This window comes from Serratia ureilytica, assembly GCF_017309605.1.
Lineage (GTDB): Bacteria > Pseudomonadota > Gammaproteobacteria > Enterobacterales > Enterobacteriaceae > Serratia > Serratia ureilytica.
The window spans coordinates 4841064-4896779 of the sequence record NZ_CP071320.1; the positions used below are offsets into that span (position 1 = coordinate 4841064).

General features: G+C 60.8%; 52 protein-coding genes and 4 tRNA genes (1 of these 56 cut by a window edge). 21 read left to right on the plus strand and 35 right to left on the minus strand.

Annotated features, from left to right (window positions below; genetic code table 11):
- The first annotated feature begins 156 nt into the window (after positions 1-156).
- From panM to J0X03_RS22930, 3 genes are read left to right on the plus strand one after another with little or no spacing between them, the layout of a single operon-like run.
- The gene (panM, locus tag J0X03_RS22920) at positions 157-549 is read left to right on the plus strand and encodes an aspartate 1-decarboxylase autocleavage activator PanM (RefSeq protein WP_033644987.1); all 393 of its coding nucleotides are present in this window, start codon (positions 157-159) and stop codon (positions 547-549) included.
- Positions 546-1763, plus strand: a complete 1218-nt coding sequence (locus J0X03_RS22925) for a DUF3142 domain-containing protein (RefSeq protein WP_142001775.1) — start codon at positions 546-548, stop codon at positions 1761-1763. Before panM ends, J0X03_RS22925 begins: the two co-directional genes overlap by 4 nt.
- Before the next feature lie 43 nt (positions 1764-1806).
- Positions 1807-3819 (plus strand): hypothetical protein, encoded by a 2013-nt coding sequence (locus J0X03_RS22930; RefSeq protein ID WP_408987889.1) that lies wholly within the window; start codon positions 1807-1809, stop codon positions 3817-3819.
- Positions 3820-3883: 64 nt separating this feature from the next.
- Here J0X03_RS22930 and rpoH read toward each other — a convergent pair whose 3' ends face one another.
- From rpoH to ftsY, 4 genes are all read right to left on the minus strand, one after another.
- A complete protein-coding gene (rpoH, locus tag J0X03_RS22935; protein WP_004934345.1) occupies positions 3884-4741 on the minus strand; it encodes an RNA polymerase sigma factor RpoH in 858 nt (285 codons plus the stop codon).
- A gap of 317 nt (positions 4742-5058) precedes the next feature.
- A complete protein-coding gene (ftsX, locus tag J0X03_RS22940) occupies positions 5059-6012 on the minus strand; it encodes a permease-like cell division protein FtsX (protein ID WP_033636680.1) in 954 nt (317 codons plus the stop codon).
- The gene (gene ftsE / locus J0X03_RS22945; protein ID WP_004934337.1) at positions 6002-6673 is read right to left on the minus strand and encodes a cell division ATP-binding protein FtsE; all 672 of its coding nucleotides are present in this window, start codon (positions 6671-6673) and stop codon (positions 6002-6004) included. Before ftsE ends, ftsX begins: the two co-directional genes overlap by 11 nt.
- Positions 6674-6678: 5 nt before the next feature.
- A complete protein-coding gene (gene ftsY / locus J0X03_RS22950; protein WP_160203892.1) occupies positions 6679-8304 on the minus strand; it encodes a signal recognition particle-docking protein FtsY in 1626 nt (541 codons plus the stop codon).
- Between the two features lie 242 nt (positions 8305-8546).
- Between ftsY and rsmD the strand changes: the two genes are divergently transcribed.
- Positions 8547-9167 (plus strand): 16S rRNA (guanine(966)-N(2))-methyltransferase, encoded by a 621-nt coding sequence (gene rsmD, locus J0X03_RS22955; RefSeq protein ID WP_042783457.1) that lies wholly within the window; start codon positions 8547-8549, stop codon positions 9165-9167.
- Positions 9157-9429, plus strand: coding sequence for a DUF1145 family protein (locus J0X03_RS22960; protein WP_004934327.1), 273 nt, complete (start codon positions 9157-9159; stop codon positions 9427-9429). The genes rsmD and J0X03_RS22960 overlap by 11 nt, the downstream gene beginning before the upstream one ends.
- Positions 9430-9432: 3 nt before the next feature.
- Here the strand turns inward: J0X03_RS22960 and J0X03_RS22965 are convergent, their stop codons facing one another.
- The gene (locus J0X03_RS22965) at positions 9433-9789 is read right to left on the minus strand and encodes a DUF2500 domain-containing protein (RefSeq protein ID WP_033644996.1); all 357 of its coding nucleotides are present in this window, start codon (positions 9787-9789) and stop codon (positions 9433-9435) included.
- Between the two features lie 160 nt (positions 9790-9949).
- Here J0X03_RS22965 and J0X03_RS22970 point away from each other — a divergent pair, with 160 nt between their 5' ends.
- Positions 9950-10576 carry a lysoplasmalogenase gene (locus tag J0X03_RS22970; protein ID WP_033644998.1) on the plus strand — a complete coding sequence of 209 codons (627 nt, stop codon included), beginning with the start codon at positions 9950-9952 and terminating at the stop codon, positions 10574-10576.
- Positions 10577-10616: 40 nt separating this feature from the next.
- On the opposite strand, the gene J0X03_RS22975 is transcribed toward J0X03_RS22970, so the two are convergent.
- Together J0X03_RS22975 and J0X03_RS22980 are read right to left on the minus strand one after the other, a co-directional pair.
- Complete coding sequence (locus tag J0X03_RS22975) at positions 10617-10994, minus strand: AprI/Inh family metalloprotease inhibitor (RefSeq protein WP_025304893.1); 378 nt, start codon at positions 10992-10994, stop codon at positions 10617-10619.
- Between the two features lie 54 nt (positions 10995-11048).
- Positions 11049-12512 (minus strand): serralysin family metalloprotease, encoded by a 1464-nt coding sequence (locus J0X03_RS22980; RefSeq protein WP_033652421.1) that lies wholly within the window; start codon positions 12510-12512, stop codon positions 11049-11051.
- A gap of 680 nt (positions 12513-13192) precedes the next feature.
- On the opposite strand from J0X03_RS22980, the gene J0X03_RS22985 reads away from it, so the two are divergent.
- A complete protein-coding gene (locus tag J0X03_RS22985) occupies positions 13193-15511 on the plus strand; it encodes a zinc/cadmium/mercury/lead-transporting ATPase (protein WP_160203891.1) in 2319 nt (772 codons plus the stop codon).
- 59 nt (positions 15512-15570) lie between these two features.
- Here the strand turns inward: J0X03_RS22985 and J0X03_RS22990 are convergent, their stop codons facing one another.
- The 3 genes from J0X03_RS22990 to tusA all read right to left on the minus strand — a co-directional run bounded on the left by J0X03_RS22990 (position 15571) and on the right by tusA (position 16353).
- A complete protein-coding gene (locus tag J0X03_RS22990) occupies positions 15571-15846 on the minus strand; it encodes a type II toxin-antitoxin system RelE/ParE family toxin (RefSeq protein WP_033645001.1) in 276 nt (91 codons plus the stop codon).
- Positions 15846-16046, minus strand: coding sequence for a type II toxin-antitoxin system RelB family antitoxin (gene relB, locus J0X03_RS22995; protein WP_223524348.1), 201 nt, complete (start codon positions 16044-16046; stop codon positions 15846-15848). The genes J0X03_RS22990 and relB overlap by 1 nt, the downstream gene beginning before the upstream one ends.
- A 61-nt stretch (positions 16047-16107) precedes the next feature.
- The gene (gene tusA / locus J0X03_RS23000; protein WP_025304890.1) at positions 16108-16353 is read right to left on the minus strand and encodes a sulfurtransferase TusA; all 246 of its coding nucleotides are present in this window, start codon (positions 16351-16353) and stop codon (positions 16108-16110) included.
- Between the two features lie 221 nt (positions 16354-16574).
- Between tusA and J0X03_RS23005 the strand changes: the two genes are divergently transcribed.
- The 3 genes from J0X03_RS23005 to J0X03_RS23015 all read left to right on the plus strand — a co-directional run bounded on the left by J0X03_RS23005 (position 16575) and on the right by J0X03_RS23015 (position 18354).
- Positions 16575-17234, plus strand: a complete 660-nt coding sequence (locus J0X03_RS23005) for a 7-cyano-7-deazaguanine/7-aminomethyl-7-deazaguanine transporter (RefSeq protein ID WP_033652423.1) — start codon at positions 16575-16577, stop codon at positions 17232-17234.
- A gap of 41 nt (positions 17235-17275) precedes the next feature.
- The gene (locus tag J0X03_RS23010; RefSeq protein WP_047025951.1) at positions 17276-17710 is read left to right on the plus strand and encodes a GNAT family N-acetyltransferase; all 435 of its coding nucleotides are present in this window, start codon (positions 17276-17278) and stop codon (positions 17708-17710) included.
- Between the two features lie 80 nt (positions 17711-17790).
- Positions 17791-18354 carry a DcrB family lipoprotein gene (locus tag J0X03_RS23015; protein ID WP_025304887.1) on the plus strand — a complete coding sequence of 188 codons (564 nt, stop codon included), beginning with the start codon at positions 17791-17793 and terminating at the stop codon, positions 18352-18354.
- 34 nt (positions 18355-18388) lie between these two features.
- Here the strand turns inward: J0X03_RS23015 and glpC are convergent, their stop codons facing one another.
- The 3 genes from glpC to glpA are packed head-to-tail and all read right to left on the minus strand — an operon-like array spanning position 18389 to position 22492.
- Positions 18389-19588 carry an anaerobic glycerol-3-phosphate dehydrogenase subunit GlpC gene (gene glpC, locus J0X03_RS23020; protein WP_160203890.1) on the minus strand — a complete coding sequence of 400 codons (1200 nt, stop codon included), beginning with the start codon at positions 19586-19588 and terminating at the stop codon, positions 18389-18391.
- Positions 19585-20853: a glycerol-3-phosphate dehydrogenase subunit GlpB gene (gene glpB / locus J0X03_RS23025; RefSeq protein WP_038874127.1), complete on the minus strand. Its 1269-nt coding sequence runs from the start codon at positions 20851-20853 to the stop codon at positions 19585-19587. Before glpB ends, glpC begins: the two co-directional genes overlap by 4 nt.
- Entirely contained in the window at positions 20843-22492 is a 1650-nt protein-coding gene (gene glpA, locus J0X03_RS23030) for an anaerobic glycerol-3-phosphate dehydrogenase subunit A (RefSeq protein WP_033645008.1), read from the minus strand. The genes glpB and glpA overlap by 11 nt, the downstream gene beginning before the upstream one ends.
- Positions 22493-22856: 364 nt before the next feature.
- Between glpA and glpT the strand changes: the two genes are divergently transcribed.
- On the plus strand, positions 22857-24212 hold the full coding sequence (glpT, locus tag J0X03_RS23035) for a glycerol-3-phosphate transporter (RefSeq protein ID WP_033645009.1): 1356 nt from the start codon (positions 22857-22859) through the stop codon (positions 24210-24212).
- An 82-nt stretch (positions 24213-24294) separates the two neighbouring features.
- The gene (gene glpQ / locus J0X03_RS23040; RefSeq protein WP_142074866.1) at positions 24295-25374 is read left to right on the plus strand and encodes a glycerophosphodiester phosphodiesterase; all 1080 of its coding nucleotides are present in this window, start codon (positions 24295-24297) and stop codon (positions 25372-25374) included.
- Positions 25375-25417: 43 nt separating this feature from the next.
- Here the strand turns inward: glpQ and yigL are convergent, their stop codons facing one another.
- Together yigL and pldB are read right to left on the minus strand one after the other, a co-directional pair.
- Positions 25418-26215: a sugar/pyridoxal phosphate phosphatase YigL gene (gene yigL / locus J0X03_RS23045; protein ID WP_033652427.1), complete on the minus strand. Its 798-nt coding sequence runs from the start codon at positions 26213-26215 to the stop codon at positions 25418-25420.
- 4 nt (positions 26216-26219) lie between these two features.
- Positions 26220-27263, minus strand: a complete 1044-nt coding sequence (pldB, locus tag J0X03_RS23050; protein WP_033645012.1) for a lysophospholipase L2 — start codon at positions 27261-27263, stop codon at positions 26220-26222.
- Between the two features lie 147 nt (positions 27264-27410).
- Between pldB and rhtB the strand changes: the two genes are divergently transcribed.
- Positions 27411-28031: a homoserine/homoserine lactone efflux protein gene (rhtB, locus tag J0X03_RS23055; protein ID WP_033645013.1), complete on the plus strand. Its 621-nt coding sequence runs from the start codon at positions 27411-27413 to the stop codon at positions 28029-28031.
- A 48-nt stretch (positions 28032-28079) separates the two neighbouring features.
- Here the strand turns inward: rhtB and rhtC are convergent, their stop codons facing one another.
- Positions 28080-28700 carry a threonine export protein RhtC gene (gene rhtC, locus J0X03_RS23060; protein WP_142074864.1) on the minus strand — a complete coding sequence of 207 codons (621 nt, stop codon included), beginning with the start codon at positions 28698-28700 and terminating at the stop codon, positions 28080-28082.
- A gap of 12 nt (positions 28701-28712) precedes the next feature.
- Complete coding sequence (recQ, locus tag J0X03_RS23065) at positions 28713-30545, minus strand: ATP-dependent DNA helicase RecQ (protein ID WP_046688049.1); 1833 nt, start codon at positions 30543-30545, stop codon at positions 28713-28715.
- Positions 30546-30744: 199 nt separating this feature from the next.
- On the opposite strand from recQ, the gene J0X03_RS23070 reads away from it, so the two are divergent.
- Both J0X03_RS23070 and rarD read left to right on the plus strand, forming a co-directional pair.
- A complete protein-coding gene (locus J0X03_RS23070) occupies positions 30745-31215 on the plus strand; it encodes a thioesterase family protein (RefSeq protein ID WP_033645017.1) in 471 nt (156 codons plus the stop codon).
- 66 nt (positions 31216-31281) lie between these two features.
- A complete protein-coding gene (rarD, locus tag J0X03_RS23075) occupies positions 31282-32169 on the plus strand; it encodes an EamA family transporter RarD (protein ID WP_033645018.1) in 888 nt (295 codons plus the stop codon).
- 16 nt (positions 32170-32185) lie between these two features.
- Here rarD and corA read toward each other — a convergent pair whose 3' ends face one another.
- Positions 32186-33136 (minus strand): magnesium/cobalt transporter CorA, encoded by a 951-nt coding sequence (gene corA / locus J0X03_RS23080; RefSeq protein WP_004934262.1) that lies wholly within the window; start codon positions 33134-33136, stop codon positions 32186-32188.
- 446 nt (positions 33137-33582) lie between these two features.
- On the opposite strand from corA, the gene J0X03_RS23085 reads away from it, so the two are divergent.
- A complete protein-coding gene (locus J0X03_RS23085) occupies positions 33583-34056 on the plus strand; it encodes a WbuC family cupin fold metalloprotein (RefSeq protein WP_025160392.1) in 474 nt (157 codons plus the stop codon).
- Between the two features lie 43 nt (positions 34057-34099).
- Here J0X03_RS23085 and uvrD read toward each other — a convergent pair whose 3' ends face one another.
- The 6 genes from uvrD to lptM form a co-directional block, all read right to left on the minus strand.
- Positions 34100-36262, minus strand: coding sequence for a DNA helicase II (gene uvrD / locus J0X03_RS23090; RefSeq protein ID WP_038874108.1), 2163 nt, complete (start codon positions 36260-36262; stop codon positions 34100-34102).
- Between the two features lie 78 nt (positions 36263-36340).
- The gene (gene yigB, locus J0X03_RS23095) at positions 36341-37057 is read right to left on the minus strand and encodes a 5-amino-6-(5-phospho-D-ribitylamino)uracil phosphatase YigB (RefSeq protein ID WP_033636653.1); all 717 of its coding nucleotides are present in this window, start codon (positions 37055-37057) and stop codon (positions 36341-36343) included.
- Positions 37057-37968, minus strand: a complete 912-nt coding sequence (gene xerC, locus J0X03_RS23100) for a tyrosine recombinase XerC (protein ID WP_033645020.1) — start codon at positions 37966-37968, stop codon at positions 37057-37059. The genes yigB and xerC overlap by 1 nt, the downstream gene beginning before the upstream one ends.
- Positions 37965-38678: a DUF484 domain-containing protein gene (locus tag J0X03_RS23105; protein ID WP_033645022.1), complete on the minus strand. Its 714-nt coding sequence runs from the start codon at positions 38676-38678 to the stop codon at positions 37965-37967. The genes xerC and J0X03_RS23105 overlap by 4 nt, the downstream gene beginning before the upstream one ends.
- A complete protein-coding gene (gene dapF, locus J0X03_RS23110; protein ID WP_004934244.1) occupies positions 38675-39499 on the minus strand; it encodes a diaminopimelate epimerase in 825 nt (274 codons plus the stop codon). The genes J0X03_RS23105 and dapF overlap by 4 nt, the downstream gene beginning before the upstream one ends.
- A gap of 71 nt (positions 39500-39570) precedes the next feature.
- On the minus strand, positions 39571-39777 hold the full coding sequence (gene lptM / locus J0X03_RS23115; RefSeq protein ID WP_080350231.1) for an LPS translocon maturation chaperone LptM: 207 nt from the start codon (positions 39775-39777) through the stop codon (positions 39571-39573).
- 78 nt (positions 39778-39855) lie between these two features.
- Between lptM and cyaY the strand changes: the two genes are divergently transcribed.
- The gene (gene cyaY, locus J0X03_RS23120) at positions 39856-40176 is read left to right on the plus strand and encodes an iron donor protein CyaY (protein ID WP_033645025.1); all 321 of its coding nucleotides are present in this window, start codon (positions 39856-39858) and stop codon (positions 40174-40176) included.
- A gap of 36 nt (positions 40177-40212) precedes the next feature.
- Here the strand turns inward: cyaY and J0X03_RS23125 are convergent, their stop codons facing one another.
- Entirely contained in the window at positions 40213-42765 is a 2553-nt protein-coding gene (locus J0X03_RS23125; RefSeq protein ID WP_019452546.1) for a class I adenylate cyclase, read from the minus strand.
- A gap of 315 nt (positions 42766-43080) precedes the next feature.
- Between J0X03_RS23125 and hemC the strand changes: the two genes are divergently transcribed.
- From hemC to hemY, 4 genes are read left to right on the plus strand one after another with little or no spacing between them, the layout of a single operon-like run.
- Entirely contained in the window at positions 43081-44022 is a 942-nt protein-coding gene (hemC, locus tag J0X03_RS23130) for a hydroxymethylbilane synthase (RefSeq protein WP_160203889.1), read from the plus strand.
- Positions 44019-44759: a uroporphyrinogen-III synthase gene (gene hemD / locus J0X03_RS23135; protein ID WP_033645028.1), complete on the plus strand. Its 741-nt coding sequence runs from the start codon at positions 44019-44021 to the stop codon at positions 44757-44759. The genes hemC and hemD overlap by 4 nt, the downstream gene beginning before the upstream one ends.
- Before the next feature lie 22 nt (positions 44760-44781).
- The gene (gene hemX, locus J0X03_RS23140; protein WP_033645029.1) at positions 44782-45906 is read left to right on the plus strand and encodes a uroporphyrinogen-III C-methyltransferase; all 1125 of its coding nucleotides are present in this window, start codon (positions 44782-44784) and stop codon (positions 45904-45906) included.
- A 3-nt stretch (positions 45907-45909) separates the two neighbouring features.
- The gene (gene hemY, locus J0X03_RS23145; RefSeq protein ID WP_160203888.1) at positions 45910-47106 is read left to right on the plus strand and encodes a protoheme IX biogenesis protein HemY; all 1197 of its coding nucleotides are present in this window, start codon (positions 45910-45912) and stop codon (positions 47104-47106) included.
- 726 nt (positions 47107-47832) lie between these two features.
- Here the strand turns inward: hemY and J0X03_RS23150 are convergent.
- The 10 genes from J0X03_RS23150 to rffA form a co-directional block, all read right to left on the minus strand.
- Positions 47833-47909, minus strand: a tRNA-Pro gene (locus tag J0X03_RS23150).
- A gap of 74 nt (positions 47910-47983) precedes the next feature.
- Positions 47984-48070 (minus strand) — tRNA-Leu (locus J0X03_RS23155).
- Between the two features lie 42 nt (positions 48071-48112).
- Positions 48113-48188: transfer RNA gene (locus J0X03_RS23160), tRNA-His, on the minus strand.
- 63 nt (positions 48189-48251) lie between these two features.
- Positions 48252-48328, minus strand: a tRNA-Arg gene (locus J0X03_RS23165).
- A gap of 135 nt (positions 48329-48463) precedes the next feature.
- Positions 48464-49867 (minus strand): bifunctional threonine/serine APC transporter ThrP, encoded by a 1404-nt coding sequence (gene thrP, locus J0X03_RS23170; RefSeq protein WP_004934226.1) that lies wholly within the window; start codon positions 49865-49867, stop codon positions 48464-48466.
- A gap of 365 nt (positions 49868-50232) precedes the next feature.
- A complete protein-coding gene (wecG, locus tag J0X03_RS23175) occupies positions 50233-50973 on the minus strand; it encodes a lipopolysaccharide N-acetylmannosaminouronosyltransferase (protein ID WP_033645032.1) in 741 nt (246 codons plus the stop codon).
- Between the two features lie 14 nt (positions 50974-50987).
- On the minus strand, positions 50988-52355 hold the full coding sequence (gene wzyE / locus J0X03_RS23180; protein WP_033645034.1) for an ECA oligosaccharide polymerase: 1368 nt from the start codon (positions 52353-52355) through the stop codon (positions 50988-50990).
- Positions 52352-53437: a TDP-N-acetylfucosamine:lipid II N-acetylfucosaminyltransferase gene (locus J0X03_RS23185; RefSeq protein ID WP_103681949.1), complete on the minus strand. Its 1086-nt coding sequence runs from the start codon at positions 53435-53437 to the stop codon at positions 52352-52354. Before J0X03_RS23185 ends, wzyE begins: the two co-directional genes overlap by 4 nt.
- Complete coding sequence (wzxE, locus tag J0X03_RS23190) at positions 53434-54684, minus strand: lipid III flippase WzxE (RefSeq protein ID WP_101453636.1); 1251 nt, start codon at positions 54682-54684, stop codon at positions 53434-53436. The genes J0X03_RS23185 and wzxE overlap by 4 nt, the downstream gene beginning before the upstream one ends.
- 1 nt (position 54685) lies before the next feature.
- Positions 54686-55716, minus strand: the 3' portion of a protein-coding gene (gene rffA, locus J0X03_RS23195; protein ID WP_033631478.1) for a dTDP-4-amino-4,6-dideoxygalactose transaminase. It continues 100 nt past the right edge of the window; only the last 1031 of its 1131 coding nucleotides appear in the window; the start codon falls outside the window, past its right edge; it ends in the stop codon at positions 54686-54688.

The following is a 55716-nucleotide window of genomic DNA, read 5'->3' on the forward strand; positions in this document are numbered from 1 at the left end:
CGTTGTGCTGGTTAACAATCCGTTTACTAACTATTTACTCGGAAAATGCCCCGTGCAAAAAACATATTGCACAGTAATCGTACAGAAAAACTTACACAACGCTCTGCACAAGATCTATTACACTGTCGGCATCATTTAGCTGCGCGGAAATTCTGCATGAAACTGACCATCGAGCGCCTGACCGCGCTGTCCCCGCAAGACCTTATCGACCTCGGTAAAATTTGGCCGCACCAGCAGCCGGAACAGTGGCAGAGCTGGCTGAGCGGCGGCAAGGCGCTGTTCGCCGCCCGCTTCAACGAGCGTCTGCTGGGCGCGGTGAAAATTGCGCTGCAGGACGACCGCGCCGAACTGCTGGATCTGCTGGTACGCGAAGTGACGCGCCGCCGCGGCGTCGGTCTTTACCTGGTGCAAGATGCACAGCGTCAGCTGCCGCAGGTCGCCCATTGGCAGCTGTCGACCGCCGGTCTGGCGCCGCGCGAACGTGGGGAAGTCGATAACTTCATGCGCGCCTGCGGCTTCGCGCCGCAGGGCGATCTCTGGCAAAAATGAAACGCTGGCTGGCGGCGCTGGTCTTGATTGCGCTGGGGTTGGCGGCCTGGTTCGCCGGGCGTCAGCAGGCGCTGCGCCAGGCCTCAGGCTGGGATCAGCAGGTTTACGTTTGGCAGCGGGTTTGGACGCCGCAACACGCCGATGCGCTGGCGCGCAGCCGCGATCTGTTCGCCGGGCTGCGGGTGTTGGCGCTGCAGGTGCATCCACGCGAGGGCTGGCGGGAAATCCCGGCCGATCTCAGCCTGCTGAAGCGGGACGGCCGCCCGCTCTGGCTGGTAGCGCGCCTCGACGGCCAGCTGCCGCAGCTGGACCAAGAAGCCATTATCCAGCGTCTGCTGGCGATCACCCAGCGCTGGCAGGCGGCCGGGCTGCCCGTCACCGGCGTCGAGATCGATCATGACGCCGCCACGGCTCGCCTGCCGGATTACCAACGTTTTCTGCAGCGGCTGCGCCAACGGCTGCCCGCCGCTTTGCAACTCGGCATCACCGCCCTGCCCGCCTGGATCGGCTCGCCCAACTTGCCCGGCGTACTGCAACAGGCCGACAGTTCCGTCCTGCAGGTGCATGCGGTGCTCTCACCGCAGCAGGGGCTGTTTGACGGCCCGCTGGCGCTGCGCTGGGTGCGGCAGTACGCCGCCGTCACACCGAAACCGTTTCGCGTCGCGCTGCCGGCCTATGGCATGGCGCTGTTGGGGTTTGATGCGCAGGGCGCGCAGGTGGAGAGCGAATCCTCGCTGCGCGTAGCCGGCAACGGCCGCGAACTGACGGTCGCGCCGCAGCAGCTCGCCGATTTTCTGCAAACGCTGGCGCAGCAAACGCCGCCCCGGCTGCGCGGCGTGATTTGGTTCCGACTGCCGCTGGCGGACGATCGGCGCGCCTGGTCGCTCGCCACGCTGCGAGCGGTGATCGAACGGCGGCCGCTGAATGTAGACTGGCAGGTAAAATTTAGGCCTCAGCCGCAGCAAAACGGGCTGTATGATCTGATAATTCACAACAACGGGCCGGTGGACGCCCCGCTGCCGCAAGAGGTGGTCATCCGCGCCGACGACTGCCTGGCGGCGGACGCGGTCGGCAACTACCGGCTGGAATCCGCACCGCAACGGCAACGCTTTATTCGCATCAGCAGCGACCAGCTGCGAGCCGGGCAATCCCGGCCACTGGGCTGGCTGCGCTGCCAACAACTGACGCCAGGAGGCACCCTTGTCACACCTTGATTCGCGCGCGGCACGGAACACCCGCCGCCTTCTTCCGCTGGCCATGCTGATCGGCGCCGCACTGCCGCTGGGCGGCTATGCCTGCGGCCCGGATTTTCCTAACCGGCTGCTGATCGATCGCAACGGCACCCTGCTGTATATGCCGGAGGGCAATTTCGCCTTCGAAGCCGGCCGGCTGGTGCCGACGGATAAACAGTTGCCGCACTGGCAAGCCCCGCCGCCGCCGATGCCGCCGAAACCGATGCCGCAATCGCCGGAAACGATAGCGATAGGCAAAATGCGCGCCGCCAAAACGGTGGAAGAAGCTGACGCCGTCAATACGCAGGGGTTGTCCAACGCCGCGCGTCTCTATCAACTGGGCGCCGTGGCTTTCGCCAGCCACGATCCGCGCGCCGCAGACTATTTTCAGCAGGTGCTGAAGCTACCGGCCGCCGAGCAGGGCGACTGGGGACTGCGGGCGCAGTATTCGTTTGGCCGCGTACTGATGGCTGACCACGGGACGCCGGTGAACGAATCCGGTGAAGCGGCCCCCGCCGCCGAGCACCCGCCAAAAGCCGCGCTTGAACAGGCGCTGACGGCATTCCAGCAGGTGATCGACCGGGTGAAAAGCGGCGCCGCCGATCCCGATCAGTTGGCGTTGAGCAGCCTTGGGCAGCAGGCGCGCATCCACCTGTGGCTGGGTGACGTCGCCCCCGCCGCCCATCTGTACGCGCAACAGGCGGCGCAGGGCGATCCGAGCGGCGGGCAGTCGCTGCAGTACGTCTCCAGCTTCCTGGTCAACCCCGACCATTTGGACACGCTGAAACGGATTATCGGCGATCCGTTGATCCAGCAGCTGGTGACCATTGAGCTGTTCGCCCGCAGCGGCAACCTGCAAATGGCGGATACCGACGGCAACGGCCGCTCCGCGCAAATCATCAACCAGATCCTGACGCTGCTGGACGGCTCAGTGAAAAGCGGCTTCGCCGGCAGCGATCGGCTGGCGGCGCTGGCTTACCGTTCGGGGCAGTACCCGATGGCGGCCAGCCTGCTGAAAAACGCCGGCGACAGCGGCCTGGCGTGGTGGCTGCGCGCCAAAATGGCGCTGCGCGACGGTGACGTGAAAGCCGCCACCGCCGCCTACGCCAAGGCGGCAAGTGCGTTCCCCGCCGACGAAAGCTGGGGTGAACAGCGCAACGCCGACTTCGTCGCGGAAACCATCGTGCCCGAGTGCCGGGTGGCCGGCGAACAGGCCATCCTGGCGCTGAACCGAGGCGACTATCTGCAGGCGATGGACCTGCTGTATCGCGGCAAAGCGCTCTACTGGGCCGACGTGGCCGACGTGGCGGAACGGGTGCTGACCGTCGATGAGTTGAAAGGCTTTGTCGATAAGCACGCCCCGGCGCCGACGACGCCGCTCAAGCCGGTTAATCCGGACGATTACGGCGGCCAGCAGATCACGCCGGAGGTGCAGCTGCGCGAACTGCTGGCGCGGCGGCTGATGCGCGCCGGGCGAGCGCCGGAGGCGCTGGCCTACTTCGATATCCCCAACTACCGGCAAGCGGCGCAGCAGTTCGCCGACGAGCTGAAGGCCGCCAAGGACAAATCCGCTGCGCCGCTGGCGCGCGCGCAGGCTTACTATCGCGCCGCCAACCTGCTGCGCGCCCAGGGGCTGGAGTTCACCGGCTATGAGATGACGCCGGATTACGCCATCTATGGCGCCGGCTATTCCTATCTGGGGGATGCGTTCGATACCCGCGAACTGAAGCATAAAAGCTGGATCGACAGCGCCGAAGCGGCGCGCGCCAAGGCGGCGCTACCGGCGGAAGACAACCGTTTCCTGCACTATCGCTGGCAGGCGGTGGGGCTGGCGCAACAGGCGGCCGATCTGCTGCCGCCGAAGAGCCAGGCCTATGCCGCCGTGCTGTGTAACGCCGCCAGCTGGGTTATCAAACGCGATGCCAAAACCGGCCGGGCGCTTTATCAGCGCTATATCAACACCGGCACCCGTTATCCGTGGGCGGCGAAATTCGGCTACGACTGCCCGGCGCCGGACTTCGCCGCCGTGGCGCCATAACGCCGAATTTCAGGCACTAAAAAGCCCGGCTTGCCGGGCTTTTTTTATCGAATCTCGCATCGACTCAGGCTTCGATCGCCATTTTCAGTTTCTTCATGGCGTTCTTTTCCAGCTGGCGCACGCGTTCGGCGGAAACGCCGTACTGATCGGCCAGCTCCTGCAGCGTCGATTTGTTGTCGTCATCCAGCCAACGGGCGCGGATGATATGCTGGCTGCGCTCGTCCAGACCTTCCAGCGCATAGGCCAGTTTGTCTGCGGCGTTGCTTTCCCAGTTATCTTCCTCGATGCCTTCGGCGAAGTCCGAGCTCTTATCCTGCAGGTACAGCACCGGCGCCATCGACTGGCCATCGCGGGCCTCGTCGTCCGGAGTCGGATCGAACGTCATGTCCTGCGCCGCCATGCGCGATTCCATCTCGCGCACGTCTTTGCTGGTGACGCCCAGCTCACGGGCCACCAGTTCCACTTCGTCCTGGTTGAACCAGCCCAAACGCTGTTTGGTTTTGCGCAGGTTAAAGAACAGCTTGCGCTGCGCTTTGGTGGTCGCCACTTTCACGATGCGCCAGTTGCGCAATACGTACTCGTGGATTTCCGCCTTAATCCAATGCACCGCAAAGGAAACCAGACGCACGCCGACTTCCGGGTTGAAGCGGCGAACGGCTTTCATCAGGCCGATGTTGCCTTCCTGAATCAGATCCGCCTGCGGCAGACCGTAGCCTGAATAGTTGCGGGCAATATGAGCGACAAAGCGCAGGTGAGACAGGATGAGCTGCTTAGCGGCATCCAGATCGCCCTGATAATGCAGCCGTTCAGCCAGCTCCCGCTCTTCCTCTGCCGTCAGCATCGGATAGGCGTTGGCTGCCCGGATATAGGCTTCCAAGCTACCTTGGGGTACTAAGGCTAAAGTTTGCATTTCTTTGGTCATTCAAACCCTCTCTATGAGAATACAAAATCATGCAGGTGATTATTACAGCGGGGAAATGATTGATTCTACGGCAGTTGCTGAAGCAAAAGCGGTTCCACACGCCGGGCACCTTAACATTTGCTGCAATTTTTGACCGTACTCCGCCCTAAAAGTTCACCCTTTTTTGCAAGCATTGTTGCTGACAATACGTGACGAGGGTGCAGGCCGATAGGGAATTTGTGCGCTAAGAAGAGAGGGATGGTGCTGACTTCGCTTGAGGTCACTCTTCTCCCGCAACGCGATCAAAAGCAGCAGGAGAAGAGTATACCAAAAAAATCTTACTGTGGTGTAAATCGGCGTAAATGTTGCACCGTCGCCAGCCAGGCGGCGATCCAGCCGATCATCGCGGAGATGATCAGCAGCAGCAGCGCCTCATCCCAGCCCAGCCCGTGCAAGGTGAAGGTGGTGCCGAATACCTTGGCCACCCCGGCGACCACCGACTCCAGCTGCCACACCAGCGCGCCGGACAACACCAGCGACAGCAGCGCGCCGGCAAAACCCAGCATCGCCCCGCCGTTGAGGAACGGCCGCAGAATAAAGCCGTCGGTGGCACCGATCAGCTTCATCACGTTAATGGTGTCGCGGCGGCTGAAGATGCTCAGACGCACGCTGTTGCCGATCACCAGGAACACCGCCACGATCATCAGCACGCCGATGATCGCCGCGATCTGACCCGCCAGCCCGGTCAGCGCCGCCAGGCGGGCAAACCAGCTGTCATCCATACGCACTTCTTCCACGCCCTGCACCGCCGCTACGCGATCGCGCAGGGTGTTGAGGGTATCCGAACTCTGGAAGCTCATCTTCGGCGTGACGATCGCCACCGCCGGCAGCGGGTTCTCTTCCAGCATGTCCAGCGCGCCGCCAAAGCCCGACCAGTTGCGGAACTCGCCGCGCGCTTCTTCACGCGACAGGTAATTGACCTTCTCCACGCCGGCTTCCGCCTTGATGGCGTCGAGCACTTTCAGCGCGGCGTCGTCATCGAGCGATTTATCCAGATAAACGGTCAGCTGCGGCGTTGGATACCACTGGCTGGCCGCGGTGCTGACGTTTTTCCACACGATGTAGCACACGCTCGGCAGCGTCAGGGAAATGGCGATCACCATCACCGTCAGCAGCGTCGCCAACGGCTGACGCAGCATGTCTTTGATGGCGTTCATCCAGGCGTAACGCCACTGTTCGCGCCAGCCGCCGCGCAGCGCCTTGCTCTTGGCGGTTTTTGCGTTATTGGCCATGGTGAGCGCCCCCTTGCATGCGGCCCTGGCTCAGCGTCAGGATGCGGTAATTGCGGCGGGCGATAAGCCCGGTGTCGTGCGTCGCCATCAGTACGGTCACGCCGACGCGGTTGAATTCTTCAAACAGGCGCAGAATGCCTTCCGACAGCGCATCATCCAGGTTACCGGTCGGTTCATCCGCCAGCAGCACCGCCGGCTTGTTCACCACCGCACGGGCGATGCCCACGCGCTGCTGCTCACCGCCGGACAGCTGAATCGGGAAGTTTTTCGCTTTATCCAGCAAACCGACCTTGTCCAGCGCGGCGGAAACGCGGCGGCGGATATCTTCGGTGCTGGCGCCGGCGATGATCAGCGGCATCGCCACGTTGTCATACACCGTGCGATCCAGCAGCAGGTGGTGATCCTGGAAGATCATGCCGATCTGCCGACGCAGGAACGGCACCTCGCGGTTTTTCAAGCGACTGATGTCGTGACCGCCAAACCAGATGTGGCCGGCGCTGGGCCGTTCGATACCGCAAATCAGTTTCAGCAGGGTACTTTTCCCCGCGCCGGAATGGCCGGTCAGAAACGCCATCTCCGCCGGGCGCAGATGGAAATCAACCCCCTGCAGCGCTTGCCGTCCGCCCAGATAAGCTTTACTGACCTGTTCAAAGCGAATCATCCGTATTAATCCTCTCGGGCAAAAAGTGCCTCAATAAAATCGTCAGCCTTAAACGGCCGCAAATCTTCGATGCCTTCCCCGACGCCGATATAGCGGATCGGGATACCGAACTGATCGGCGATGGCGAAGATCACCCCGCCCTTGGCGGTACCGTCCAGTTTAGTCAGCGTGATGCCGGTTAAGCCCACGGCCTCATTAAATAATTTCGCCTGACTGACCGCATTCTGGCCGGTGCTGGCATCGAGCGTCAGCATAACCTCATGGGGGGCCTGGTCGTCCAGTTTTTTCATGACGCGGACGATCTTCTTCAGCTCTTCCATCAGGTGCGATTTGTTCTGCAGACGGCCGGCGGTATCGGCGATCAACACATCAATGCCGCGCGCCTTGGCGGCCTGCACTGCATCGAAGATCACCGAAGCGGAATCCGCGCCGGTATGCTGCGCCACCACCGGAATGCGGTTGCGTTCACCCCACACCTGCAGCTGCTCCACCGCGGCGGCGCGGAAGGTATCCCCCGCCGCCAGCATCACCGACTTGCCTTCCGCCTGGAATTGACGCGCCAGCTTGCCGATGGTGGTGGTTTTACCCACGCCGTTCACGCCGACCATCAAGATGACATACGGGGTTTTCCCGCTGACATCCAGCGGCTGATCGACCTTGGCCAGAATTTCGGACATTTCCTCCTTCAGCTTGCCGTACAGCGCTTCGGCATCTTTCAGCTGCTTGCGGCTGGCGTGCTGGGTCAGGGAGGTGATGATTTTGCGCGTGGTATCCACGCCGACGTCAGCGATCAGCAGCTGTTCTTCCAGCTCGTCGAACAGATCGTCGTCGATCTTTTTACCGCGGAACAGCCCCATAAAGCCGGAGCCGAGGTTTTGTTTGGTCTTCAGCAGGCTGCGTTTCAGGCGGGCGAAGAAGCCTTCTTTGGTCGGCCTTTCCTGTTCTTGCGCCGCGGCCGGCACCACCGGCTCAAGCGGTTCTTCTTCCACTTCCGGCACGGATTCAGGTTCAACGACCGGCACCGGCTCAGGTTGGACGACCGGCTCAGGTTGGACGACCGGCTCAGGTTCGACGACCGGCTCAGGCTCGACGACCGGCTCGGGTTCAACCACCGGCTCGGGTTCAACCACCGGCTCAGGTTCGACGACCGGCTCAGGCTCGACGACCGGCTCGGGTTCAACCACCGGCTCGGGTTCAACCACCGGCTCAGGCTCAACGACCGGCTCTGGCTCGACGACCGGCTCAGGTTCAACGACCGGCTCAGGCTCAACGACCGGCTCAGGCTCAACGACCGGTTGCTGTTGCACCGCCACCTGTTCGGTGACGCTGACGATCTCTTCGGCCAGCGCTTGCGCCGCCGGCTGTTCAGCCGCCGCCGGCAAATTTTCCGCGATTTGCTCGCCGGCCTGACCGTTATCCCACTCTCCCGGGGTGTCGACGGAGGCGGCAGGTTCAGATTCCTGGGCGGGGAGCTTGTCGTCCAGCTTGGCGGCGGCCGGTGCAGCCGGCGTCTCCGCGGCCTGAGCTTCCGCCTGCTCTACCGGCTGCTCAGGTTGCTGTTGCTCTTCTTCCTTTTCCTTCTGGCCAAAGCCCAGCCAGGAGAAAAACCCACGTTTCTTATCTTTTGCCATGTTATGACTCTACTCCGTACCGAAGGCTCGCTTACCCTACATACCTGAAGGATATATGCTGACAATAATCCGCCGAGTCTATCACTTTCCCTCGCGCAGCAACACGCATCCGGCATGCTTTCCGGTGTGAAAGCAGACAACAAAGTTTTACCGTTCCCCCCGACGCCCGTCACCGGTAGAATAGGGACAACTTTTCGTTAACCTCTGCGGCCCCGCGCCGCAAAAGAAATCAAACAACGCTTATGACAAGACTCTCGCCACGGGCGGCGGCCAAAAAACCGCCCCAGGCCGCAGCCGGACAGATCCGCATCATCGGCGGCCAATGGCGCGGCCGTAAGCTCCCGGTGCCGAACAGCCCGGGGCTGCGCCCCACGACCGATCGGGTACGCGAAACCCTGTTCAACTGGCTGGCGCCGGTGATTCAGGGCGCGCGCTGCCTGGACTGCTTCGCCGGCAGCGGCGCATTAGGGCTGGAAGCGCTGTCGCGCTATGCCGGCAGCGCCACGCTGTTGGAATTCGAGCGGCCGGTGGCGCAGCAGCTGGAAAAAAATCTGGCGCTGCTGCAGGGCAAAGGGGTGGTTATCAACACCAACGCGCTGAGCTGGCTGGCGGGCGACGGTCAACCGTTCGACGTGGTGTTCCTCGATCCGCCGTTTCGCAAAGGCCTGCTGGCGGAGACCGTCTTGTTGCTGGAGCAGCGGGGCTGGCTGGCCGACGAGGCCTGGATCTATGTAGAAGCCGAGGCGGAAAGCGCCGCGGCAGACGTGCCTGCCAGCTGGCAGTTGCACCGGGAGAAGGTCGCCGGCCAGGTGGCTTATCGCCTTTATCTTCGTTCGCAAGAGAAAACCGACCATGCTGATTAATCTGGGCCGCCTGCTGATGCTGTGCGTATGGGGCTTCCTGCTCTCTAACCTGTTCCATCCGTTTCCCAAGCCGCTGAAGTATTTCATCGATGTGGCGCTGTTCTTTATGGTGGTGATGCACGGCCTGCAGCTGGTGCTGTTGAAATCCACCCAGCCGAAGGATCAGCCGATCAGCTACTGGCAAGAGGCCAAGATCTTTATATTTGGCGTGTTCGAGCTGCTGGCCTGGCAAAAGAAACAGCCGCCCATCAAGAAAAAGTGACCGCTACGGCTGAACGGTGAACGAGACGAAGCGCGTGCCCTGCATGTTTAACGTGCCCTGCGCGCCTTTTTCTATCGGGTTGTACTGCCATTGCTTCAGCCGCAGCGTAATGTTTTCACCGCCCTGGTTAGGGCTGAACACCACCTCGTAATACATCGGCTCGTTGACCAACGGCTCGCGCTGCGGCGCACGGGTCTTGGCGACCGGGAAGCTCCGCTTGTCACTCACCGTCACCTGCAGACTGCGCATCGGCGCGCGATCGTTTTCCGCCTCCTGCTGGCGCTGTTTGAAGTAACGTTGCGTGGCCAGCACGGCGATCAACGCAATGACGGCGACAAAAAATAACGGTGGCTTACTCATCGGTTTCCCATTTCCTTCACGGTCAAATCGGCGTAAACATAGCATTCTCAAGAAAGCATTGTCGATCGTCGGCAGGCTACCTACACTGAAATGAAGAAGTGACATGGGTGACAGTTTGGAGCCGGTGGTTGCGGCTCCCTCCTACATAAGGAAGACATAAATGAGTTGGCCGTTCCTTGCCGTATTCTTTTCCGGTTGGCTGTTCGTCGACGCCTCTTACCGTGGGCCGCGCTGGCAGCGTTGGGTGTTCAAACCCGTCACGCTGCTGCTGCTGTTGCTGTTGGCCTGGCAGGCGCCGGTGCTCAGCGCCGCGGGCTATCTGATCGTACTCGGCCTGCTGGCGACACTGATCGGCGATGCGCTGCTTCTGTTGCCGCGCGAGCGGGTGCTGTACGCCATCGGCGCCTTTTTCCTGTCCCACTTGCTGTACACCCTGAGTTTCGCCAGCCAGATGACGTTCAGTCTGTTCTGGCCGCTGCCGCTGGCGCTGCTGGCGATCGGCGCATTGCTGCTGGCCGCCCTTTGGACCCGGTTGGAAGAGATGCGTTGGCCGATCGTCACCTATGTGGCGATGACGCTGCTGATGGTCTGGCTGGCGGGCGAGCAATATTTCCTGCGCAGCACCGATTTCGGCTTCTCGCTGCTGACCGGCACCTCGCTGCTGCTGCTGGCCAACGTGGTTTGGCTGCTCAACCGCTACCGCTTCACCTTCCGCGCGGCGGACGCCATCGTGGCTTTCTGTTACTTCTCCGGCCACTTCCTGATCGTGCGTTCGCTCTACCTGTAGAGACCTGCCGCGGGTTCGGCGCGCCGAACCCGTTTCTTCATCAAGCCAGCGCTTTCAACGTCAGGGCATCACCCGCACCCAGCTGATTGCGGTACAGATCGCCGTCGCGCGAGAAGAACGCCAGCGTGCTGCCATCCGCCTGCAGCAGGGCGATGCCGTCCGGCGCCGGGCGCCAGCCCACCACCTCGGCCGCAAATACGCTTTGCAGACAACGCTGCCGATCCACCAGCTGGTAGCCGTTGGTCTCGCTTTGCTCATTGGCCAGAAACTCGATTTGGCATTGCCGTTCGCTGTCGGCTACCTGCCATTGCCCCGCCAGCGACTGCGCGGTCGGCAGCGCCAGACTGCCGGCCATCACCGCACTCGTCACCATCATGCCTCCCGCCGCCAGGGCGGCGCGCGTTAAAGTACCTTTCATACCGGCTCCCACATCACGCCCGGCCGAGACTGCGCCGGGCGCTCCGTTGCTGCGTTACACGATAAAGTCAGTGGCGACGTCTACCTGACCGACGATTTTCACCAGGAAGTCCGGCGCCTGATGACCACCGATGTTCACCGACAAATCGGTCACGTTGTTGGACGCGTTGTAGCTCAGCAGCGCTTCACCCGCCGCGCCGCTGAAGTGATCGACGAAGTGAATGAAATCGCTGCTCTGCGCCTCTTTGTTGAAGAACGACAGATCAATCTTGTCGATCCCTTTCTGGAAGTCGCGGATCCAGTCTGAAGCGCCCGGCGCGGAATCGCTGGCGGCAGAGAACACGAAGATGTCTTTACCGGCACCGCCCCACAGCTCATCCGCCCCGCCGCCGCCGAACAGCACGTCGTTACCCGCGCCGCCTTTCAGCACGTTATTGGCCGCGTTGCCGACGATCACGTCGTTGCCGGAACCGCCAATGGCGTTCTCGATGGTCACACCGGCGGCGATCGAGACGTTGCCTTTCAGGCCGCCCACGTCGGAGAACGACTTCTCGTTCAGGTTGATGCGCTGGTTAGCGGTATAACCGGAGAAGTCGAAGGTATCGTTGCCGCCCGCATCCCACACCGCAAAGATCAGTTTTTGCGCGTTGCTGGTGGTGCTGAGGAAGTCACGACCGGTGTTGGAGTTAAAACCGTACACGGTGTCGCCGGTGCGGGTCGACAGGTTGGCGCCATACAGATGTTGAATGGCGGCAATGTCATCCAGCAGCGGAGCTGCGGCGTAATGACCGCCGTTATCGCCACCGGTGTTGGTTTCGCTCCAGTAGCTCATCAGGCTGAACTGGCGGGTGTCTTCCGCATAAGTGACGTCGCGATAGGTCGGGTTGCCTTCACCGGCGTTGTAATCGCCCGGGTGGCTCAGACCCAGCGCATGGCCAATCTCGTGGGTGAACGTCTGGCGGCCGTAGTCTTCGGTCGCCGGATGCTTCACGTTGGACTGGTTGACGTTGTACCAGGTCTGGCCCCCCAGATCCTGCCCCTGCCAAATGGTGTTCGGCAGGAAGGCGTAGGCCTGGGTGCCGTAATCATAGTGGCCGGGACGATCCTGGCTGTAGTTACCGAAGGTGATGTTGGCCTTTTGTCCGGCCGCCACTTCGGTAAAGGTGATATTGGCGACGTCGGCCCAGGACTGCAGCGACAGCTTAGCCTGCTGCTGCTGTTCCGCGCTGAACTTGCTCAGCCCGGTGTCGCCGGCGACGTTGGTGGAAGAGAACTTATAGTCCGGGAAGGAGAAGGTTAATTTGACCGGCTGGCCAAATACCTTGTAACCGTTCCAGGTTTGGTTCTCACGGGTAATAAACAGCCCAGCTTGCTCGTTAGAAAATGAATCCTTGCCATTAATCTGAATCCCGTTGCCCCGCTCATGATAATGCAACAGGTCGTCTACAGCATCGTAGCCGGTTGTGGCGGCCGCGAAGTTGGATTCAGTAATTTCAATTGCCTTTTTAGTAGATTGCATTGGTTCGATTCCACTCATTACCTGATTGATATCAATCAGACAGATAGACATAACCTCCCCGTAAGCCACGGTTAATGAACCTTAAGCTTGCTGGAAGGGGCTTATGCGCCGTTGCCGGCAGTGTGTTTGGTAGAATTAATGCATATATATCAGCAAATAAGATCACCATTAAAAATGGTAATCGATTCCAATTATAGGCAGGACCGCAAAACTGAACATAAAATAATCAACCATTTATTATCGCAACGAAAGTTTGTTATGCTACTTTTTGCGCTTATTTACAAAACAAATGAAACTTAGAGAGGAGAAGTTGGCACCAAACTTCAATAGCAATGCGGCTTGCAGACACAAGCGAATCATGCTGGCTAATCAGGCGCAAAAAGATAAATTTTGCTAACGCGTTATAGATAAATAACTCTTTATTATTAGACCGGGCGACTTTTTAGTTTCTATAGGAATATTATTTTCTTATTTAAACTAACGGCGGCGAGACTTTTTCTCGAAATAGGTAATAAGAAAAAGCAATAGATTAAAATTCGCATTATTCATTATTGAATGAATCCCCCCATAACGCCTGAACGCCGTTAGCAATAATTCTCATCCGGCGCTTGACTCTGGAGTGGACTCCAGGGTGTAGAGTCAGCTGAGCAAACCCGGTTAACTGCCCGAAGGGGGACGTTATGCACAATCAGCAAAATCATAATCATCAGGAACATCACCACGCCGAAGGCGGATGCGGCTGCAACCACAGCCACAGCAAAACCCAGCATGGCTGCAGCAGCGAGCCGAAAAACGTCGCTGCGCAGACCGAACACGCCCATCACCATCACGATCATGGCGAGAGCGGCTGCTGCGCCGCCGCCCACGGCGATCCGGACGAGGAAAGCGACAGGCTGGCCGCCGCTCCCCCTTCCGGCAGCCAACGTTTCAGCTGGAAAGTCACCGGTATGGACTGCCCCAGCTGCGCCAAGAAAATCGAAAATGCCGTCACCGCGCTCCCCGGCGTTGACAGCGCACGCGTATTGTTCGCCACCGAAAAACTGGTGGTCGACGCACAGTCCGATATCAGCCTGCGGATCCAGGACGCGGTCGCCCAGGCCGGTTTTACCCTGCTCGGCGCTCAGACAGCCAAAGATGCCGTGCCAAAAGCCTCGCGCTTCGGCGAATTTGCGCCGCTGCTGTTGTTAACCACCCTGATGGTGGTCAGCTGGGTGCTGGATCGGATTAACCCGGAGCTGGGTCGCATCGCCTTTATCGCCACCACGCTGGTCGGGTTGGCGCCGGTCGCCGCGAAGGCGCTGCGTCTGATTCGCTCCGGCACGCCGTTCGCCATCGAAACGCTGATGAGCGTGGCGGCCATCGGCGCGCTGTTCATTGGCGCCACCGCCGAGGCGGCGATGGTGCTGCTGCTGTTTATGGTTGGCGAGCTGCTGGAATCCTACGCCGCCAACCGTGCGCGGCGCGGGGTGAAGGCGCTGATGGAGCTGGTGCCGGAAGATGCGCTGCTGCTGCAAGGCACGGAACGCAAACGCGTGCCGGTCGCCAGCCTGCGCCCCGGCGACGTGATTGAAATCGCGCCCGGCGGGCGTCTGCCGGCCGACGCCGAACTGCTCAATCCGTTCGCCAGCTTCGACGAAAGCGCCCTGACCGGCGAATCGGTGCCGGTCGAGCGTCAACGGGGGGAAAAAGTGGCCGCCGGCAGCCTATCCGTCGATCAGGCGGCACAGATGAAGGTGATCTCAGAGCCCGGCAAAAACGCCATCGACCGCATTCTGCAATTGATTGAAGAGGCCGAAGAGCGCCGCGCGCCGATCGAACGCTTCCTCGATCGCTTCAGCCGCTACTACACCCCGGCCATCATGCTGCTGGCCGTCGCGGTGATCCTGGTGCCGCCGCTGCTGTTCTCGCAGCCGTGGGAGACCTGGATCTATCGCGGCCTGACGCTGCTGCTGATCGGCTGTCCATGCGCGCTGGTGATCTCGACGCCGGCGGCCATCACATCCGGGCTGGCCGCCGCCACGCGGCGCGGCGCGCTGATTAAAGGCGGTGCGGCGCTGGAGCAACTGGGCCAGATTCAAACCATCGCCTTCGATAAAACCGGCACCCTGACCGAAGGCAAGCCGACGGTCACCGACGTGCTGCCCATCGGCGCGTTGACCGAACAACGGCTGTTGCAGCTTGCCGCCGCGGTAGAGGCCGGTTCGCATCACCCGCTGGCGCAAGCGATCATTAACCGCGCCGCCGCCAGCGGGGCCGAGCTGCCGCTGGCGCAGGCGCGCCGCGCGCTGGCCGGCGTCGGTGTGGAAGGGATCGTGGACGGCAAGACCGTGCTGATCAGCGCGCCGGGCAAGCTGGCGCCGGGCCTGCTCGCCACCCAATGGCAGAGCCAGGTAGACAAGCTGGAAAACGCCGGTAAAACGGCGGTGGTGGTGCTGGAAGACGGCGCGCCCATCGGCTTGCTGGCGCTGCGTGATACGCTACGCAGCGACGCCAAACAGGCGATAGCCGAACTGAACGCGCTGGGTATTCGCGGCGTGATGCTGACCGGGGACAACCCGCGCGCCGCCGCGGCGATCGCCGGCGAGCTGGGCCTCGACTATCGCGCCGGTCTGTTGCCGGAAGATAAGGTCGCCGCGGTTACCGAGCTGAACGAACTGCGCCCGACGGCGATGATCGGCGACGGCATCAACGACGCCCCGGCGATGAAAGCCTCCAACATCGGCATCGCCATGGGCAGCGGCACCGATGTGGCGCTGGAGACCGCCGACGCCGCCCTGACCCACAACCGGCTGGTGGGCGTCGCGGAAATGATCCGCATCTCGCGCGCCACCCACGCCAATATCCGGCAAAACATCACCATCGCGCTGGGATTGAAAGGGGTCTTTCTGATCACCAGCCTGCTGGGGTTAACCGGGCTGTGGCTGGCAGTGCTGGCGGACTCCGGCGCCACCGCGCTGGTCACCGCCAACGCGCTGCGGCTGTTGAGAAAGCGCCAATAACGTGACGCCAGGCCGGGTTCCTCAATGGGAACCCGCCATTATCGATTGCAGCGAAGATACTAAGGATATTGTCGGCGCGTATGTAACACCCGCAACACCCGGATGTGAGTTTCCAGCACCTGGTAAATCAGGAGATAATGGGGATGCAAGGGGATTTCATGCGTGCCGTCCACTCTGCCACGCCGGAAAATTCGAGGATGCCTGGCGGCGGGAGTGACGGCCTCCATGATGAGAACCTTCATTTTTCTGGCCGCCAGAGGGTTATCGTTGGCGATGAATCCCACAATCTCCGCCAGATCCTGACGTGCGGCTCGAGTCCATTCGATGTTGAGCATTATGCCTGCTTCGCGTTGATCCTGGCTTCTGCAGCAGCGATAACAGCATCCATTTCAGCCATCACGTCATCATGAGGAATACCGGGCCACGGCTCATCCATGGCTTCCTGAACTCTTTCAAGAAACCAGCGCTCATAGCCCTGTGTGTGTTCCTCATTTTCCATCTTGGCAACCGTAGGCAGTAGTAAAATACTCATCATCGTTTGTCCCTTTCGAACGCTCCCCAATCGCAGGGAGCTTATCTTACGAGACGATTAAAAACTATACACCTTTACGTAACAGATAACGGTATGGCGCCTGCTCGGTCTCCTGCGCCACCAGCGTGTGCTCCATAAAGCGGCAGAACCCCGGGATATCGCGGGTAGTGGCCGGATCGTCGGCGATAATCAGCAGCGTTTCGCCGTTGTCCATATGGCGCACGGTTTTGCGCACCATCATCACCGGTTCCGGGCAACGCAGCCCCAGCGCGTCGAGCGTCTGGTCTGCCTGGGCAAATAAGTCAGTCATGCAATTTTTCTCGTTCAAAAACGATCGGCGAACGCTCGCCGCATCTCATTAGCGCCTAGTTTACGCCGGTAGTTTTTCTGCGCAAGATGCGTTAACGTTTGCGTTAAATTTAACCATTGCATTGGTTGCGCAAACGCGTATCATGCCGCCGCGCAGCGTTTTTTGCTGTTTTGACAAGACACACTGGGTTCCCTCACCCCACTGCTAAAAAGGCTACAAGTATGTATTCGTTTACCGCACAGCAGCGCTTCACGGCGTTGGTCTGGCTTTCGCTGTTTCATATCGCCATCATTACCTCCAGCAACTACCTGGTGCAGCTGCCGATCAGCGTTTTCGGCTTCCATACCACCTGGGGCGCCTTTACCTTCCCGTTTATCTTCCTGGCGACCGATCTGACCGTGCGCATCTTCGGCGCGCCGCTGGCGCGGCGCATCATCCTGGCGGTGATGGTGCCGGCGCTGTTCATCTCCTACGTGATCTCCACCGTCACCTATCAGGGAGAATGGCAGGGCTTCGCCGCGCTGAGCAGTTTTAACCTGTTCGTGGCGCGCATCGCGGTGGCCAGCTTTATGGCCTATGTGCTCGGCCAGATCCTCGACGTACACGTCTTCAACCGCCTGCGTCAACGCAGCGCCTGGTGGGTGGCGCCGGCGGCGGCGATGTTCCTCGGCAACATCAGCGATACGCTGGCGTTCTTCTTCATCGCCTTCTATAAGAGCAGCGATCCCTTCATGGCCAACAACTGGGTGGAGATCGCGCTAGTGGATTACAGCTTCAAGGTGATGATCTGCCTGCTGTTCTTCCTGCCGATGTACGGCGTGTTGCTGAACATGCTGCTCAAACGCATCGCGGCGCGCAGCGGCAGCCTGCAGCCGGGCTGAGTCGTGTTATTCTGGGCGGCCCTATCCTTTGGAGGCCGCTCATGACCCCAATCGTCCGCACCGCCACGCTCGAAGAAATCCACCGCCTTTACCAACGCATCCCCGAATTCGGCGGCCTGCACAGCCTGGCCGATCTGCAGCAACGTATCGGCGCCGCCCCCGCCAGCCTGTTGATCGCCGAGATAGGCGGGCAGCCGGCCGGTTTCAAACTCGGTTATCAACGGCAGGAAACGGTGTTTTACAGCTGGCTGGGCGGCGTGCTGCCGGCATTCCGTCGCCACGGCGTGGCGCAGGCCTTGTTGGCCGAACAAGAGCGCTGGGCGCGGGCGCAGGGCTATCGCCAACTGACGGTCAAAACCCGCAACCGGTTCCTCGCCATGCTGACGATGCTGCTCGCCCATCACTATCAGATTGTTCATCTGGAAAAGAAAGGCGAAGTGGCTGATTATCGGCTATTACTGGAAAAAAACTTGTGACAACATCTGCCTTGCATTTCAACCTGGAATAGGTTGCGATACGACAGTGAATCCCTACCGGAAAGGAAGAAGGAAGCCCGATGCGTAAAGTAGCGAAATTGATGGGTATCAGCCTGCTGGCGCTTGGCCTCGCGGCCTGCGACGGCAACACCAAAGACACCAAGGCAGCGCCAGACGGCGCGGCGGCCAGCGCGCCGGCCGGGCAGCAGGTGAGCCTGCTGGACGGTAAACTGGCGTTCACCCTGCCGGTCGGCATGGCGGATCAGAGCGGCAAGCTGGGCAACCAGGCCAACAACATGCATGTTTACGCAGACAGCACCGGTCAGCGCGCAGTGATCGTCATCTTGGGCGACAAGACCGCCGACAGCCTGGAGACTCTGGCCAAGCGCCTGGAGAACACCCAGCGCGCGCGTGACGCCAACCTGCAGGTGATCACCAACAAAGCGCTCGACGTCAACGGTGTGCCGCTGCGTCAGCTGGACAGCATCATCACCAGCGGCGGCGAGAAAGCCTATTCTTCCGTCCTGATCGGTTCGCTGAACAACAACATGCTGACCATTCAGGTGACGCTGCCGGCGGACAACCAGCAGCAGGCGCAGACCGAAGCCGAAGGCATCATCTCCACCCTGAAACTGAAGCAGTAATCCCGCAGGGGCCGGTTCGCCGGCCCCTGAGTCTTTATGTCAACGCCTGCGCCAGCAGGGTGATCGGGTGTTCGCAGCGTTTGCTGGTGGACATTTCGATCTGCCACTTGCAGGTCTCGCAGTCGGTCACCACCAGATCCACTCCGCTCTCTTCTATCTGCCGGAACAGCGGCGCGCCAATGCCTTGCGACGTGGCGTAGTTCTCCGATTTGAACCCGTAAGTGCCGGCGATGCCGCAGCACTGCGAATCCAGCACCACCAGCTCCAGCCCCGGTATCTGCCGCAGCAGCTCCAGGGTATAGGCGGTCCAGCCCATCTTCTCCATATGGCAAGGCGTGTGATAAGCCACCCGCAGCGGCGTGCGCTTGAGCGGCAGGCTGCGCCCCTGATTGATCAGGCGATAGAGATAGCGCGTCGCCAGCTCCACCCGATCGCGCACCGCAGTGGTGTCTACGTCCAGCAGATGAGGGTATTCGTCACGCAGGGTGAAGGTGCAGCTCGATGAGGTCGCCACCACCGGAATGCCGCGCTCCAGCACCGTTTCCTGCAGCGATTCGGCATTGACCCTGGCCTGCTTTTTAGCCTGCTCGATAAATCCGTTGGCGATCAGCGGCACGCCGCAGCATTTCTCGCGTTTCAGCAGTTGCACGCCGATATCCAGCGCGTTGAACACCCGGACCAAATCCTTGCCCAGCTGCGGGTGGTTATAGTTGACGAAGCAACCGTGGAAAAATGCCACCTGCTCGGCGTAACGCTGCTGAGCCTGCGCCTGTTGCCGGTACCAGCGGCGGAAGGTGCCGAAGGAATATTTCGGCAGTTCGCGCCGGTGATCGATCTTCAGCGCCTTGTCCAGCAGCTTGCGCACCGGTTTCAACCCGGTGGCGGCGTTGACGATCGGCGCAAACGGCGTCGACAGCGATCCCATGATATCGGTATGGCTGAGGATGGCATCGCGCAGCGTCGGCTTGCTCTGGGCGAAGTCGGCGCGGGCGCGCTGAATGATGTCGCCGATTTTGACGTCGGACGGGCAGGCCACTTCACAACGCTTGCAGTTGGTGCAGTATTTCAGCGCTTCGTCGTACAGCGCCGGGTCTTTCAGCCGCAGCCGCTCGCCGTCCGGCCCCGCCTGTTTCGGCCCCGGGTAGAGTGGGTTCACTTTGGCGACCGGGCAGTAAGTGGTGCAGACGGTGCATTTGATGCAGCTTTCAAAGCTGTGGTCCCGATGCAGGCTCATACGTTCTCCTCCGCGGCGATCTGCTGCGCGACGTGCAGCGCGCCGATCAATGACACGCCGGCGCCGCAGCCCTGCTGCAGCGGATCGTAGCCGCCGGCGACCGCGCCGATGGCGTACAGGTTGTCGAACGGCACTCCCTGCTTCATCGCCCGCAACCTGCCGTCGGTACGCACGCCGAACTGCAGGTAAGGCTGCGGCGCGAACAGCTCGCGTCGGCTCCAGTCGGCGCGATCCGCCCGACTGTGTACGTCCAGCCCGAAGATCGGTTCGCGCACCCCGTCGAAATCGGCCACCAGCCCATTGCTGAAGAAGCTGCCGCTGGCCAGCACCACCTGCTGCGCCCGCAGCGGAATATCGCCGTGGTTGCGGGTGTACAAACCGGTGACGCGGCCGGCCTCGCTCTCGGCGCGCAGCACGCTGTCGCCCGGCATGAAAACGCCGCCCAACTGCTGGAAACGTCGCCGCAGCGCCTGATGCAAGCGCATGCCGGGCACCGAAGGCGGCAACGTCGGCAGCAGTCGGATCGGCTTGCCGACCGCATCCTGCAGCACCGCCAGCGACGCGTCGTCCTCCAGGCCCAGACAGGCCGGCAGGAAGAGCGCCTCGGCCTCGCCCGCCAGCCGCCGCAGCTCTTCGGCCATCGGCGGCAGGCTTTCCATCAAATCCAGTACCCGGGCGATGTTCACCGCGCGGAACTCGCTGGGGTTATTGCGCAATCTGTCCAGCGCCGGCATGTGCAGATAGGCCACGTCCGTCTGCACGCCGAGCTCGCGGCTCAGGGCGTCGGCGGCCATCTGCGGTTGGAAGTCGAGGAACCCTTCGATGCCGATCACCGCAATACGCCGCCACGGCAGTTGGCCGGTCAGCGGCAGCGTCGGGATCGCCTGCGGGCTGAGCCAGGTGGCGCGGCGCGTGCCGAGCGGCGTGATGCGCAGATGGTTGTTCACCCCCTCGCCCTGCAGATTCAACCCGCAGCGTTCCAGCAGCCGCTGCGCGGCGGCGGACAGCGCCGCCACCCGGCCGGGCCCGATCAGGGCGTACGGATGCTGCGGCGCCTGTTGCGCCAGCTGCGGCAACGCCGCCAGCGGCATCTCGACCGGCGTGCCGTCCGGCAATCTCGCCAGCAGATCGAGCGAGCCGGAGGAGAAGTAGAGCGCGCTCTGGCCAGAACTGACCACCGCGCAGCGCTTGCCCTGTTCGGCCACGGCAATGGCGCAGCTCAGGCCCGCCAGACCACCGCCAATCACCACGACGTCAAATCGCATCATCCGCCTCCTGCTCCTGGTCGGCCTGGGCTTCAAGCCCGCATAATCCCTGGTAAACCCAGCTGGTGAATTCGCTCTCGCGCAGCGCATCGCCCCAGGCGATCGGCCGTACGCCTTTCCAGCGTTCGTTGAGGAACTGCGACAGCTGCGCGATGGATTGCTGCGGCGTGCTGACGTTAAAGCGCGTCAACAGCCCGGCGGCGCGGCAGGCGCAGAGTTCGCCCTGGCAGGTGCCCATGCCGACACGGGTGCGGCGGCGCAGATCCACCAGGTTATTGACGGTCAGCGAGTTGACCGCATAGCGCACTTCCCCGGCGGTCACCGCCTCGCATTCGCACACCAGGCTGGTGTCGAGCCGATCGGCCGCCGGCACCTGGCTGGCGCGATCGCCGTGCCGATAGATCGCCGAGCCGCGAATGCTGGCGGGCAGAGAAACCACGCTGCGCACCGTTTCCTCCGCCGACTGACGGGATCCGGGCAGCGCGTCCTGCGCGGTGGTGCACGGACTATTTACGCCGAGCTTTTCGCATACCTTGTCGGTGGCCCACTCCGCCATCAGGCGGTAGGTCATCAGCTTGCCGCCGGTAATGGTGATAAACCCTTCCAGCCCGTCGCGGGCGGCGTGATCGAGCAGCACGATGCCGCGGCTGACGTTGCGCCCGCTGGGATCGTCGTCGCTGGCCACCAGCGGCCGCACCCCGGCATAGGCGCGCAAAATGCGGGTCTGCGCCAGGGTGGGCGCCAACAGCGCCCCTTCGCGGATCAGAATGTCCACCTCCTGCGGGGTCACCAGCATGTTGTCAATTTGGTCGTAGTCGATATGGGTCGAGGTAGTGCCGATCAGCGAGATGGTGTCGCCCGGCACCAGGATGTCGGCGTCCGCCGGTTTGCGGCAGCGGTTGATCACCATGTTGTTGATGCGATGGCCGAGGATCAGCAGCGCTCCCTTGGCCGGGAACATGCGGATGCGCAAATCGGCGTATTCGGCGATCTGCTGGCCCCAGATGCCGGCGGCGTTGACCACCACCGGCGCGTGCAGCTCATAGCGCCGCTGATTCTGATGGTCGTAAACGCGCACGCCCGTCACCCGATCGCCACTGCGCAGCAACCCCACCACCTGATGGTAGGTCAGGATCTGCGCGCCGTGCTCGCGCGCGTCCAGCATATTGGCGGCGGTCAGCCGGAAGGGATCGACGGTGCCGTCCGGCACCCGCACCGCGCCGATCAGCGCCGGGTTAGCCGCCGGCTCCAGTCGCAGCGCCAGCTGCGGGTCGATCGCTTCGGCGTCGATGTCGGCCTGGCGACAGGCGGCGATAAACTGCTGCTGATAGTCCAGCGAGTCTTGCGGCAAGGTGATGAACAGCCCGTCGGTGCGCTCGATACAGTGATGCGCGATGCGTTTCAGGATGCGGTTCTCTTCTATGCATTCGCGCGCCGACTCGCCGTCGGTCACCGCATAGCGCGCGCCGCTGTGCAGCAAACCGTGGTTGCGGCCGGTGGCGCCGGTGGCGATGTCGTGGCGCTCCAGCAAAATGCATCGCAAGCCGCGCCGCGCACAGTCGCGGGCAATGCCTGCGCCGGTGGCGCCGCCGCCGATGATGATCACATCCGTTTCGCCGCCGTCAAAATAGCTGCTCATGTCGCTCCCTCAGGATCGGTAGTTATGAGCCTATTGAGCCACGGTTATTAGGGTCTTTGTTTGATAAGGAACAATAACGAACATAAAACGAAATAAAAATGTCCACAAAAAACCATCAATGTGATCATAATCACGATTTTTGGACGTTTTTCTATTTCATAACGTTAACGAATCGCTCAAAATCCGCCGTGGTTTCATGAAAGTGTAACAATTGCGCCATTCGTCACAGCGACACCAGGCGTATTTGATGACAATGGCGCTCGTTATGGAACACAAAAACACCACATTCGATATCCGCTCAATCATCAAATGAACGTAAAAGGTCATATTGATGTGATAACAGATAAAGCCATCGGAGGCGCTCATGTTGAGTATTTTTAAGCCAGCCGCACACATCGCCCGTGTGCCGAGCGATAAGGTAGACCCGCTCTACCGTAAGCTGCGCTGGCAAATTTTCCTGGGGATCTTCTTCGGTTACGCCGCCTACTATCTGGTGCGTAAGAACTTCACCCTGGCCATGCCTTACCTGATCGAACAAGGCTTCAGCCGCGGTGACCTCGGCTTCGCGCTGTCGGGCATCTCCATCGCCTACGGCTTCTCCAAATTCATCATGGGTTCGGTCTCCGACCGTTCCAACCCGCGAGTGTTCCTGCCTGCCGGCCTGATCCTGGCGGCGGCGGTGATGTTGTTCATGGGCTTCGTGCCGTGGGCAACCTCCAGCATCGCCATCATGTTCGTCCTGCTGTTCCTGTGCGGCTGGTTCCAGGGCATGGGTTGGCCGCCGTGCGGCCGCACCATGGTGCACTGGTGGTCGCAGAAAGAACGCGGCGGCATCGTCTCCATCTGGAACTGCGCCCACAACGTGGGCGGCGGCCTGCCGCCGCTGCTGTTCCTGCTGGGCATGGCCTGGTTCAACGACTGGCACGCGGCGCTGTACATGCCGGCCTTCGGCGCCATCCTGGTGGCCCTGATCGCCTTCGGCCTGATGCGCGACACCCCGCAATCCTGCGGCCTGCCGCCGATTGAAGAGTACAAAAACGACTACCCGGACGACTACAGCGAAAAAGACGAAGAAGAGCTGACCGCCAAGCAGATCTTCATGCAGTACATCCTGCCGAACAAGCTGCTGTGGTACATCGCGGTCGCCAACGTGTTCGTCTACCTGCTGCGTTACGGCATTCTGGACTGGTCGCCGACCTACCTGAAAGAAGTGAAGCACTTCGCGCTGGACAAGTCTTCCTGGGCCTACTTCCTGTATGAATACGCCGGTATCCCGGGCACCCTGCTGTGCGGCTGGATGTCGGACAAAGTGTTCAAAGGCAACCGCGGCGCCACCGGCGTGTTCTTCATGACGCTGGTGACCATCGCCACCGTGGTGTTCTGGATGAACCCGGCCGGTAACCCGACCGTGGACATGATCTGTATGCTGGTCATCGGCTTCCTGATCTACGGTCCGGTAATGCTGATCGGCCTGCACGCGCTGGAGCTGGCGCCGAAGAAAGCCGCCGGCACCGCCGCGGGCTTCACCGGCCTGTTCGGCTACCTGGGCGGCTCGGTTGCGGCCAGCGCCATCGTCGGTTACACCGTAGACTTCTTCGGTTGGGACGGCGGCTTCATGGTGATGATCGGCGGCGGCGTACTGGCGGTTATCCTGCTGCTGCTGACCATGCTGAACGAGAAGAAACACCACGCGGAAATCGCTGCCGGCAAGCGCGGCTAACCGTCACACGACTTTTGCATGATTTAAAGGCCGCCCTGCGGCCTTTTTACTACCCTGCCCCCAACAACACGGAGAAAACGGAATGCGGACTCAAGTCAAAGCCCTGCTGACAGGGATCATTCTCGCCACCTCAATGGTCAGCGCCGCGCAGGCGGCGGACAAAGTGGTGATCGCCCACCGCGGCGCCAGCGGCTACCTGCCGGAACACACCCTGCCGGCGAAGGCGATGGCCTACGCGCAAGGCGCCGATTACCTCGAGCAAGATCTGGTGATGACCAAGGACAACGAGCTGGTGGTGCTGCACGACCATTACCTCGATCGCGTCACCGACGTCGCCGAACGTTTCCCGAACCGCGCACGCAAAGACGGCCGTTATTACGCCATCGACTTTACGCTGGCGGAGATCAAATCGCTGAAGTTCACCGAAGGCTTTGACATCGAAAACGGCAAGAAGGTACAGGGCTACCCTGGCCGCTTCCCGATGGGCAAATCCGACTTCCGCGTCCACACCTTCCAGGAAGAGATCGAGTTCGTACAGGGTCTGAACCATTCGACCGGCAAAAACATCGGCATCTATCCTGAAATCAAAGCGCCTTGGTTCCACAAGCAGGAAGGCAAAGACATCTCCAGCAAAGTGCTGGCGGTGCTCAAGCAGTACGGTTACACCGGCAAGAACGACAACGTCTACCTGCAGTGCTTCGACGCCAACGAGCTCAAACGCATCAAGAACGAGCTGGAGCCGAAGCTGGGCATGGATCTGAAGCTGGTGCAGCTGATCGCCTACAACGACTGGCAGGAAACCTACGAGCAGAAAGCCGACGGCAAGTGGGTGGAATACGACTATGACTGGATGTTCAAACCGGGCGCGATGAAGAAAATCGCTCAGTATGCCGACGGCATCGGGCCGGACTACCACATGCTGGTGGTGGCGGATCAATCCAAACCGGGCCACATCGTGCTGACCGACATGGTGAAAGAAGCGCACGCCAGCAAGCTGGCGGTGCATCCGTTCACCATTCGCGCCGATGCGCTGCCGAAGTACGTGACCGACGTGAACCAACTGTATGACGTGATTTACAACCAGGCAGACGTCGACGGCGTGTTCACCGACTTCCCGGACAAGGGCGTGCAGTTCCTGCAGAAGCAGGGCCAGCACAAGTAATAACAAGGGCGCCGCAAGGCGCCCTGATTATTTAAAGGTTATTTCAGAGGAACATCTTGCGCAGGTAGTGCGGCACCGCGTTATCGGCATTGGAACCGATCACCTCCAGCTCCGGCAGCATATCCTTCAGGCGCTGATGCGCATCGCGCATGATGCAGCCCTTGCCGGCCATCGACAGCATCTCCAGATCGTTCATGCCGTCGCCGAAGGCGATGCACTCTTGCAGCGTATAACCGATGATCTTGGCCACTTCTTCCAGCGCATGCCCTTTCGACACGCCGCCCGCCATCACTTCCAGGCAGGTCGGGAACGAGAAGCTGACGTTGACCCGATCGCCCCAGCGGGCGTTGATGGCGTCTTCCACCTGCAGCAACCGCTCGTGGTCTTCACAGGTGAAGTAAACCTTGCAGACGCCGTCGGTTTCCAGCAGGCCCGGCTCGAACAGCTGATATTTGAACACCGACTCCTGGAAGAACTCTTCCTGCTCCGGGCTTTCGCGGTTGGTAAACCAATCGTCGTTGCGGTAGACGTTGGTGGTGATCTGCGGATCGTCGTGCAGCATGCCGTACAGATCGCGGGCGATATCCCCGTCCAGGTTATGGCTGAAGATCAGCTCGCCGGCCGTGTTGTGCACCCGCGCGCCGTTGGAGGTGATCATAAAGGCGCTGATTTCCAGGCTGTCGCGGATCTGCGCCACGTCGATGTGGTGGCGGCCGGTGGCGAACACGAAATGCACGCCTCGCTGGGTCAGCAACTTCAGCGTTTCTTTGGCGTACGGCGACAGGGTATGGTCGGGAGACAGCAGCGTGCCATCTAAATCGGAAGCGACGACGTGATACATAGCGTTATGTTCTAACCTCTGATGGAGTTGTCGGCGGCAGCGCGCCGCCTAAGTGTTGAGCAAAGAAGCGCAGGATTGCGTTCAGTGCTTCGGCGCGCATCGCGTCCCGCTCGAACAGGATCTCATGGCGTGCGCCGTTGATAACCCACGGAAGCCCCCCTTCGCAAGGGCGCCCCGCGTCTGACAGAGCCTGACAAAAAGCCTGGTGCGAACGGTTGTCGACCACCCGTTCTTCACCGGCCTGCAAAAGCAACAGCGGCGTTGTGATTTTCCCGGCCTGCGCGATGATCTGCCGGCCAGCGCGGATGCTCTCACGCACCCAATGGTAAGTCGGCCCGCCCACCTGCAGCTCGGGATAGTCGGCGTAATAACGCAGGCTGCGCCGGTAGCGCTCGCGGCTGTGGGTCAACACGTTGACCACATAGGGCAGCGGACGCCACTGGCCGGTGCCCACCGCGTAATAATCACGGATCGCCGGGCGTGTCTCCACCCAGTCGAGAATGCGGTCGGCCAGCCAGCCCGGCATCGGCAGCTGGATGCCGAACATCGGCGCGCAAAACGCCGCCGCGTCGAACGCCTGCGGCCGGCGCTGCAGGAACTGCGCCAGGATCGCGCCGCCCATCGAATGCGCCAGCGCGAAACGCTGCCGGTAACCGCGCGACTCGACCTCGCGCAGCCACAGCTGCTCGAAATCGTCCACGTAGTCGGCAAAGTTTACCACATGACCGCGGTGCGTATCCGCCAGTAAACGCCCGGAGCGCCCCTGGCCGCGATGATCGACGATCACCACGTCGTAACCGCAGTGGAACAGGTCGTAGGCCACCTCAGGGTATTTCACGTAGCTTTCGATGCGGCCGGGGCTGACCACCACCACCCGCTGATGCCGCGCGGAACGGAAACGCACAAAGCGGATCGGCACGCCGTCCACGCCGCTGAACTCGCCTTCTTCGCGCTGCCGCCAGAAATCCAGCAGCGGCCCGGTGGCGAAGGCAGCGAACTGCGTTTCACGCGTTAACCAGTCATCGGAGCTGAGAGTGAACGAGGTCATCGAGAGCGTTTTCCCTGTGGAGCCGGCGGAAAATGTGACCGCTGGCACAAGAAATCATACTAGCGTATTGTGATTCAATTCTGACAAAAAACGGCGCCGCCTCGGCGCATTGTGGCACAAAACGACACTTTCAGGGAGCCGAGAACCATGACCTTGGACTGGTGGTTAACCTACCTGCTGACCACGCTTATCCTTAGCCTCTCCCCCGGATCCGGCGCCATCAACACCATGAGCACCGGCATCAGCCACGGCTATCGCGGCGCCGCCGCGTCAATCGCCGGGCTGCAGGTCGGGCTGAGCGCGCACATCGTGCTGGTGGGCATCGGCCTCGGCGCGCTGATATCGCAATCGCTGCTGGCGTTCGAGCTGCTGAAATGGCTGGGCGCCGCCTACCTGGTGTGGCTCGGCATCCAGCAATGGCGCGCCGCCGGCGCGCTGGATCTGCATGCGCTGGCGGGCAGCATGCCGCGCCGCCGCCTGTTCCGCCGCGCAGTGCTGGTCAACCTGACCAACCCGAAAAGCATCGTGTTCCTCGCCGCGCTGTTCCCGCAGTTCATCTTGCCCCATCAGCCGCAGGCCGAACAGTATCTGGTGCTCGGCGTCACCACCGTGGTGGTGGATATTCTGGTGATGATCGGTTACGCCACCCTGGCGACGCGCATCGCCGGCTGGCTGAAGACCCCGCGTCAAATGCAGCTGCTCAACCGGGTGTTCGGTTCGCTGTTCATTTTGGTGGCGGGGCTGCTGGCGACCGCCCGCAAAGCCTGACAAAAAAGGCCGGGCATCGCTGCTCGGCCTTGGGCATTTCACTGCCGGTTAGCGGGTAAAGATCAGGTGTAACCCGAAGCCGGTAAACAGCACGCCAGCCACCCCGTCTATCCACTTGGCCAACCGCTGATAACCGCGGCGCATCGCCGGCAGCGCGAACACCACCGCCACCAGGCTGAACCAGACGAAGGTCTCGGCGACGATCAGCAAGAACAGCCCCCAACGCGCCCCGGCGCCGACGCTGTCGCCGACGAACAGCGAGAACACGCTGCCGAAATAGATCACCGCTTTCGGGTTGGACAGGTTGGTCAAGAAGCCGCGAATAAAGCTGCGCCCGGCCTTCGGCAACGCCACCTGGGCCTCTGCCGCGGGCGGAGCTTGCTGCGTCCGCGCGGAACGCAGCAGTTGCCACCCCATCCAGCACAGGTAAATGCCGCCGCCGACCATGATTATCTGATGCAGCCAGGCCATCTTCTGCAGGATCAGATGCAGCCCCATCAACGCCACGCCGGCCCATACCACGATGCCGAGCGAAATGCCGACCACGCCCATCATCGCCTCGCGGCGCGAGCGGCTGGCGGCGGTCTGCGACACGAAAAAGAAGTCCGGCCCCGGGCTCATCAGCGCAATCAGATGCACCAGCGCCACGGTGAGAAACAGCATCAGCATGATTTATCGCCCTCAGTCTTCGTCATTGTCGAGATGGTCGCGGATCATCGCCATAAAGGGCGCGCCGAAACGCTCCAGTTTGCGCTGCCCCACGCCGTTGACGCTCAGCAGATCGCCGGCCTTGATCGGCATCTGTTCGGCCATTTCCAGCAGCGTGGCGTCGTTGAACACCACGTAGGGTGGAATGTTTTCTTCGTCGGCGATCGACTTGCGCAGTTTGCGCAGCTTGGCGAACAGCTTGCGATCGTAATTGCCGCCGTAGGATTTCTGGTTGGCGCTGCTGCGCGACTTCAGGCTCTGAATGCGCGGCACCGCCAGCTGCAGCGCCACCTCGCCGCGCAACACCGGACGCGCCGCCTCGGTCAATTGCAGCGCCGAGTGCATGGCGATGTTCTGGGTGATAAAGCCCAGGTGGATCAGCTGACGCAGCACGCTGGTCCAGTGCTCCGTGGTTTGATCGCGGCCAATGCCGTACACCGGCAGCTTGTCGTGACCGTATTCGCGAATGCGCTGATTGTTGGATCCGCGCAGCACTTCCACGATGTACCCGAGGCCAAAGCGCTGGCCGACGCGGTACACGCAAGACAGCGCCTTGCGCGCGTCCTCCAGCCCGTCGTAGCGCTTGGGCGGATCGAGGCAGATATCGCAGTTGCCGCAGTTTTCGTGCTTGCCTTCGCCGAAGTAATTGAGCAGCACCAGGCGACGGCAGGTTTGCGCCTCGGCGAAAGCGCCCATGGCGTTCAGCTTGTGACGCTCGATGTCCAGCTGTTGCCCGGCGGGTTTCTCCTCCAGACAGCGGCGCAGCCAGGCCATGTCGGCGGGATCGTACAGCAGGATGGCTTCGGCCGGCAGGCCGTCGCGCCCGGCGCGGCCGGTCTCCTGATAATAGGATTCGATATTGCGCGGGATGTCGAAATGCACCACAAAACGCACGTTGGGTTTGTTAATGCCCATGCCGAAGGCGACGGTGGCCACCACCACCTGCAGATCGTCACGCTGGAACGCCTCCTGCACCTGGGCGCGGCGATCGTTGTCCAGCCCCGCGTGGTAAGCGCCGACGCTCAGCCCGCGGCTTTGCAGGCGCGCGGCGGTGTCTTCCACCTTGGCGCGGCTGTTGCAATAGATAATGCCGCTCTTGCCGCGCTGATCCTGCACGAAGCGCCACAGCTGGTCGAGCGGTTTGAATTTTTCCACCAGCGTGTAGCGGATGTTCGGTCGGTCGAAGCTGCTGACCTGCACCAGCGGATCCTGCAGCGACAGCAGACGCACGATATCGCCGCGCGTGGCTTCGTCGGCAGTGGCGGTCAACGCGATCACCGGCATCGACGGGAAGCGCTGTTTCAACTGCCCCAGCGCGCGGTATTCCGGCCGGAAGTCGTGGCCCCATTGGGAGATGCAGTGCGCCTCATCCACCGCCAGCATCGCCGGCGGGCAGTGATCGAGCAGGTTGAGGAAGCTTTCCATCATCAGCCGCTCCGGCGCGATGTACAGCATCTTGATGGTGCCGTTGCGGCAGCCGGCCATGACGTCCAGCTGCTCCTCGCGGGTTTGCGTCGAGTTGTAGCAGGCGGCGGAAACGCCGTAGGCCAACAGTTGGTCGACCTGATCCTTCATCAGCGAGATCAGCGGAGAAACGACCAGCGTCAGGCCGTCCATCACCAGCGCAGGGATTTGGTAACACAACGACTTGCCGCCGCCGGTCGGCATCACCACCAGGCAATCCTGCCCGCCGATCGCGGCATTGATAATCGTTTGCTGCCCCGGACGGAATTGCTGGTAGCCGAAGGTATCGCGCAATACCTGCTCGGCCAGCAACTCTCTGTTAATCACTGCTGCGGTTGACACACACTTCCCCATTTTTTCATCGGTACACACCCACCGGGTATGATTACACAATATCGTTCAGCATGACACCAACGCGCGCGTGACTCTTTTGCCTAAACGGGCTGGCAAGCAACAAAGGTTAAGCATAAAATCAACATTCCATTAACCTGGACTGACCAGTTAGCTCCCTTAAAACGCAAAAGAAAAACGGAAACCCGCTATGTCGACAACACCACTGACCCTGGAAGCCGCCCGCCGCAAGATCGGCGAAATTTTTGTCTACCACATGCCGTTCAACCGCGAGCTTGGCCTGGAGCTGCGCCGCTTCGACGATGACTACGTCGAGCTGAGCTTCACCAACCAGCGCAAGCTGGTGGGCAACGCCGCGCAGGAAATTCTGCACGGCGGCGTGATCGCCGCCGTGCTTGACGTCGCCGCCGGGCTGGCCTGCGCCGGCGGCGTGCTGACACGCCTGGAGCCGCTGGTTGAAGAGGAGATCGCCGCCAAGCTGTCGCGCATGGGCACCATCGACCTGCGCGTCGACTACCTGCGCCCCGGCCGCGGCGAGCACTTCGTCGCCTCCGCCAGCGTGCTGCGCAGCGGCAACAAAGTCGCCGTCGCGCGCGTAGAACTGCATAACCACGACGGCCTGCATATCGCGACCGCCACCGCCACCTACCTGGTCGGCTGATGATTGTGTGCGGTGAGCGTCTTCAGTACACTCACCGCATCTTAAGTTCCCCACCAGAGTGACGTCATGGACGCAAAGCAAACGCGTCAGGGCATTTTCTTTGCCCTGGCCGCCTATTTTATGTGGGGCATCGCCCCGGCTTATTTCAAACTGATCCAGCAAGTGTCCGCGGATGAGATCCTCACCCACCGGATCATCTGGTCGTTTTTCTTCATGCTGGCGCTGATCACGCTGGGCCGCAACTGGCCTAAAGTGCGCGCCGCCTGCCAAAATCGCAAACGGCTGCTGTTGCTGGCGGTCACCGCGCTGTTGATCGGCGGCAACTGGCTGCTGTTCATCTGGGCGGTGAACAATCACCATATGCTGGAAGCCAGCCTGGGCTACTTCATCAACCCGCTGGTTAACGTGCTGTTGGGGATGCTGTTTCTCGGCGAACGTTTCCGCCGCATGCAGTGGGTGGCGGTGGCGCTTGCGTTCACCGGGGTGCTGGTGCAGCTCTGGCAGTTCGGGTCGTTGCCGATCATCGGTCTGGGGCTGGCGTTCAGCTTTGCCTTCTACGGCCTGCTGCGCAAGAAAATCGCCATCGACGCGCAGACCGGCATGCTGATTGAAACGCTGTGGCTGCTGCCGGTGGCGGCGGCCTATCTGTTCCTGTTCGCCGACAGCCCCACCAGCCACCTGAGCGCCAACCCGTGGTCGCTGAACCTGCTGCTGGTCGCCGCCGGCATCGTCACCACCGTGCCGCTGCTGTGCTTCACCGCGGCGGCTACCCGGCTGCGCCTGTCGACGCTAGGTTTCTTCCAGTATCTCGGCCCGACGCTGATGTTCCTGCTGGCGGTCACCTTCTACGGCGAGACCGTCGGCCAGGACAAGCTGGTGACCTTCGGCTTTATCTGGGCGGCGCTGATCCTGTTCACCCTCGACGCGCTCTATACCCAGCGCAAGCTGCGCTGAGCCCGGCGCCGCCGGGTTACAGCCAGTTTTTGCGCTTGAAGTACAGGTAAGGGGCCAGGCCCGCCAGGATCATCAGCGTGATCGCGCCCGGGTAGCCGAACGACCATTTCAGTTCCGGCATGAATTCAAAGTTCATGCCGTAGCTGGAAGCCACCAGCGTAGGCGGCAGGAACACCACCGACACTACCGAGAAGATCTTGATAATACGGTTCTGTTCGATGTTGATGAAGCCCATCGCCGCCTGCATCAGGAAGTTCACCTTCTGGAACAGCGATTCGTTGTGCGGCAGCAGGGATTCGATGTCGCGCAGCACTTCACGCGCCTGCTCCAGCTGGCCGGTCGGCAGACGCGCCTTGCGCACCAGGAAGTTGAGCGCGCGCTGGGTATCCATCAGGCACAAACGCACCTTCCAGCCGATATCTTCCAGCTCCGCCAGCGTCGAGAGCGCGGCGTCGTATTCGTCGCCCTGATGCCCTTCCATGATCACCCGGCTGAGCTGTTCCAGATCGCTGTAGATATTCTCTATCTCGTCCGCCAGCTGTTCAATCTTGGTCTCGAACAGATCCAGCAGCAGTTCGTAAGCGTTGCCTTCGAGCATCGTCTGGTTGCGGGCGCGCATGCGGTACAGGCGGAACGCCGGCAGTTCGCGTTCACGCAGGGTATACAGGCGGCCGTCGCGGATGGTGAACGCCACCGTGGAGTTGCCGGCGTGATCTTCCGCATCTTCAAAGTAGAAAAAGGAGTGGATATGCAGACCGTCTTCGTCTTCGAAGAAACGGGCGGAGGCTTCGATGTCGTCCAGTTCGGGACGCGTCGCCAGGCTTTGTCCCAGCTCATTCTGCACGCGCTCACGCTCGCCCTCTTCCGGCTCGACCAGATCAACCCACAGCGATGACGTGAGATCATCCGAGTCGTCCAGTTCCAGACGGGACAAGCGGCGGTTATCTAATTTAAAAGCGCTCAGCATGTGCCAAAACTCCGTGAAGGTAACGGGTGCGGACAACGCGTTGAAGCACAGAAACAGAGGGAGATGCGTATCACCGATTTGTTTCAGACCATGAAGAGATCTGACTCATAGCGACACTTTGCGGGGTCGCCGACAACCACGAAGGCTATCAGCAAAAACGGAGAGCCTTAGAAGTTATACCTGCGGCGCAGGTCAGTGAGCCAGTATCTACTGGGTGTGTCCAAGGCGTCTGTCCTCAATGATAATAGTGCGCGCATGTTACGCCGAGAAGAAAAAGCCTGTCAACACGTTAGGCGGGATAATTGCGCAACAAATCATCACGATGATCAATAGCAGAAATGGGGCTTAAACCGTACTGAAAAAGTCGCGGCGATCGCTTACCGCCACCAAGAATGTTGCTAAGATGACATCACCCTAATGGTACGACAAGCATGCGGATTTAAATGATGAAACAGATTACCGCCCATGAACTGACCGCGATGAGCGAACAGGCCGCCAGCGTGGCCCGCCTGCGCGCGCACCGCACCTTACACGAAGAGCTGAGCGACCCGGTGCAACGCCTGGCTATCGCCATGGAACCCGGCACCTATATCCGCCCGCACCGCCACCCGCAAACCTGGGAGCTGCTGACGCCGCTGCGCGGCCGCTTTGTGGTGCTGCAGTTCAACGATGACGGCGTCGTAACACAGCGCACCCTGCTTGGCGAAGAAACCAAAGTGCTGGAGATGCCGGCCTTTACCTGGCATGCGGTGCTGTCGGTCGATGCCGGCGGCGTAGTGTTCGAAGTGAAGCAGGGCCCGTATCAGGCGCTGACCGAAGAAGACTGCATGCAGTGGGCGCCGCAGGAAGGCGGTGAAGGCACCGAAGCGGTGATGCGCTGGTATGCCACCGCACAGGTCGGCGACCGGTACCCTCACTGATCGTGAAAGGTTGCAGGGGCTGGCCCCTGCAACGCCTCTCTCTTTATACCGTTTCCAAACGCGCGTAGGCCGCCACCAGCCATTTGATGCCCTCACCCGGGAAGGCGATCTGCAGCCGGCTGTGCTCGCCACTGCCCTCCAGATTGACGATGGTGCCTTCGCCAAACTTGGGATGACGCACGCGCTGGCCCAGCTTGTAACCGGTGTCGTTCTCGCTGATCGGCGTGCCCATGCGGCGGTGATTGACCGGGCGCGATACGCTGGCGCGCAGGCGCACTTCTTCCACGCACTCCTCCGGCAATTCGCCGATAAAGCGCGACGGCCGGTGATAAACCTCTTTGCCGTACAGACGGCGCGTTTCAGCATAGGTCAGCGTCAGTTTCTGCATGGCGCGCGTCACGCCCACATAGGCCAGACGGCGCTCCTCCTCCAGACGGCCGCCTTCGTCCAGCGACATCTGGCTCGGGAACATGCCTTCTTCCATGCCGACGATAAACACCAGCGGGAACTCCAACCCCTTGGCCGAGTGCAGGGTCATCAGCTGCACCGCGTCCTGATAGGCGTCGGCCTGGCCTTCGCCCGCCTCCAGGGCCGCATGCGACAGGAACGCCTGCAGCGGCATCAGATCCTGATCTTCTTCCTGATAGCTGAACTGGCGCGTCGCCGTCACCAGTTCCTCAAGGTTTTCGATGCGCGCCTGCCCCTTTTCGCCTTTCTCCTGCTCATACATGATGAACAGCCCGGAATCGCGGATCACCCGATCGGTCTGCACGTGCAGCGGCATATCGGCGGTTTCATGCGCCAGCGACTCCACCAGCTCGATGAAGCGCTGCAGCGCCGACGCGGCGCGGCCGGCCAGAACCTTGTCCTGCATCAGTTCGCGCGTCGCCTGCCACAGCGTCAGCTGGCGATCGCGCGCCGCCTGGCGCACCACGTCGAGGGTGCGATCGCCGATGCCGCGCGTCGGGGTGTTGACCACGCGCTCAAAGGCCGCGTCGTCGTTGCGGTTGGAGATCAGGCGCAGGTAAGCCAGCGCATCCTTGATTTCCTGGCGTTCGAAGAAGCGCTGGCCGCCGTAGATGCGGTACGGCATCGCCGTCTGCAGCAGCGCCTCTTCCAGCACGCGCGACTGGGCGTTGCTGCGGTACAGGATGGCGCAGTCGTTCAGCGCCCCGCCGTTGTCCTGCCAGGTCTTGATGCGGTTGACCACGAAGCGCGCTTCGTCGAGTTCGTTGAAGGCACAGTAAATGGAGATCGGTTCGCCTTCGCCGCCTTCGGTCCACAGGTTTTTACCCATGCGCCCGTCGTTGTTGGCGATCAGGGTGTTGGCCGCTTTCAGGATGTTGCTGGTGGAACGGTAGTTCTGCTCCAGGCGGATGGTTTCCGCGCCGGGGAAATCCTTCAGGAAGCGCTGGATGTTTTCCACCTGCGCGCCGCGCCAGCCGTAGATCGACTGGTCATCGTCGCCGACGATCATCACGTTGCTGTTGCCGCCCGCCAGCAGGCGGATCCAGGCGTACTGGATGCTGTTGGTATCCTGGAATTCGTCCACCAGCACGTTGGTGAAACGTTCGCGATAGTGGTTGAGGATATGCGGCTTGTTCAGCCACAGCTCGTGCGCGCGCAGCAGCAGCTCGGCGAAATCCACCAGCCCCGCGCGATCGCAGGCTTCCTGATAGGCCTGGTAGATACGCAGCCAGGTGGCCTCTACCGGGTTGTTGTAGGTCTCGACGTGCTGCGGGCGCAGGCCTTCGTCTTTCTTGCCGTTGATGTACCACATCGCCTGACGCGGCGGCCACTGTTTCTCGTCGACGTTCAGCGCCTTGATGATGCGCTTGAGCAACCGCAACTGGTCGTCGCTGTCGAGGATCTGGAAATCCTGCGGCAGGTTGGCTTCCAGATGATGAGCGCGCAGCAGGCGGTGCGCCAGACCGTGGAAAGTGCCGATCCACATGCCGCCCTGGCTGGTGCCGATCAGATGTTCGATACGGTGGCGCATTTCCGCCGCCGCCTTGTTGGTGAAGGTCACCGCCATGATCGAATACGGTGAGCAGTTCTCCACCGACAGCAGCCAGGCGATGCGATGCACCAGCACCCGCGTCTTGCCGCTGCCCGCTCCGGCCAGAACCAACAGGTTGCTGCGCGGCGCCGCCACGGCTTCACGTTGTTTTTCATTCAGGCTGTCGAGCAGATCGGAGACGTCCATAGGCACCACTAATGGTTAAGGAAAAACCCGCCGGCGACGGGTTTTTCACTGGAAATTTATACAGAGTTCTGGCAGGGATTATAACAATGCTGTCAGCGATGCCAACTGCGAAATCTCAATATGCGGCAGCAGGCGGCTGTCGGCGGCCTGCATCAGGCTGCGTTGCCGATCGTTGATCCAACAGGCCTGCAGCCCCGCGCGCAGCGCGCCGGCCACGTCGGTGGTCAGATCGTCGCCCACGTGCAGGATCTGCTCGGGCGCCACACCCAGCCGCTCGACGGCCAGGTGATACATGTCCTGATACGGCTTGGCGCGCCCGTCCGGCCCGGAACGCAGCACAAACTGAAAGTAGCCGTCCAGGCCGCACTGCGCCGGATCGGCGTTGCCGTTGGTGATCGCCACCAGCGGGTAGCGCGCCGCCAGCGCCTTCAGCGTGGCATGGGTCGCTTCCGGCACCTCAATACGGCTGCGCCACAGCGCGAAATTCTGCATCGCCGCATCGGCCCCGATCGCCGCTTCGGCGTCGCGCAGCCCCTGCCGGCTCAACGCCAGATGAATGGCGCGCCAGCGCCACTGGGTGACGTCGTGGTAGATCTCCGGATCCTGCTCGCGCAGTTCCTGGCGCAGGCGGTGGAAATCCGCCGACTGGAAGCCGTTCAGGCCGGGATGGTAGCTCTGCAGGAAGGCCACCGACTGCTGCTCGGTTTGCCGGATCACCGGACGGTTGTCATACAGCGTGTCGTCCAGATCGAAAGTCAGCGCCGCCAGCGGGCGCAGCGGGCGATAAAAATGCATCAGGATTTCCCCCGTTTGGCGCGCGGGTGCGCGGCATCGTACACGTTCGCCAGATGTTGAAAGTCGAGGTGGGTATAAATTTGCGTGGTGGTCAGGTTGGCGTGGCCGAGCAGCTCCTGCACCGCGCGCAGGTCGCCGCTGGACTCCAGCATATGGGTGGCGAAGGAGTGGCGCAGCTTGTGCGGATGGATATGGCTATTGACGCCCTGCTTCACGCCCCATTCGGCGAAGCGTTTTTGCACGTTGCGCGTCGAGATGCGTCGCCCCTGATTGGACAGGAACATGGCGTCGTCCTGCGGCCCAAACAGATCGCGCATCGCCAGCCAGTGTTCCAGCCAGGTGACGGCGGTGCGCCCAATCGGCAGTTTGCGTTCTTTGCTGCCTTTCCCCATCACCCACACCTCGCCCGCCGCCATATCGACATGGCGGCAATCCAGCCCCACCAGCTCGGAGAGGCGCAGGCCGGCGCCGTACATCACCTCCAGCATGGCGCGATCGCGCACCGCCAGCGGATCGTTGAGATCGATCTCCAGCAGCTGGTTCATTTCATCGACGTCGATGTTTTTCGGCAGATGACGGCCGCTGCGCGGCGTGCGGATGCCCTTGGCAGGGTTGGCGTGCAGCACGCCCTGGCTGACCAGCCAATCGAGGAAGCTACGCAACGAAGAGAGCCGCAGCGCCAGGCTGGCGGACTGCAGACCGGCGCGTTTGCTGCGCGCCGCCAGCATGCGCACCCGGGCGGCGTCCAGCGTCGTCCAGTCGGTGACGCCGATCTCCTGCGCCAGGCGCATCAGCGCCGTCAGCTGGCGTGAATAGCTGAGCTGCGTCAGCGGGCTGAGTTGCCGTTCTACCTTGAGATAACGCAGAAAAGCGTCCACCGGCTGCTGCAGGCTGGGCGCAATCGGCGTCATGCGCGTTCGATCCAGCGTTCCAGCAGTGCCGGCAGCATGCGCGCCAGCTGATTGAGCATCACCGTACCCATGCCCTGCTGATAATGTTGCGTATCGCGGCTGCTGAAGATCACCATGCCCAGCTCGCCGTCGTCGCCCAACATCGACAGCGCCACCGAGCCAATTTGGCCAATCTGTTTGGCCTGCGGCAACAGCAGCAGCAGCTCGGGGCCGTTCAGGCTGCCGAGATAGTGTTGTTCGCTGCCCAGCCGCTGAATGCGGAACGGCTCGAACGCCGAACGCGTCAGCGCCAGGTGGGTGAAATCGGAAGGCGCGCCGATATTCCAGCGCTCGGCGAACAGCCGAACCGTGGCGCCGGCCAAACCGAAGCCGCGCGCCCAGCGCTGCAGCCGGTTTAGCATGTCCTGCAGGCTGTCGGCGGTGGCCAGATCGGCCTGCAGGTGCAGCAGCCTGGCGAACAGCCCTTCGTTGGCGCTGGCCTGCTCCATCAACAGCGTGATCTCTTCTTCCAGCCGTTCGATGTGATTGCGCTGACGAGCCAGATGCCATTCCACCAGCGAAACGGTGCCGCGCACCGGGTGAGGCACGCGCATCTGCTCAACCTGGCGCGCGTTGCGAATAAAGAAATCCGGGTTCTGCAGCAGGTACTGCATCACGGCGTCGTCATCCAGCGCCAGGCCGGCGACGCTCTGTTCTTCTACGCTTTTCATAGATGAATAAATCCGTCATAGACATGGGTTGCCGGACCGGTCATAAACAGCGGATTGCCCGGCCCTTTCCAGCGAATATGCAGGCTGCCGCCCGGCAGTTCTACATGCACCTCTTCTGACAGCAATTCCTGTTGGATCCCGACCGCCACCGCCGCACAGGCGCCGCTGCCGCAGGCCTGCGTTTCACCGGCGCCGCGCTCGTAAACGCGCAGCTTGATGTGATCGCGGCTGACCACTTGCATAAAGCCGATGTTGGCCCGTTCCGGGAAGCGCTCGTGCCCTTCCAGCACCGGCCCAAGCAGCTCCACCTTGGCGGTTTTTACATCATCCACCTGCAAAACACAATGCGGGTTGCCCATCGACACCACGCCGCACAGCACGGTATGTTCCGCCGCGCGCATGATGTAGGTCTTTTCCGCCTTGGCGGCGCGGAACGGCACCGCCTGCGGATCGAAATTCGGCTCACCCATGTTGACGCACACCAGATCGTCGTCGGTGACGCTGAGCACCATGCGCCCGGTTTGGGTGCTAACGCGGATATCGCGCTTGTTGGTCAGCCCTTTCAGCCGCACAAAGCGCGCGAAACAGCGCGCGCCGTTGCCGCACTGCGCCACTTCGCTGCCGTCGGCGTTAAAAATTCGGTAGTGAAAATCCAGCTCGGGATCGTAAGGCGGTTCTACCACCAGCATCTGGTCAAAGCCGACGCCCAGGTGCCGATCGGCCAGCCGGCGGATCAGCTCAGGTGAAAAATAGACATTCTGTGTAACGGCATCGACCACCATAAAGTCGTTGCCCAGACCGTGCATTTTGGAGAACTGCATATCATACTCCGCTATCTGGACGCGCTATCCGTCTTGATTTTGCGGCGGCGCTCGCCACCGCAAACCGGGTGTTACTGGGCAACCATCGACGGTTTTTGCTGAGAGCCAGACTGCTCCTGCTGGTTCTTTTGCACCTGATCGCCCGTTTGCACCGGCGGTTTGGCCGTTTTTTGGCCGGCGGAGTCGGCAGGTGGGAAGTAAAGCGGGCCTTTCAGACCACAGCCGGCGAGGCCGGTAACCAGAACGGCCATCAGCGCATAGCGTAGTTGTTTTTTCATTTGCATTAATGCCTGTAATTCATGCGTCCAAGGTCTCTATAATCGCAGGTGGATCATGAAAAGCAATAGGAATTGAATATGAACGACAGTGAGTTTCACCAGTTGGCCGACCAGCTGATGCTGAATATTGAAGAGACACTGGACGATTTTGACGGCGATGCGGATATCGATTACGAAACCAATGGCGGCGTGATGACGCTGAGCTTCGAAAACGGCACCAAAATCGTCATCAACCGCCAGGAGCCGCTGCACCAGGTGTGGCTCGCCACCAAGGCCGGCGGTTACCACTTCAACTACCGCGACGGCGTCTGGGTATGCGATCGCAGCGGGCAGCCGTTTTACCAACTGCTCAGCGAAGCGGCCAGCGCGCAGGCCGGCGAGGAACTGAGTTTTTCCTGAGGCTAAGCAGGGCTCGGCAACCGAGCCCTTGCGGCGTCAATGCAGCTGGAACTGCTGCTTCAGCGGCTGAGCGGCGCCGTCGGCCACCGTCACGCACAGGCTGGACAGCACGTTGCTGCGGAACGGGATCACCTGCGTGCGCCCGTCGAGCTGCACGATTTGATAGAACTGCGGCAGGTTGAAGTTGATGAAGCTGGAGCCGTAGGTAAAGCGGTCGTGCGACGAGGAATAGAAGCGGCTGACGTCGCGCACCAGCTCCTCTTTGCTGCCCTCGCAGTGGTGATACACCTCCACCCGATTCGACTCATCCAGAATATAGATGTTGAAGCCCTTGTCGTCTGAGGTGTCTTCGAAGAAGAACTGGATGATCCCCTCGCTGGCGAAGCCGTCCACTACCGGCGGCAGATGCACCTGATCGGTTTCCACCTTGATAGACAGGCCGTGCAGCTTGTTGTTGGAGATGGCGCCGTAAAACTCCACCGCGTTCTCCAGCTTCTGCACCGACACGCTCAGGCGCTCGAAGAACAGCCCCCAGGTTTGCCCGGCGACGCGCACCGCCTTGAAGCGGCCGGGTTCCAGCCGGGTGCTGGACAGGCGCAGCTCGATGCACTCAGACACCAGCTGCTGAATGCGGGTGCGAATAAGGCCGCGCAGGTGCTGACTGTAGCAGAACACTTCCACCGACTCCGGCGGTGCGGCGTCCTGGTGCATTTTGCCGAGAATGGTTTTCAATGCTTCCAGCACTGACTGTTCGCCGCTGAAATGCAGGGTGCGCACTTCGTTCCAGGAGTTGCGATACAGCAGATCGATGCTGCCCACCAAACACTGCTGCTGCTGGCCGAAGCTGAACACGTCCAGCTTGCGGAAATCGAAGTGCACCACCTGATTGCGGAAGGCGGCGGTCGGATCGTTTTCCAGATTGACGATGATTGCCAGATGGCGAATCTCGCACGGGCTGTACAGCGCTTTCGGCGTCGGCGCCGGCAGGCGCAGCGGGAAGTGATGGGAAACGTCGGCCACCAGCTCCTGCAGCTTGGCGGTGTCGCACAGGTTGCCGCTCTTGATGTGCAGGCGGGTCTGCGGCGTCAGCAGGCCGTTGAAATAGGCCCAGGCCACCAGCTTGTTCAGGTAGCGGTTATATTCCAGCGGCTGATGGCTGACAATCGAATCCATGGCCGGGGCCTGATTGTACAGGTACCAGCCGGTGCGGTTGGCGCGGCCAACCGGCACATGAATAAAGGTTAAATCGTTTTCCGACAGGTCCGGCGAGATCTGCGGGTTCACCAACGTCACCTTGCCGGGCAGCGCTTCGAACGCCGCATACAGTTTGCGGGTCAGCACGCCGATATCCTGCGGGCTGGCGCTGACGCTGAGGTTGTTGCGGCGGGCGAAACGGATCAGGTTGCGGTAGCTCTGCATCATCGCGTCGAGCAGTTCGTTGTGCGCTTCGCGCACTCGCTCGATCTTCCAGTTGGCGCGGTTGTCCAGCATCGCCAGACGCTCTTCGCTCCAGCCCCACTCGCTGACCAATTGGCTGAGGATCTCGCGCCGCCAGCCGACGCAGGCCTTGGCCAGCGACAGCTTTTCACACACTTTCAGGTAGAAACAGCGACGGGCCAAATCGAGGCGCGTGGTGTCGTTGATGTCGGTCAGGTAGCGGGTGACGCGCTCGAGCATCATGCAGTAGGCGTCGAGCCCGAAGCTGACGATCTCGCCCTGGTGCAGGCGATGTTTGATGTCCGTCGCCAGCAGTTGGGTATTGGGGTATTCCCAGGAATAGGCTTCCAGCAGCAGTGTTTTCAGCACCGCCTTGTAAGGCGAATCGATGCTCTTGTACAGCTGCCACAGGCTGGCGCCGAAGTACTCTTCCGCCGACAGCGAACTCAGGCCGCCGAGATCCAGCCACTCGTTCGGCGTCAGCGCGCCCTGCGCGTACAGCGACAGCACGTATTCATCGTAGTGCGCTTCTTCTTCGCCCGGCACCATGTTCCACAGGATGCGTTTGCCGGCCAGGCGCACCGCGGTGCGGTAGAACTCGTCCAGCAACAGGATGTGCTGCGTCGAGCCGCAGTCTTCGCCGCCCAGGCTGCCGCTTTCATTATGGCGGAAACGGTTTTCGTCGATCAGGAAGAAGCTGACTTCCACCCCCATCGAGGCGGCCCACTTCTCAAGCAGGCTGCATTTTTGCTGCAGGCGGGTGCGTTCTTCGTTGTCCAGCCAGGACTGGTGGCAGACCCAGATATCGAGATCCGAGCTGCAGCTTTGGCCGATAGACGAGGTGCTGCCCATCGAATAGACGCCGGTGATCGGCAGCTCGCCGCTGGCCGGTTTGTCAAACGGGCTGCCCCATTTGTCTTCTAAATCGTTCAGGTAATCTTGTTGAGTTTCATCAGGCGTGTAGAGGCAAATGCCGTGGGGAACGTTACCGTTCAGGTAACCCGGCATCAGCGGGTGGTGGTGGTGCAGTAAGGTGGGCAGCAGACTGTATACCCGTTGAAACGCGGGCTTCATAGCCGCCAGGGCGCGATCGACGCGTAGCTGATTGATCGCATCCAGTCTCTGCTTCAATGTCTCGATGTAGAGGTACAAGACGTCTCGCCTGATTATCCCGGTGTTTAGAAAAAACCCGTATTCCATAAGCGCCGTTAGTGTAAGAAGAATATTTGGCGACTTATTGCTGGAAACGTGATCAATTTAACACCTTGCTGATTGACCGTAAAGGAGGTAACGCTTCACAATTATTGTAGCGCTTCCCTAAACGATTTACCCGCAGTGTTAACTGCCCCAAAGCACATCACACGTCCCTTTGATTCCGTTGTCCTTTTTCCACCTCCGGCTTCTTGCACTGACAGTATTGACTCTCAGTGGTAGGATGGATGGCGAAATATAAAAACGGTAACAAGCATGTTAGACAAAATTATTCGAATTGCCACCCGACAAAGCCCGCTTGCACTTTGGCAAGCACATTATGTGCAGCAACGTCTGATGGCCTGCCATCCCGGCCTGCAGGTCGAGTTGGTGCCGATGGTCACCCGCGGCGACGTTATTCTGGATACGCCGTTGGCGAAAGTCGGCGGTAAAGGCCTGTTTGTTAAAGAACTCGAGCTCGCGCTGCTGGAAGGCCGCGCCGACATCGCCGTGCATTCGATGAAAGACGTGCCGGTCGATTTCCCTGCCGGGCTCGGTTTGACCACCATTTGCGAACGCGAAGATCCGCGCGACGCTTTTGTTTCCAATCGTTTCGCCTCGTTCGATCAGCTGCCGCTGGGCAGCGTGGTCGGCACCTCCAGCCTGCGCCGTCAGTGCCAGCTGCGTGAACGCCGCCCGGATCTTGTCGTGCGCGACCTGCGCGGTAACGTCGGCACTCGCCTGGCCAAGCTGGACAATGGCGACTACGACGCGATTATCCTGGCGGTGGCCGGCCTGAAGCGTTTAGGCCTGGAGCAACGCATCCGCAGCCCGCTGAGCGCCGAAGAGTGCCTGCCGGCGGTCGGCCAGGGTGCAGTCGGCATTGAATGCCGTCTCGACGACAGCGTCACCCGCGCGCTGCTGGCGCCGCTGAACCATGCGGCCACCGAAACCCGCGTGCGCGCCGAGCGGGCGATGAATACCCGCCTGGAAGGCGGCTGCCAGGTGCCGATCGGCAGCTATGCCGAACTGGATGGCGACAGCCTGTGGCTGCGCGCCCTGGTCGGCGCGCCGGACGGCAGCCAGATGGTGCGCGGCGAACGCCGCGGCCCGGCCGCCGAGGCCGAACGGATGGGCATTGAGCTGGCGGAAGAGTTGCTGGCGCGCGGCGCGCGCGAGATCCTGCGCGAGGTTTATCAGGGAAATCCGCCGGCATGACGATCCTGGTAACCCGCCCATCGCCTTCGGGGGAGCTGTTAGTGAGCCGGCTGCGCGCACTCGGCCGGGTTGCCTATCATGCACCGCTGATCGACTTCGCGCCGGGCGGCGACCTGCCGAAGCTGCCGCAGGCGTTGCAGCAGCTTAGCGCCGGCGATCTGGTGTTCGTGCTGTCGCAACATTCGGTGAGTTATGCCGATTCGGTTATCGGCCGCGCCGGGCTGAGTTGGCCCGCTCACCTGGCCTATTACGCCATCGGCCGCACCACCGGGCTGGCGCTGCACCGCATCAGCAGTTTGCCGGTGGAATACCCGCGCGAACGCGAGATCAGCGAAACGCTGCTGTTGCTGCCGGCGCTGCAAAAATTGGCGGGCAAACGCGCGCTGATTTTACGCGGCAACGGCGGCCGCGAACTGTTAGGGTCGACGCTGAGCGAGCGCGGCGCCGACGTCAGCTATTATGAATGTTATCAACGCAGCCCGGTGCACTACGACGGCAGCGAGCAAAGCGCCCACTGGCAGCGCGCCGGTGTGGATACGCTGGTGGTGACCAGCGGTGAAATGTTACAACAGCTCTATACTTTAGTTCCTGATTACTATCGTTCTTCATGGCTGCTGCGTTGCCGCCTGGTAGTAGTGAGCGAACGCCTGGCTACCCTCGCCCGGGAATTGGGCTGGCGTACGATTCGGGTAGCTGACAACGCCGATAATGACGCGCTGATCCGCGCGCTACAATAATCTGACTATGGGATGTGCCACTATGACGGAACAAAATACCCCAGCCGCCCCGGTTGAAGAACCCACCACCGCGGTTGAGAGCTCCCAGCAGCCAGCCGCTGCCAGCCGCAAAGGCAAGAACACCGGCCCGGTGCTCGGCGCGATCGCTATCGTGCTGGTCATCGCCCTCGGCGCGGGCGGTTATTACCATACGCACAAGCAGGCACAACAGCTGATCGCCGCCAATCAGGCGCTGCAGCAGCAGCTTGACGGCGTGAAGCAGAGCCAGCAGCAGGAAAGAAATGCGCTGGAAGGCTTGTTGCAACAACAGGGTAAAACCCTGGACGCCGCCGATCGCGAGCAGGCAAACCTGGCGCGCCAACTGAGCGAGCTGCAGGAAAAAGTGGCGACCATCTCCGGCAGCGACGCCAAAACCTGGCTGCTGGCGCAGGCCGATTTCCTGGTGAAAATGGCCGGCCGCAAGCTATGGAGCGATCAGGACGTGACCAGCGCCGCCGCGCTGCTGAAAAGCGCCGACGCCAGCCTGGCGGACATGAACGATCCGAGCCTGCTCGACGTGCGCCGCGCCATTACCGAAGACATCAGCACGCTTTCTACGCTGACCCAGGTCGATTACGACGGCATCATCCTCAAGGTCAATCAGCTGTCCAATCAGGTGGATAACCTGCGCCTGGCCGATAACGACACCGACGAAGCGCCAATGGATCAAAACAGCAGCGAGCTCTCCGGCTCGATCGGCGAATGGCGGCAGAACCTGGCCAAGAGCTGGCGCAATTTCATGGCCGACTTCATCACCATCCGCCGTCGCGATACCAGCGCCGAACCGCTGCTGGCGCCGAACCAGGACATCTACCTGCGCGAAAACATCCGTTCGCGCCTGCTGGTGGCCGCACAGGCCATTCCGCGTCACCAGAACGAGACCTACAAGCAGTCGCTGGAAACCGTCTCCACCTGGGTGCGCGCCTATTTCGACACCACCGACCCGGCGACCAAGGCCTTCCTTGAAGAGCTGGACAGCCTGAGCCAACAGTCGATCTCGATGGACGTGCCGGATCAGCTGAAAAGCCAGCCGCTGCTCGAGAAAGTGATGCAGACCCGGGTGCGCAACCTGATGACCCAGTCCCCTGCCGCTCATCAGGAGGGTTAAGCCATGTTACGCGTGCTATTTCTGTTCCTGGTGGTGATCGCCAGCGTGGTGCTCGGGCCGATGTTGGCCGGGCATCAGGGCTATGTGCTGATCCAGACCGATAACTACAATATTGAAACCAGCGTCACCGGGCTGGTGATCATGTTGGTGCTGCTGTTCGTGGTGCTGCTGGCGATCGAGTGGATCCTGCGCCGCATCTTCCGTACCGGCGCCCGCACGCGCGGTTGGTTTATCGGCCGCAAGCGCACCCGCGCGCGTCAGCAAACCAAAGCCGCGCTGATCAAACTGGCGGAGGGCGACTACAAGCAGGTTGAAAAACTGATGACGCGCAACGCCGACCACGCCGAACAGCCGGTGGTGAACTACCTGCTGGCCGCCGAAGCCGCACAGCAACGCGGCGACGACTTCCGCACCAATCAGTATCTGGAGCGCGCTGCCGAAGCGGCCGACACCGATCAGCTGCCGGTGGATATCACCCGGGTTCGTATCCAGCTGGCGCAGGGCGAGAACCACGCCGCGCGCCACGGCGTCGATCGCCTGCTTAACCAGGCGCCGCGCCATCCGGAAGTGCTGCGCCTGGCGGAACAAGCCTATCTGCGCACCGGTGCCTATGCGTCGCTGCTGGAAGTGCTGCCGTCGATGCGTAAAATCGAACTCCACAGCGAAGAGCAGCTGCAGGCCTTGCAGCAACAGGCTTATATCGGGCTGATGAATCAGGCGATGGCGGACGAAGGCAGCGAAGGCCTGAAGCGCTGGTGGAAAGATCAGAGCCGCAAGACGCGTCACGAAGTGCCGCTGCAAATCGCGATGGTGGAACACCTGATCGAATGCAACGACCACGAACTGGCGCAGGAGATTGTGCTCGACGGCCTGAAACGCCAATACGACGAGCGCCTGGTGCTGTTGCTGCCGCGGCTGAAGTCCGGCAACCCCGAGCAGTTGGAGAAAGCGCTGCGCCAGCAGATGAAGCAACACGGTGCGACGCCGCTGTTGAACAGCACGCTGGGGCAGTTGCTGATGAAGCACGGCGAGTGGCAGCAAGCGGCCGACGTCTTCCGTGAAGCGCTGAAACAGCGCCCGGATGCCTACGACTACGCCTGGTTGGCCGATACGCTGGAAAAACTGCATCGTTCGGATGAAGCGGCGCAGATGCGGCGTGAGGGGCTGATGTTGACGCTGAAACAGAACGGCGGCGAATAACGCCCTGCCCGAGAGAGAAAAGCGCGGCTCCGATGCCGCGCTTTTTTTTGCCCAATGGTTTTCTTAAGCGCAAAAAAAAAACACTTGCCGCATGGCAAGTGTATAAAGAAGCAATCAGGTCTAGGACAACAGGGGCGGTGCCTCACTCAACGTTCTGCCCTGAGCGTGATGACGGGTTAGTCATCGTTCTCGTGGGCGATAGGCACCCTAAATCGGCTCTGCGTCATTCCCAGGGTTTATGAGGCCTAAGGCGAACATAAGAGGTGGAATGAGCATCTACGCAATAGATAATGCACTTGGCGTGCCAACTTTTAAATTGAGGCTCTCACATAGAAAGACAGATAGTAATATATTGAAATTATTGATTTTTTATTTAACTCTGCCTTTCCCGCCACAAATCACTCTCTGGCGTTCCGTGCCGGCGGTCTTTATCAGGTTGTCGCCTCGAAACGACGACTTAAGTCAAAGCCAGATTTATCGTTTTAAATCAATGAATTATTTGTCTCAACCTGACGACAGCGCCGGATGGTATTGTCGCTGAAAACCAACACGTTTGCAGGCAGGCACCCGATGCTCCCCCCAGAGAGGCAAAAAAGCCCGCGCAGTGCTGCACGGGCTTGCCGATATTCGTTTCATTTCACGAGGCTCGAACCTCCTGCGGAGGTGCTCATCCTCATAAACTGCAAACGAAAAAAAACCTGCTTTAAAAAGCAGGTTTTTCGAATGTGGTCGGCGAGAGAGGATTCGAACCTCCGACCCACTGGTCCCAAACCAGTTGCGCTACCAAGCTGCGCTACTCGCCGATTTGTGTTGCTCATACTACCCGATTTATCAGACCGTTGTCCATATAAATCTTATATTTATCAGATATTTTGCGTGGTGCGAAGAGAGGGACTTGAACCCTCACGTCCGTAAGAACACTAACACCTGAAGCTAGCGCGTCTACCAATTCCGCCACCTTCGCACTGTCACAAAATACTGCTAAATCTTCACTTCGCTTAGGAAGTGGGGTGGCTAATGGGACTCGAACCCACGACAACTGGAATCACAATCCAGGGCTCTACCAACTGAGCTATAGCCACCATTACTACTTCTTCTTACTCACGCGGTAATATTACCACCGCAGCTCCTGCGCACAAACTTAATGGCGCGCCCGACAGGATTCGAACCTGAGACCTCTGCCTCCGGAGGGCAGCGCTCTATCCAGCTGAGCTACGGGCGCGTAGCGCCGTTGCGGGAGGGGATACTACGGATTTACGCCAATCCTGTCTAGTGCTTTTTCGCAGAAATGTTGCGTTTGATTACGCTTTGCTCACTCCTGCGCAGGAAAGCGCACTCCGTAGCCCCTTTTCACCGTTTATTGCCGCGTTTCTACCCGATTTTCAGCCGGATGATGTTTCTTATGCATGCCGAAAGCGAAGTAGCACAGGCTGACGCCCGCTAAGAAAATCGCCCCGACCAGCAGGGAAATTCGCGTATCCGGGTTGATTCCCATGCCGACCAGCACGCAAACCAGAAAAGCGATGGTCAGATAATTCACATACGGGAACATGATCGACTTAAAGCTGTGGTTTTTGATCGCTTCCTTGTGCGCGCGGCGGAAATAGAGTTGGCTTATCAGCACCACGAACCACGGCACCATGCCCGGCAACACGCTGGCGCTGTAGACATAGACGAACACCTGCTCCGGATTAGGGATGATGTAGTTCAGCGCGGAGCCCACCAACAGGCAGCCGATGGTGACGGCAATGCAGTTGACCGGCACGCCGCTGGCGGAAAGCTTGGTCAGCGCCGCCGGCAGTTGGCGATTCTTGGCCAGGGCGTACAGCATGCGGCCGCCGCTGTACATGCCGCTGTTGCAACCGGAAAGCGCGGCGGTCAGTACCACGAAGTTAATGATGCCGGCAGCGGCGACGATGCCGATCTTGGCGAAGGTCAGCACGAACGGGCTGCCGGTAGTGCCGATGCCGTTCCACGGGAAGATGGTCACGATGACGAAGATCGCGCCGACATAGAAGATCAGGATGCGCCACAGGATATTGTTGATCGCACGTTTCAGCGTCACCTGCGGGTTTTTGGCTTCCCCGGCGGTAATGCCCACCAGCTCAACCCCCTGATAGGACGCCACCACGATGCACAGCGCAAACAGGAAGCCCTTCCAGCCGCCGGCAAAGAAGCCGCCGTGCGCCGTCAGATTGGCGAAACCGATAGGTTCACCGCCGTTGCCGAAACCGAAGAAGATCACCCCCAGCCCCACCAGAATCATCACGATGATGGTGGTGACCTTGATCATGGCGAACCAGAACTCCAGCTCACCGTACAGGCGCACCGCCGCCAGGTTGGCCAGCGCCACCATCGCCACGGCGATCAGCGCGGGGACCCACTGCGGTATTTCCGGGAACCAGAACTGCACATACACCCCGATGGCGGTGATCTCGGAAATGCCGACGGCGATCCACATAAACCAGTACCCCCAGGCAGTCAGGTAGCCGAAATAGGGATTCATGTATTTATGCGCGTAAACGGCGAACGACCCGGCGACCGGCTCGAGGAACAGCATCTCCCCCATCGAACGCATAATGAAGAACACGAACAGCCCGGCGATGATGTAAGCCAGCAGTACCGACGGCCCGGCCCATTTCAGCGTACTGGCCGATCCCATAAACAGGCCGACACCAATGGTGCCCCCGAGAGCGATAAGCTCGATGTGCCGGGCCTCAAGGCCTCGGTGTAGCCCTTGCGGTTTCTCTTTGTGTGCCATAAATCCTCAATAATTTTTCTCGGGTTGTGTTTGCCTGCCGGCCGCTGCCGGTCGTTATTGTCATTATTAAAAGAATAAATCATCCCCTGCCGTTCGAGTTGGCATCAACGGGTAGTCGGAGCGAAGTTACCGTGAGAAGAACATCGTTCAGCGCTGTCGCATCAGGCTTCAGCGGCCAGGGATAATTTCCGGGCGGTATCGTTTCGCATTTCGTCGCTATAAGCAAACCGCAATTTAAAACTTTATGGAATAAATGCGGCGACGTTTAGGGCTGGGGGTTATAGATATGCGGGAGAAATAGACAAAAGCAGATTATTGGTACAGCAGACCGGGGCGAACCGACACATTCCACCCCGGATAAGCGATTACATTTTACCGCTGTAGTAGTAGCCGACAAACTTCAACAGCTTCAGCTGCCGGCCGATACGGCTGGGCTGGCTGAGCAGGCGGTAAAGCCACTCCAGACCGAGTTTCTGCCACACCTTGGGCGCACGCTTCACATGGCCGGTAAACACGTCGTAGGTGCCGCCCACGCCCATATACAGCGCCTGCGGATGCACCTTGCGGCAGTCGCGCATCAGGATCTCCTGCTTCGGCGATCCCATCGCCACCGTCACGATGGCGGCGCCGCTGGCGCGAATACGCTCGAACAGCGCCTCTCGCTGCTCCGGTTTGAAATAGCCGTCCTGGCTGCCCACCAGGTTAACGTTCCACTGGCTGCGCAGCTTCCGTTCGGTTTCCGCCAGCACCTCCGGCTTGCCGCCGACCAGGAAGACCGGCGTGCCTTCACGGCCGGCGCGCTGCATCAAGGCTTCCCAAAGATCGGCGCCCGCGACGCGCGAAACGTCCGCCGCCGGGTATTTGCGGCGAATCGAGCGCACCATGCTGATGCCGTCGGCGTACTTGTACTCCGCTTCATCCAGCAACGCATGCAGCGCCGGGTCCTCTTCCGCCTTCAGGATCTTTTCCGCATTCATGGCCACCAACGTGCCCTGTTTGACTCGGCCGCCGTCGAACAAAAAGTCCATGCAGTGCGCCATATCGCGAAAGCCCCACAGGCTGAAACCGCGCAGCTCATACTGCGGCACCGAAATCTTTGTTTCCATCGTCGTCATTACCCTTACAAAAAACCGTCCGCCCGTGGGGGAGAGGCCAGCGCGCGGGCGCGCGTCACTCTGGCCTTGATGAGCCCGGCGGTATCGAACAGCCAATACAGCAACTTCGCCAGCACCAGACAGGCGCCGAAAATAATGCAGAAGAACACCACGCGCGAAACGAATGAGTCCACCCCTTCGCGCGCCAACACGATCATGTTGAACACCGCGCCGAAGCAGAATCCTTGCAGGATAGCCGCCTTATAGCGGTTCGGTTCGGTTTTGCCCAACTCATACAGCCAGTCGAACCACTTGATGATCATGCCCACCAGAATCGCGCCGAGCGGGATGAACAGCGCGCCGCCCATCACCACCAGCGAACCGATCAGCGTCGGGGATATCGCCAGCCCGGAGTGGTTGTTCAGCACTTCCCAGGTAAAATAGTTGGCCGAGTTCAGCACCACGTCCGGCCGGCCCGGCCATAGCCACGTTGGGATAAAGACGTAGAAATCACGCAGGATCGGCGCCAGGCCCTGGAAATCGATCTTGTCGTAATTTTGCAGCAGCAGCGCCAGATTTTCCCACGGCGAGAAAGTGTCTCGGGTCAGATAGAGGAAGGTATAAAACGCTTCCGCGCCGCTGACGTCCAGGCTGTAGCGCTTCAACGCCAGCCAGAACATGCCGACCACGCCGAATATGCCGGCCGCCGCCAACATCCACAGCGTGATCCAGCCGCGCACGATGCCGATAAACAGGAACAGCGCGAAGGCGATGATGATATTGGCGCGGGTGCCGCCGACGATGACGTAGGTCAAAATGCCGAACGCCACCGTCGCCACCAGGAACAAGAACCAGGCGCGCAGATCCTGCCGCAGGAAATAGACCACCAGCATCGCCGGAATGAAGAAGTAGAAGAACCGTTTGAGCGCCACGCCGGACACGTCGCTGGAGAAGATCTGGCTGTAGGAATTGAGCTTGAACAGCAGGAAGCCGTTCTGCATGAAGAAGATACCCACGGTCCCGATCGCCACCAGCGCCAGCAGCACCCAGGTCATATGGGTTTCCACCCGGTTCATGGTGAACAGCGCCGCGCGCGGCTGAGAGCGGCGCTTGCGCAGCCGGGTCTTGTAGGTGACGTAATAGATGGCGTAAAACGCCGTCGCCGACAGCAAGGCGTACAGCAGAAACTCCACCGGCACCACCTCGACGTCAAACTGAAACACCAGCAGACAGGTCAGCGGGAAGCCGAAATAAAACGTCAGCAAATACAGCAGCGAGAAGAAGACGTTGAAGTTAAAGCGCACGCGCCGAAACTCCTGGTAGGTCAGCGTCAGAATAAACGTCAGGCTGACCAGGTAGACGACGAACAGACCGCCGAATTGCGCCAACGTCATGAGTGCTCTCCCGCCGCCAGCGCCAGGGCTTGCTGCCAGCCATCGACATAGTTCGGATTAAAGAAGGCGATCGTCTGCTTATCCACCGCCGCCAGCTGACGCTGCGCTTCGCGCACCACCGCCTCGTCGAGCGAGTCGCCGTAGAACAGCACCGGCAGGTGCTGTTCCGCCAAATCCTGCCAGAACGGGTTCTGCCGGCTGAGCACGAAAGGCACGCCAAACTGAATCAGCAGACACAGGGTGCCTATCCCCTGCTGGCGATTGAAAATGAAATAACCCAGATCGCAGGCGCGCAGGATGTTGAGGTAGTCCTCAAACGCCACCTGCTGCGTGAGCAGCTGCAGGTTTTTCTCGCCGAACAGCGGCAACCCGGCGGCGCGCACCTGCTCGATGTAGGCGTCGTTATTGGCCGGATAGCCCATCGGCAGGATCACGCGCACGTCAGCGCCGAACTGCTGATGTATCGCCTGCAGCGCTTCGATATGCCGGTTGCTGCGATCGCCGGAGTTGCCCACCAGAATCGTCATCGGCCCGGCCAGATTTTTCTCGACGTGAACGTCGGTCAGCGCCGGATCCATCCGCGTCGGGAAGTACAACAGCGAGGCCGGCACCCGCGCATGGCGCTGCTGATAGTGGATCACGTCGCCGCGGGTGGCGAACACGTTCCCCACTCGCCCCTGAGCAATGCGGCGCAGCAGGTAAAACAGCCGAAATTTCCAGCTGGTGGCGTCTTCGTACAGATCGGCACCCCAAATATGCCAACTGACCTGATGCGCCTTGATCTTGCCGCTCAGCAGCGCCAGCCACAGCCCCGGGTTAAACTGACCGTGCAGGAAGAAGCGCGCATCGCTATCGGCCTGGGCGCGGGCGATCACCGCCGCCGCCAGGCTCTTCTTGTCGGCGTAAGGCTCAATGTTCAGAGCGGGGAAATCCCCCAGTGCCGCCACATCCTTGGCCGCCACCATAAAATGCCGCGTCTGCTCAGCCGGCAAACGCGGCGCCAGCACGTCGTTGAAGAAGCGCAGCACCGTCTGGTTATGATGCGGGATATCGGATCCCAGAACGTGAATCAGTGTGGTCATACTCGTCTACGATAAATAAGAAACACGCAGCTACAGAGCGCGAAATACACGATGTAGGTTGCCATATAGGCCTGAGCCGCCCCCAGCGCGCCGCGCAGCGGGATCAGCCAGTGCGAGAACAGCGTCAGCAGCAGAAACTGGCTGACTTCCGTCAGGATATAAAAGCGCAGCGACGCTTTGGCGATCACCAGATAGCCGAATACATAGGCCCCGACTTTCAGCACGTCGCCCACCAGCTGCCAGGCAAACAGATCGCGCATGGCGACGAACTTGTCCGAGAACAGCAGCCAGATGGCGAAATCACGCAGCAACCACACCGTAAAGCTCGCCGCCGCTACGGCCGGCAGCACGAATTTCAGCGAGCGCACGATCTCCCGCGAGATGGCGCCCTTGTCCGTCAACCGCGACAGCGTCGGCAGCAGATAGACGGTAAACGAGGCGGTGATAAACTGCAGATAGGCATCGGAAATGCTGCTGACGCCTTGCCAGATCCCCACTTCATCCCAACCGTAATGCGCGGCCAACAGGTTACGCATCATCACGTAAGCCACCGGCAGCGTCACCGAGGTGATCAACGCCATGAGGGTGAATTTGCCGAGATTGCCGGCCACCCCTTTGTCCCAGCGCGGAGCCAGGTAGCGCAGCGGCAACGTTTTGCGCCGCCACAGCATCAGCCCGGCCGGCAGCACCACCAACGCCGGCACCAACGCCAGCCCTGCCAGCGCGCCTTCATAGCCGCCCAGCTTGAAGCACAGATAATAAGCCACCACGCCGAGCAGGCTGCCGCCGATCACCGCCAGCGCGTTGCCCATCGCGTCGCGATAGCCTTTCAGCACCGCCATGAACAGGTTGGCGTAGGCGATGCCCATCTGAATGAAGGCGACGGCGCGCACCACGCCGACGTAATCGGCATGCCCGAACAGCCCGATGCTGATCGGCTCGGCGGCGAACAAAAACACCAGCGCCAGCAAGGTCGAAAAGCCCAGCACAATGCTCGACGCGGTGCCGACCGCCAGACGCAGACGCTGCGAGTCCTGGTGGTACTCCGCCACGTATTTGGTGATGCCGTTAAAAATGCCCGCGCCGGACAGCACGCCCAGCACGGTGATCAACTGGCGAAAGTTACCCGCCTGCCCCACGCCGCTGGGGCCAAACGCCACCGCCAGCAATTTCACCACCAATAGCCCCACGCCAATTTTGATCAGCGTAGAGCCGGCGGTCCATATCGATGCTTTTGCCAACGACATATCAGGCGAAGAAGCTCAGAATGGTATTGATTACCGTACGCTGATTGACATCGGACATATTGTAGAACAGCGGCAAGCGCACCAGACGCGCACTTTCCTGCGTGGTGTAACGGTCTTCGCCGGCAAAGCGGCCAAACTGTTCGCCGGCCGGGCAGTCATGCAGCGGGATATAGTGGAACACGGCCATGATTTCGGCTTCCTTCAGGTAGTCGATAAAGGCCGTGCGCTCTTCGATATCGCGCAGCTTGATATAGAACATGTGCGCGTTATGCACGCAGTCCGCCGGAATGCTCGGCAACTCGATACGGCCTGACCGAACCAACGGCAGGAAACTGTCGTAGTACTTCTGCCACAGCGACAGGCGGCGCTGGTTGATGCGCTCCGCCACTTCCAGCTGACCCCACAGGTAGGCGGCCTGCAGGTCAGACATCAAGTAGCTGGAGCCGATGTCGCGCCAGGTATATTTGTCGACCTGGCCACGGAAGAACTGGCTGCGGTTGGTGCCTTTCTCGCGGATGACTTCCGCCCGATCGATCAGGGCCGGATCGTTCACCAGCGTCGCACCGCCTTCGCCGCCGGCGGTATAGTTTTTGGTTTCATGGAAGCTGAAGCAGCCGATATGGCCGATGGTGCCCAATGCCTTGCCTTTATAGGTCGACATCACGCCCTGCGCGGCGTCTTCCACCACGAACAGGTTATATTTCTTCGCCAGCGCCATGATGGTATCCATCTCGCAGGCGACGCCGGCGTAGTGTACCGGCACGATCGCGCGGGTTTTATCGGTAATCGCCGCTTCGATTTTGGTTTCGTCGATGTTCATGGTGTCCGGACGCAGATCGACGAACACCACTTTGGCGCCGCGCAGCACAAAGGCGTTGGCGGTTGAAACGAAGGTAAAGCTCGGCATGATCACTTCGTCGCCCGGCTGAATATCCAGCAGGATGGCGGCCATTTCCAACGACGCGGTGCAGGAAGGCGTCAACAGCACTTTCGCGCTGCCGAAATGCTGTTCCATCCACTGCTGGCAGCGAC

What these genes read in the sequence shown, in the direction of transcription:
- panM (WP_033644987.1), top strand. Translation starts at nt 157, where the DNA reads ATGAAACTGACCATCGAGCGCCTGACCGCGCTGTCCCCGCAAGACCTT.
- J0X03_RS22925 (WP_142001775.1), top strand. Translation starts at nt 546, where the DNA reads ATGAAACGCTGGCTGGCGGCGCTGGTCTTGATTGCGCTGGGGTTGGCG.
- J0X03_RS22930 (WP_408987889.1), top strand. Translation starts at nt 1,807, where the DNA reads ATGCTGATCGGCGCCGCACTGCCGCTGGGCGGCTATGCCTGCGGCCCG.
- rpoH (WP_004934345.1), bottom strand. Translation starts at nt 4,741, where the DNA reads ATGACCAAAGAAATGCAAACTTTAGCCTTAGTACCCCAAGGTAGCTTG.
- ftsX (WP_033636680.1), bottom strand. Translation starts at nt 6,012, where the DNA reads ATGGCCAATAACGCAAAAACCGCCAAGAGCAAGGCGCTGCGCGGCGGC.
- ftsE (WP_004934337.1), bottom strand. Translation starts at nt 6,673, where the DNA reads ATGATTCGCTTTGAACAGGTCAGTAAAGCTTATCTGGGCGGACGGCAA.
- ftsY (WP_160203892.1), bottom strand. Translation starts at nt 8,304, where the DNA reads ATGGCAAAAGATAAGAAACGTGGGTTTTTCTCCTGGCTGGGCTTTGGC.
- rsmD (WP_042783457.1), top strand. Translation starts at nt 8,547, where the DNA reads ATGACAAGACTCTCGCCACGGGCGGCGGCCAAAAAACCGCCCCAGGCC.
- J0X03_RS22960 (WP_004934327.1), top strand. Translation starts at nt 9,157, where the DNA reads ATGCTGATTAATCTGGGCCGCCTGCTGATGCTGTGCGTATGGGGCTTC.
- J0X03_RS22965 (WP_033644996.1), bottom strand. Translation starts at nt 9,789, where the DNA reads ATGAGTAAGCCACCGTTATTTTTTGTCGCCGTCATTGCGTTGATCGCC.
- J0X03_RS22970 (WP_033644998.1), top strand. Translation starts at nt 9,950, where the DNA reads ATGAGTTGGCCGTTCCTTGCCGTATTCTTTTCCGGTTGGCTGTTCGTC.
- J0X03_RS22975 (WP_025304893.1), bottom strand. Translation starts at nt 10,994, where the DNA reads ATGAAAGGTACTTTAACGCGCGCCGCCCTGGCGGCGGGAGGCATGATG.
- J0X03_RS22980 (WP_033652421.1), bottom strand. Translation starts at nt 12,512, where the DNA reads ATGCAATCTACTAAAAAGGCAATTGAAATTACTGAATCCAACTTCGCG.
- J0X03_RS22985 (WP_160203891.1), top strand. Translation starts at nt 13,193, where the DNA reads ATGCACAATCAGCAAAATCATAATCATCAGGAACATCACCACGCCGAA.
- J0X03_RS22990 (WP_033645001.1), bottom strand. Translation starts at nt 15,846, where the DNA reads ATGCTCAACATCGAATGGACTCGAGCCGCACGTCAGGATCTGGCGGAG.
- relB (WP_223524348.1), bottom strand. Translation starts at nt 16,046, where the DNA reads ATGATGAGTATTTTACTACTGCCTACGGTTGCCAAGATGGAAAATGAG.
- tusA (WP_025304890.1), bottom strand. Translation starts at nt 16,353, where the DNA reads ATGACTGACTTATTTGCCCAGGCAGACCAGACGCTCGACGCGCTGGGG.
- J0X03_RS23005 (WP_033652423.1), top strand. Translation starts at nt 16,575, where the DNA reads ATGTATTCGTTTACCGCACAGCAGCGCTTCACGGCGTTGGTCTGGCTT.
- J0X03_RS23010 (WP_047025951.1), top strand. Translation starts at nt 17,276, where the DNA reads ATGACCCCAATCGTCCGCACCGCCACGCTCGAAGAAATCCACCGCCTT.
- J0X03_RS23015 (WP_025304887.1), top strand. Translation starts at nt 17,791, where the DNA reads ATGCGTAAAGTAGCGAAATTGATGGGTATCAGCCTGCTGGCGCTTGGC.
- glpC (WP_160203890.1), bottom strand. Translation starts at nt 19,588, where the DNA reads ATGAGCCTGCATCGGGACCACAGCTTTGAAAGCTGCATCAAATGCACC.
- glpB (WP_038874127.1), bottom strand. Translation starts at nt 20,853, where the DNA reads ATGCGATTTGACGTCGTGGTGATTGGCGGTGGTCTGGCGGGCCTGAGC.
- glpA (WP_033645008.1), bottom strand. Translation starts at nt 22,492, where the DNA reads ATGAGCAGCTATTTTGACGGCGGCGAAACGGATGTGATCATCATCGGC.
- glpT (WP_033645009.1), top strand. Translation starts at nt 22,857, where the DNA reads ATGTTGAGTATTTTTAAGCCAGCCGCACACATCGCCCGTGTGCCGAGC.
- glpQ (WP_142074866.1), top strand. Translation starts at nt 24,295, where the DNA reads ATGCGGACTCAAGTCAAAGCCCTGCTGACAGGGATCATTCTCGCCACC.
- yigL (WP_033652427.1), bottom strand. Translation starts at nt 26,215, where the DNA reads ATGTATCACGTCGTCGCTTCCGATTTAGATGGCACGCTGCTGTCTCCC.
- pldB (WP_033645012.1), bottom strand. Translation starts at nt 27,263, where the DNA reads ATGACCTCGTTCACTCTCAGCTCCGATGACTGGTTAACGCGTGAAACG.
- rhtB (WP_033645013.1), top strand. Translation starts at nt 27,411, where the DNA reads ATGACCTTGGACTGGTGGTTAACCTACCTGCTGACCACGCTTATCCTT.
- rhtC (WP_142074864.1), bottom strand. Translation starts at nt 28,700, where the DNA reads ATGCTGATGCTGTTTCTCACCGTGGCGCTGGTGCATCTGATTGCGCTG.
- J0X03_RS23070 (WP_033645017.1), top strand. Translation starts at nt 30,745, where the DNA reads ATGTCGACAACACCACTGACCCTGGAAGCCGCCCGCCGCAAGATCGGC.
- rarD (WP_033645018.1), top strand. Translation starts at nt 31,282, where the DNA reads ATGGACGCAAAGCAAACGCGTCAGGGCATTTTCTTTGCCCTGGCCGCC.
- corA (WP_004934262.1), bottom strand. Translation starts at nt 33,136, where the DNA reads ATGCTGAGCGCTTTTAAATTAGATAACCGCCGCTTGTCCCGTCTGGAA.
- J0X03_RS23085 (WP_025160392.1), top strand. Translation starts at nt 33,583, where the DNA reads ATGAAACAGATTACCGCCCATGAACTGACCGCGATGAGCGAACAGGCC.
- uvrD (WP_038874108.1), bottom strand. Translation starts at nt 36,262, where the DNA reads ATGGACGTCTCCGATCTGCTCGACAGCCTGAATGAAAAACAACGTGAA.
- yigB (WP_033636653.1), bottom strand. Translation starts at nt 37,057, where the DNA reads ATGCATTTTTATCGCCCGCTGCGCCCGCTGGCGGCGCTGACTTTCGAT.
- xerC (WP_033645020.1), bottom strand. Translation starts at nt 37,968, where the DNA reads ATGACGCCGATTGCGCCCAGCCTGCAGCAGCCGGTGGACGCTTTTCTG.
- J0X03_RS23105 (WP_033645022.1), bottom strand. Translation starts at nt 38,678, where the DNA reads ATGAAAAGCGTAGAAGAACAGAGCGTCGCCGGCCTGGCGCTGGATGAC.
- dapF (WP_004934244.1), bottom strand. Translation starts at nt 39,499, where the DNA reads ATGCAGTTCTCCAAAATGCACGGTCTGGGCAACGACTTTATGGTGGTC.
- lptM (WP_080350231.1), bottom strand. Translation starts at nt 39,777, where the DNA reads ATGAAAAAACAACTACGCTATGCGCTGATGGCCGTTCTGGTTACCGGC.
- cyaY (WP_033645025.1), top strand. Translation starts at nt 39,856, where the DNA reads ATGAACGACAGTGAGTTTCACCAGTTGGCCGACCAGCTGATGCTGAAT.
- hemC (WP_160203889.1), top strand. Translation starts at nt 43,081, where the DNA reads ATGTTAGACAAAATTATTCGAATTGCCACCCGACAAAGCCCGCTTGCA.
- hemD (WP_033645028.1), top strand. Translation starts at nt 44,019, where the DNA reads ATGACGATCCTGGTAACCCGCCCATCGCCTTCGGGGGAGCTGTTAGTG.
- hemX (WP_033645029.1), top strand. Translation starts at nt 44,782, where the DNA reads ATGACGGAACAAAATACCCCAGCCGCCCCGGTTGAAGAACCCACCACC.
- hemY (WP_160203888.1), top strand. Translation starts at nt 45,910, where the DNA reads ATGTTACGCGTGCTATTTCTGTTCCTGGTGGTGATCGCCAGCGTGGTG.
- thrP (WP_004934226.1), bottom strand. Translation starts at nt 49,867, where the DNA reads ATGGCACACAAAGAGAAACCGCAAGGGCTACACCGAGGCCTTGAGGCC.
- wecG (WP_033645032.1), bottom strand. Translation starts at nt 50,973, where the DNA reads ATGGAAACAAAGATTTCGGTGCCGCAGTATGAGCTGCGCGGTTTCAGC.
- wzyE (WP_033645034.1), bottom strand. Translation starts at nt 52,355, where the DNA reads ATGACGTTGGCGCAATTCGGCGGTCTGTTCGTCGTCTACCTGGTCAGC.
- J0X03_RS23185 (WP_103681949.1), bottom strand. Translation starts at nt 53,437, where the DNA reads ATGACCACACTGATTCACGTTCTGGGATCCGATATCCCGCATCATAAC.
- wzxE (WP_101453636.1), bottom strand. Translation starts at nt 54,684, where the DNA reads ATGTCGTTGGCAAAAGCATCGATATGGACCGCCGGCTCTACGCTGATC.